The organism is Alteromonas infernus (genome assembly GCF_902705815.1).
This window is the reverse complement of sequence record NZ_CACSIG010000054.1, coordinates 172,835-230,505: the sequence shown is the minus strand read 5'-3', so window position 1 is coordinate 230,505 and position 57,671 is coordinate 172,835. Positions and strand designations below refer to the sequence as shown.

Below are 57,671 nucleotides of genomic sequence, written 5' to 3'. Positions count from 1 at the left end.
AAGCCGACCACTTTAGAATTAACTTTGGCTGCAGCAAATCTATGCTCCAAGACATTCTTCAACGCCTCGCCAGCTAAGAGAAGGGGTAAGAGTACTTTTCTAACTTATGAGCGTTGTTAAAAAGGGCCAAAGTATGCCTTTGGCCCTTCTCATATGAAGTGATGCTATCGGTCAGATGGGTTCACAGTTACCTTGGTTACTCACTACGATAACCCAAAAAAGGGGCTAAATTACTCTGCCCCTTTCTTGTTTTCTTGACGTTAGCTAAACACCCCAATGAGCTTATACAAACCTAGCCCAATAACGGTACCCACTACAACAAAGCCTGCTAGGTTACTCTTCCACGTATTCCTGAATTCGCCTAGTGCGGTGCTTTTATTCATAACAACCAACAAGAAAATGGCAATAATAGGCAGTAAAAGGGCATTAGTAGCTTGTGCAAACAAGATTGCTGGTAAGGGCTTAAAGCCCAGCGCTGCCACACTTACGCCTACCACGATGATGATAAACCATACCGCTTTAAAGCTCTTGCTTTGCATGTCGTCAGACAGCCCCAGTGCCCCCGTTACGGCATAAGCTGCGGCCAATGGTGCTGTGATAGCACTGGTAAGGCCTGCTGCGAATAACCCAAGCGCAAAGAACCACTGCGCTTTATCACCTAGTACAGGCTTAAGTTGCTCGCCCATATTCGAGGCATCCATAGTGGCGGCTTGATTAAAAAACGCCATCATAGCCGTTGCCATTACGATAAGTGTAATTAGCCCGCCCATGCTTATGGCTTTCGCCGACTGATTGCGACAGGCTACTACCGCGTCCTGTTTGTTCTGGCCCCGAGATGACTTGGCAACAAGGCTGGCGTGTAGAAATAAATTGTAAGGAACAATAGTGGTGCCAATAAGTGCAAGTACTGTCGTAATGGCGTTTGCGTCGAGGCGCGGTGAAAGAAGCTGACTAAACATGGCTGCAATGTCAGGTTTGGCCACTAAAAGCGTAACCAGAAACACGCCCGCCATGATAAATACCAGGTAAACAAGCACGGTTTCAATCCATTTGTAGCTTCCGGACCAAAGCAAAACAATGGCAATTGTGCCGAGGATGCTGGCCCATGGACCTATGCCGATACTAATAAAGGCATCTAAGCCAATAGCCGCGCCGGTTAAATTTCCTGATTCATAGGCGGCGTTTCCAATACCAATGGCGCTAACAATTAACACAATAAATGCGTTTTTAAGCCAAGGTTTATACGCCATATTTTTCATAGCGCTGGCTAAGCCCTGACCACTTGCCACGCCTAATCGAGCGGCCATGTCTTGCAGTACGATGGTTGCGAAGATGGAAAATAGCAGTGCCCACACCAGGTGAAAACCAAAGTTTGCACCCGCCAAACTGGCTGTAGTTACTGTTCCAGGGCCTATAAAGGCGGCCGCGATGATATATCCTGATTTATCTTTTGCCATTGCAACGACTCTTAGTTAAGTTTTGCTATCATGACAATAGGTAGGCGAGCACGCAACAGTACCGCTAAACCAATACAGTAACAGATTGGTTTTAAACCTATTGTCGCGTGCCCAATGCAAGTGTCGTGCTTTACTTTATGCCTTATATGAATGATATAAGGCTTTAAAAACGCCCCCCTTGCAAAGTGGCCGCGCAGACTACCGTTTCATGAAAGAGAACGCAAATTAAAATAGGACTGTAATGGTGAATGACGGGTTTCCAATAAATACAATCAGCGATATTGTTTCATTACCTAGCTTAAGAGAGGTTCTGCCAAGTCCCCATCATATTGATGGAATGATATTCGCTGTGGCATCGGCGCCTGAAATTCCGATGCCGGAACAATGGATGCCTTGGCTTATTCAGTCTAGCAACAGCCAACTGGTCGATAAAGATGTAGGTAAGTTAGCCGACGCTCTCATGAACGGCCTGCGCGCGCATTTAGACTTTATGCGTCAAGAAAAGTCTCCCCTTCCTTGCGAATTGCTAAAAACGTTAGAAATAGAAGGTAGCGCCTACCCATCCCCCGCACTAGAAAATTGGTTAAATGGACTATTACAGGTGCATAAACAGTTAGAACCGGTGTGGGAAGATGCATGGCAGCACTTAGAGAAAAACAGCACTGCTAGTAAAGAAGTGCCTCCAGACGATAAACCGGCTTCATCTGAGCAGGCAGAGCCTGCGGAAGCAAGGTTATCACGGTGTTTAAAGTTGTTTTCTACACTGGCGAATGTGGAATTAGCACTTTCATATCGAAATGAGAAGCAAGCGAAGGAGCTCAAAGGCAACATGGGGCTGCTTGTAAAGCAGTTGCCATCGGTACTCGCAGATTACACGAACCTTTCAGGGGAGCTTGCAAGTTCCTTACCTAATCAATTTGAAATGTATACCAAAATAACTTAATGAAAAGCATTATATGGTGCTGTAGCTGATTGCAGTAAATTAACGCTGCCGTTGATGCTGCCGTTGATGCTGACGTTGATTTAGCGTGTGCTTAAGCGAAGCGGTATAGGTGTCTAGCTCTAGCTTCGCTTTTTCATATTGCTCGTTAAGCAGGCTAGAAGCAGGCTCTCTCATAAGCGCCTTGAAGGCGAGGTCGGTTTGCTTTAGCAAATGTTTAAGGTGCTGATTACTATCATCCATGGTAAGTCTTCCGATCTGAACAATTCATTAAAACCGAGAAGTGGGGTCTACTCGGCGACTATGTGTACATCAACATCACGTTTAGTTACTTAACTATTGCTAGGCAGTACAGTTTCCATAAGTACTGTTTCCTTAAGTGCTGTCTAGCGCGCATATTTTACGTATTTGCTTTAGCGTTACCCCTAAAAAGGTTTCACCACCGCGAGACAAACGATAGCGAGAATAATTAATACCGGCGCTTCATTTAAAAAAACGATAAAAACGGGGCGTGTGTCTGTTTTCGTCCCGTGCGAATTGCTTCACTAACTTAAACAAATAGAAGTGATACCCGTAAATAGCAAGCAACAACAGTAACTTTATATGAAGCCACCCTGACATTTTAAACCACGTGCCCCCGTAGCTGACAATAAGCGCAACGCCGAATGCCAGAGTTAACAAGGCGAATGGTGTAACAAAGAACCACAACCGGCGTTCCATCACCTTAAATTCATCCTTTACCACTTGAGATTGTGTGGTGGCATGGTAGACAAACAACCTAGGTAAATAAAATAACCCGGCCATCCATGCCAACATGAAAAAGATATGCAGTGCCTTAAACCATAAAATGTACATATTAGTAATGAGCCTTTTGTAAGAAGCTTTGCAGGATATTCCACGTAACTACGCCAATAATATCGTTAAGCTCCTGATCGTAAATATAAACAGCGCCAGAGCGCGAATTTTTGAGATGTTCATACACTTCGTGCAGTGTGGACTGCGCACTTATGCCTTCCATATCATAATAGTTTAAGGCAGATGCATCGTGTTCCAAGCTGACATTGTATTGGACCAGTTTATACTGCACATCTATTTCAAACTTTGACTTCTGAATGACAATTTTTGTTGGATTACTTTCTAAGTAGTTGAAAAGTGCAGCCTCTGGTGCATCGTGAAAAAGTTTGTACTCTGTGTTCATGGCCGCAAGTACGCCGGTTTTTTCAAGGGCCTCGCGAATAGACGAAATGGCGTAAGGTAAGTTCTGGTAGTCGAGCTGACGGATGAATATGGAACGGTTACCGAAAAACTGCGTTGAGGTCACGTAAGCAGGCACAATGACAAGCATAGCGGGCAAAATTATTTGCGGGCTATATGAAAGCTCCATAACCGCAGATAGGGCAGCAAGGGGGGCGTGCAAAACCGCAGTCAGCATGCCGGCTATGCCCAGTAAAGCGAAGCTGTTGGTAAACTCAGGAACGTTGATAAAGTAGGAGAGCGGTAACAACAACACCGCGCCGGCCAGCATGCCAATTACCATCACTGGGCCAATGATGCCCCCCGGTATTCCCAAACCAATAGCAAACACCGCCAGTATCACCTTGAATATTAGGGTAGATACCAGTAGTAAAGCGCCCGGAGAGCTATCAAATAAATGCTCTACGTCTATAAAATTAGCACCAAGCGCCTCGGGGATAAACATACCGATTGTACCGGTTATTAGCGCGGCAAGTACTAAGCGCCACACCATAGAAACGGGACGAAACCAGGTCATAACGCGCATTAACTGGCTGTTGAATAACACCGCCAACATGCCCAGTAAAACACCTAACAGCACCAAGTAAAAGTACATCCACTGGCTGAACGCGTTAAAAGATAAAAACGACAGTTCGTTCACTTCGCCAAACACTATTCTGGTGAGTACAGAGCCGCAGGCGGCCGCTAGCATAATGGGAACAAAGATATGAATTTTGTATTCTCGAAGCACCACTTCCATAACAAAAATAACGGCGGCAAATGGGGTGTTGAACGATGCCGAGATACCTGCAGCAATGCCGCACCCAGCCAGAATACGTATACTGTTGTAAGGCAGCCTAAGCCATTGCCCTAAAAAGCTACTGCCAGATGCGCCCATGTGTACCGATGGACCTTCTCTTCCTACAACAAAGCCCCCCGCTAAGGCAAGCATGCCGCCAAAAAACTGGTTTATTGTGGTTCTAAGTGGTACATAGCCGTAATAATACTTAACCCTGTGTATAACGAAGGGGATACCCAGTCGGTAATGCTTGAAGCCAGTAAGAAATGCGATGAACAGTATTAACCCTACGCTGATAAAAGGCATGATAAGCCAAACTAACCAGTCGTGGGTAAGAACAGCTTGAAGCGACGATACGCCTGTTTCTTGTAGCCACTCAACACAGAGCCGAAACAATATAATGATAAGCGCCGCGCAGGTTCCCCCTACAATGCCCAGCATGCACAACTGAATGGATGTGCGTGGGTGAGCTACTTCCTCTCTTAAAGCCTGCAAGCGCATGTTGTGGTACAGTTGATTAACGTAGCTAGCAGCTTACCATAAACACTTAAAATTCATAATATTTAGAACGCTTTAGCACTGAGTGTTTTTTATAGATGTAGAGAAGATGACAACAGATCAGTTAAAAGAAGTACTAGGCAATTATAAATGGTCACTGCTGGTGGCGCTTATTATGTTAGTCATGGTGGGGTTTGGTTATAAACTCGCCCGAATGATTGATGAGGGAGACCGTAAAAAAGTACAGGCCCAGCAAGACACTATTGCCATTTTGTCTAGCGAAAATAACACCCTGACCACGAGAGTAAATCAACTTGAAGTGGCTATAGAATTATCAAAACTAGAAGCAGAAAAAATTACCAGCACCTTAAGTGAGCAGAAAAAAGAGCTAGAAGCACAGCAAGAACTATTAAGCTTTTACGAGCGGGTGATGGCCCCAGAAAAAGTTGATGCAGGCTTTGCCATTGAGGGGGTGGAAGTCTTTCCCGTCGCTGAAGAAGCTTACCAGCTAAGAATGGTGTTACTTCAGGCGAAGCAGAAGAAAGCGGTGATAAATGGCAATGTTAAAATTGCGATTACAGGGAAGCGAAATGGCGAACCGGTAACGCTAACATCGGGCAAATCAGGTGTATTGGGTGAGGATGTGAAATACCGCTTTCGCTTTTTCCAAGCGGTGAACCTAACGCTCACCATTCCCGGCGATATAGATATTGAAACCATCGAGTTATCTACCACTGTTTATCAATATAAAACGCGAAAAGATAACTATGAGCTAAGCGTACCTTGGAATAAGGCGCTTTCTGTTGGCGTGGAATAATTCCAAGTTAATGACTATAACTAAAGCCTGTATCGAGAAGCGTTAGCTTAGCGTGATACAGTCATAATGATAAAGGCGCACCGTTTATCGGCGCGCCAACACGTTTTTACTATTAACTTTCTAGGGTAACCGTTCCCTGCATTATGCCAATGTGGCCTGGGAAAGAGCAGAAAAACATATAGTCTTCATCTTTACTTAACCCTTTCACTGAAAACGTGGTAGAGGTTTCTTCACCGCCGCCAATAATTTCTGTAGCGCCAATGACTCTTTCATCGTTAGGCTTAATGTAGTTATTATCTAAACCAGCGCTCATACCGTCGGTTGCTACAGCTTGTCCATCTGCCTTGGCTGTCATAACCCAGTTATGGCCCATAGATTGTTTCGGTAACTGACCGGTATGTTTAAGCGTGACGGTAAACTCATCACAGCTTGCTGGAATAACCACATTTGACGTATTAAATTGCATAGCGTCGTTACTTTCTACGGTAACAGCACAGTCATTTGCAAAAGCGCTTGAAGCGAAGAAAAGAAACGTAGCGCCTCCAAGTAACTTCTTAATCATAGATAATGTCCTTGAATTTAGATGAATTACACCTATCGGTGGAGCGAAATGGTTCATCCTTACATACGTATCAGCGTAACACTAGATCAAATTAAATGCTAATGGTTATCATTTGTTTTTGTCGGTGCTATGCTCAATATACTTTCATTCGTGTAACGGCAAGTAAACGTACACAAGGTAATATGCTGCTTACCGCACCAATTAAGCATCAAACTAATCAGTTGGCTTTATCGACGCGCTAGTTAGCTTTATAGCGGTCAGAATGAAACGCAAACCGTTATATTGAGTAAAAAGAGTGATCGAATAGGCTTTGCACGGATAACAATAGATATGAGCAGGTTCAAAGCAGGGGAAGCTTGCTAAGCGCAGTACCTAAGTTTTCAACCATTTTCATCAACACAAGGACACGAGTAATGACAGCGACACGCACAGAACGCGACAGCATGGGAGAGCTTCAAGTACCCAAAAACGCACTATATGGCGCGCAAACGCAACGGGCTATAAACAACTTCCCCGTAAGCGGTCAGCAAATGCCAGAGGCATTCATTCGCGCACTCATCACTGTTAAAAAGGCAGCGGCGCAAGCAAACATGAAACTTGAAGCACTAACCGTTGACCGCGGGCAAGCCATCGTTAACGCGTGTGATGAACTGTTAGCAATGGATGATGTATTAATACACTTTCCGGTAGATGTGTTTCAAACCGGCTCTGGGACGAGTACTAACATGAATGCGAACGAAGTGATTGCGCAGCTAGCCTCACGTAACTCGAATGAAAAAGTACACCCCAACGATCATGTAAACTATGGACAAAGTTCTAACGACGTAATACCCACCACCATTCATGTAAGTGCGGCAATTGCCCTATCGGGCGAACTCATCCCTGCGGTCGAAAGCTTAATTGAGGTGATTGAAGTCAAAGCAGAGTCTGTGGCGCAATACTGCAAGACAGGGCGTACACATTTAATGGATGCTATGCCTGTTCGTATGGACCAAAGCCTAATGGCGTGGTCGGCACAACTAAAACAGCAGGTAGCAACCCTTCGCTCAGTGCAGCCCGCAATTCAAACCCTAGCCCAAGGGGGGACCGCAGTAGGGACGGGGATAAACGCCCATGCCGACTTTGCCCCAGCGTTTTCTGAAACGTTAAAAGAACTTACTGATATTCCGTTTACGCCAGCAGATAATTTTTTTGCACTTATCGGCTCGCAGGATACGGCGGTAACCTTATCTGGTGCGCTGAAAAGCTTAGCGGTGACGTTAATGAAAATCGCGAACGATTTGCGCTGGATGAATTCCGGCCCGCTAGCTGGGCTTGGCGAAATAGCGTTACCGGCATTACAGCCTGGCTCGTCTATTATGCCTGGCAAGGTGAACCCGGTAATTCCCGAAGCCGTGGCGATGGCTTCTGCTCAGGTTATTGGGAATGATGCGGCCATAACCGTGGGCGGCCAGTCTGGTAACTTTGAGCTTAATGTGATGCTGCCAATGATTGCGACCAACTTGCTTTCAAGTTTGTCGCTAATGACCAACAGTGCAAGCCTTATCGGCGAACAGGCGATTAAAGGGTTTACCGTTAACCAGGATAATTTAGAAGAAGCGCTTTATCGAAACCCCGTACTTGTAACCGCCCTAAACCCGGTTATTGGCTACGCTAAAGCTGCGGAAATTGCAAAAACCGCTTATAAGGAAAACAAGCCGGTTATCGATGTGGCCGAGGCGATGACAGATATTCCCAGAGACGAGTTGGTACAACTGTTAGACCCTGAAAAGTTAACCCGGCCTTAAATATAAAACATGCCCCTAAACGCGAAAAAGTGCGACCGAGAGTCGCACTTTTTCGTCTTAACGCCGCCGTAAAAACCTGAGCAACAATGCTAGCCCCCCTTGCCGCGTAAAAACTATTCGCTTGTTGGCATGCTCTTGGCTTAGTCTTTGAAATAAAAGTATGCCAATAACGTGTTAAACACACCGCACAGTTGCTGTATGTACACGCAATTTTTGATACAGTGACACACTGAAAGATTTATACAGCTGCGTTAGACAGCAACAACATATTGCGCTAATAGGTTTTGCTTTAAAGCTTAGTCACAAGCAACACCTTTTCGGGAAGAAAAAATGACAGAAACTTGCTTTCGCATGAAGGGCACTACGCTCACCAGTATTGTGTTAGAAGTATTAGATTTTGAGCCAGATAACTTTGAAACTCAGTTGTCTCAGAAGGTTGCCAGTGCGCCACAGTTTTTCACGCGTTCCTCACTGATATTGCACCTCATTAAGCCCCTATCGGCCACTGAATTCGAACTACTTGTTGCACTGTGTCGCAGGTTACAGCTACAGCCTATGGCGGTTAAAGGGGAAGTGGCAGAGCTAAAACCAACGATTAATGACTTAGGTCTTGCCGATGTAAGTCAAAGTAAATTCACAGATAGTACGCTTCGTTCACAAAAAACAGCGCAAAGTGCTGAGGTTAAAAGCGAAAGCACAACCAACAGCGATGCGGAGTCTGCTCAATCTCAAAATAATGAGCCGGCCGCACCGGCAAAGGCTGAAGCGATAAGCCCGCCTGCTGTAGCTACGCTAAAGCCTGCCAAGGTGATTAACCGCCCGGTAAGGTCTGGTCAGCAAGTTTATGCAGAAGGAAGCGACTTAGTAGTTACGGCATCCGTGAGTGAAGGGGCCGAACTGCTTTCCGATGGCAACATCCATGTTTACGGGACACTGCGCGGCCGTGCGCTCGCAGGCGTAAAGGGAAATACCGGCGCTCGCGTATTTTGTCAGTCGTTAGATGCAGAACTAATTTCAATTGCAGGGCAATTCATTATGCACGAAACCGTGAAAGGTGAATGCTGGAAGAAACCTGCGCAAGTATTTTTAGAAGAAGAAACGTTACGTATAGAGCCGTTGGCTTAATGCTTTGTACGCACTAATAGGAAAGAATAGATGGCAAAGATTATCGTAGTAACCTCAGGAAAGGGAGGTGTGGGTAAAACCACATCAAGTGCAGCAATTAGTACAGGGCTTGCATTAGCAGGGCACAAAACCGTGGTGATCGACTTCGATGTGGGTTTGCGAAACCTCGATCTGATCATGGGCTGTGAGCGTCGTGTTGTTTACGATTTTGTGAATGTTATTAATAAAGAAGCGTCGCTTAAGCAGGCCCTTATTAAAGACAAGCGCACAGAAAACTTGTTTATTCTACCGGCTTCTCAAACCCGTGATAAAGATGCCCTAACCGTTGATGGTGTTCAGGCCGTACTCGATGAACTTAAAAAGGACTTCGAGTTTATTATCTGCGACTCTCCAGCAGGTATTGAGCAGGGCGCACAAATGGCATTGTACTTTGCTGACGAGGCCATTGTGGTTACAAACCCTGAGGTATCATCAGTGCGCGATTCAGACAGAATCCTGGGTATTTTACAAAGCAAGTCAATGCGTGCTGAAAAAGGCGAGCCGGTAAAAGAGCACCTTCTTTTGACCCGCTACAACCCGTCTCGGGTAGAAAGCGCCGAAATGCTGAGTGTTGCTGATGTTGAAGAAATACTCGCTATCCCACTATTAGGTGTTATTCCAGAGTCAGAATCAGTGCTAAAAGCATCGAACCAAGGGCAACCGGTTATTCTTGACGAAGAGGCTAACGCAGGACAAGCTTATGCTGACGCCGTTAAACGTCTGCTAGGCGAAACTGTTCCACATCGTTTCCTTGATGCAGAGAAAAAAGGGTTCTTTAAGCGTCTGCTAGGAGGGAAGTAATGGGCATTTTTGACTTACTCAAAAAGAAGCAAAAACCGAGCACTGCGGCGGTTGCCAAGGAGCGGTTACAAATCATTGTGGCCCATGAACGTCAGAAGCGCACCGAGCCTGACTATTTGCCCATGATGCAGCAAGAGATTATTCAGGTCATCCGTAAATACGTCACTATTGCCGATGACCAGGTGTCGGTGCAGCTAGACAATAACGACGAGTGCAGCGTACTAGAATTGAACGTTACATTACCTGATAGCAACAGCTGAAGGTATTACAAAGTCACGAATCAATTGCTTGGCAAGCTAGGCGGTGAAAGTGAGTAATAACTTAATCACTTCGCTTAGCTTGCGCAATGAGTGCTTCGTCGACATCAAGCTGCTTTGAAGCCTGGGCAATAAGGTTTACATCAAGAGGCGGAGGCGCAACCTCAACACCTTCGCTAAGCGCGTTGACGATAGTTTCAAGTACGTCTATACGCGCCTGCCATTTGTATTCCCCATTAATAATATGCCAAGGCGCATAAGACGTGTGGGTGCGTTTAAACATTTCATTTGCGGCGGCAATATATTCGTTTCGCATTCGACGATTGTGTAAGTCCTCTTCCGTTAACTTCCAGCGTTTGAATGGGTTATGTAACCTCTCTTCAAAACGTTCCCTTTGTTCTTTAGATGATATATGCATAAACAGTTTTACAATGCGTACGCCGTTATCACTCAGCGTTTGCTCAAATTCGTTAATTTCGCGGTAGCTGCGCTGCCAAATAGGGCGTTCAATAAGGCTGTTCACTCGTTCCACAAGCACTCGACCATAATGGGAGCGGTCAAATATATGAAGTGAACCAGGGGGCGGGATGTGTTTCCAAAAACGATATAAAAAGTGTTTTTCCTGATCTGATTGGGCAGGCTTAGCCACTGGGAAAACAGAAACACCTCTAGGATCTAGTTTTTCTGTAAGCCGCCTTATGGCACCACCTTTACCCGAGGCATCCCACCCCTCAAAGACAATAAGCGCTCGTTTCTTTTGATGATAATAGGACTGCTGCACGTGGAATAACGCTTCCTGATAGCTTGCAAGTGCGTTTTTGTATTCATCCTTACTTTTAAAACGAGAACTTCCAAAATCGTCAAAAAGACTTGGGGTAGTTGGTTTTTTAGCGCCATCTATCATAATAAATCTCTTACTATTCAATGAGTAATATCATTCTATAAGTGTTTTTATTAATTTTTCGCGACCAGCCGTGCAGAAATAAAAAGAACGTCTACACTTACCTGTCAATTTAAGCTATCAGGATTAGAACATGCAGTTCAATGTTTACCCTTTCTTTCTTTTATTCCTTATGCTCTTCTCCTTTCCTTCTCTTGCATCGCTTTGGAGCGAAAATGAACTTCATATTCAGCAAGGCAAGTTAAACCAGCCTTTCGCCGACGTGTCGGGCACCACATCAGATACAACGATAGTCACGTTTCAGCATGCCAGTGGTTGGGAGTACGGCCAACATTTTTTCTTCGTAGACTATGCCAGTACCGAGGACGACGACTCTCTCTACGCTGAGTGGTATCCAAGCCTGAGTACCCACGCTCTTTTTGACAGTACCTACGGCGGGGTATTGAAAGATATTAGTGTTGTTATGGGCGTGAATATGGCTCCCGAGTCAGATGTACTTAAGTATTTACCAGGTGTTCAGCTACATTTAGATGTAGACGGCTTCCAATTTTTAAACCTTCTGATTGCTGGGTACATAGACGACAGCGAAGGCATTAGCGCAGGCGGCGCACCAAAAGAAGGTGACAGCTGGATGCTAGATCTTGCTTGGCGATATCCATTAGCGATTAAATCTCAACACTTCTACATCGAAGGGCACGTTGAGTATATCGATGAGCGTTCTTCTGAAATACCGGGCGTCACTGTTGAATCGTGGGTATTGGCACAAGCACAAGTACGCTGGGATGCAGGAAATGCGTTTTTTGACGTTAAAGACAGGTTGTTTCTTGGTATTGAATATCAGTACTGGAACAACAAGCTGGGTACGCAAGAAAAGGACAACACCGTACAAGCGTTAGCAGTTTGGCGGTTTTAAACAGATACTTTCCGTTTTACCCTTTAACCATGAGAGATGGGGTAGCATACGGTTGAATCGTTAAGTTTCGCCCCAATAATTGCTAACTATCCGCAAGTATTAGATAATTGCGGCCAAGCACAAAGTGCAATCGCACTAGGTTAATGTAGAGGTGGGTATGTCTGTAGAAACGGCGTTGCCAATAGAGTTTTCCGACGCTGCCGCAGCGAAAGTGAAAACCCTTGTTTCAGAAGAAGAAAATCCTGATTTGAAATTACGTGTATACGTAACAGGTGGTGGTTGTTCGGGCTTTCAATACGGCTTCACGTTCGATGAGAAAGTAAATGAAGGCGATATGACCATTGAAAAAGACAGCGTGACCTTGGTGGTTGACCCTATGAGCTTACAATATCTTGTAGGTGGTGTAGTGGATTATGTGGATGGGCTGGAAGGTTCTCGATTCCTAGTACAGAACCCAAATGCCACTACAACCTGTGGCTGTGGCGCAAGCTTCAGCGTTTAGCGCTATTGAGTTGTACTCGCGAAGACTTAGATAGGTATACATCGCAACATTCTGTATGCCTATCGGTTGTCGCACTTTTCGTCTTTCCTTTGTTTACTTTTCGTGGCTACACTTGATTCATCGACGATAACTGTTTAGGACAGCGTTTATGAAACTGTATGGCTCTACCACCTCTCCTTATGTTCGCCGTATTCGTATTGTGTTGGCGTCTACGGAGCATGCGTTTTTGAACCTTCAAATATTCTCAGGTGAAGATCGCGAGCTACTCACCTCTCGTAACCCAACGCTCAAAGTTCCGTGCCTCGAAGATGACGGCCAAATGATTTTTGACTCCCGTATTATTTATAACTACCTCTCTGACAAGCTGGATCACGAAGGCTTGAGTTGGGAAGAAGAGAACCAGTTGACCTTAATCGATGCGGCTAACGATTCATTTGTACAGCTGATGTTACTCAAGTGTTCTGATTTCGACATTAGCCAAGATAAGATGTACTTCAGACTTCAAAACGAGCGCATTGAAGCAGTGCTTAGCGCATTATCCGAACAACTGGATGCAGGTGGCTTCAGCGGCTGGACATACCCAGAGATTTGCTTGTACACCATGATTGATTGGGTGCTTTTTAGAGAACTACACGACATAAAGGATTACCCTCAACTGCTGGAGTTTCACGAACAGCATCACAACCGTATTGAAGTTACCGCTACAGACCCTCGAAACTAGGTTTTCCTCTAGTACCCACGGGAAAAGTCAAATTGGTATTTAAGTGGTTGGCCTTCAAGGTAGCGCTTGGCATTGTCTAGAAACATGTCCGCCACGTCACTTGGCTGAGACTCAGCGGCGGTATGGGCGGTAATGGTGATGTTAGGGTGGTGCCAAAACGGGTGTGTTGTATCTAACGGCTCTTCGCGAAATACATCGAGCACAGCATGGGCAAAGATGCCGCTATTAAGCGCATTAAGCAGCGCCTCATCATCAACTGCGCTGCCGCGCCCTGCGTTAATGAATACACTATGGCTCTTCAGTGCGCTAAAAAAGTCATCAGACAGTAAATTATGGGTGCTAGGTGTATCTGGCATCAAATTCACTACGTGATCGCATGCATTTGCAAACGCTGTGATAGTGTCTGGTGTGTACACCTTTTCTACCCCTTTTATATTGTCGCCACTTCTCGTTAAGCCTACAACCTTCATACCCAAAGCGTGGGCGACAGGGATAAGTGCTTGGCCTATACTGCCTAACCCAGCGACGCCTAATGTTTGGCCGTGTAGGGGAATGCGTTGCGACGCTTCCCATTTCGGCACACCGGCGCGCTGGTTTTGCTCAAAAGCCTTCGTGTTTCTGGCATGCTGAAGTAAATAGGCAAATACGTATTCACGCATAAGTTTGCCAAAAATACCTTTTAGCCCAGTTAGGTTGTAGTCTGTTTTAGTGGCGTTGAGAAGCGGGGCGTTACCGGCCCAGGTTGACTGGCACCAGACCAATGTTGAACACTTATCAATGATAGAAGCGGTAAGGTCGGGGTCGGCGAGTAATACGGTCACATTTTCTGCATCGATCGCGTCAGGGCGATGAGTAACGCATTCAAGCTCGATAAGTGGCTGGCCATCCCTGCGTCTGAACGTCTGATTATCAGCCAGTTTGTCGCGAAGTGCTTTAGCAATCTCATCAGCCTCATCGCTTAAAATTGTGAGCTTAATCATCTTTGAACCCCTTACAGTCATTCGCTTATCCTTCCCAAAGTAAACTTTTCTTTCCTATGCATGGACGTAAAATCGTCGCGCTGGTTGTTCTAAAAATGTGATTTAAGTTTTACATTTTTGTAAATAGTGTTGGTGCGCGCTAACGCGTATCTGAAGTCAATTCGCAATGGAATCGCCATGCAGTCAGAAAATAACTATCAAAACACCGTATCAACCGCTGTTGATGTAAAAAATGCTAAAGTGCTTTCGCCTAAGCGTAACACGACTAAAGCTGAAACCACTGAAGGTTTGGTGGAAGAACAGCTTTCTCATTTTGGCATTGATGCCTCAAGCGAGTATGGCAAAGCCCTAGCGAATACGGCCCATCATTTATACGGCGCCCATGCGAGCGTGATGCAGCTGTGGGACATTACCAGCAATACGCTGCAAGGACTCGACAAAGAAGACCGAGTGGCATATTTCAATGCTAAAAAGTTTCTATCTTTTCAAATCGCTAAAACCTTGGATACGTTACAAAACCCATTTCGCGCAACTTACCAAAGTTTATCAAGCGGAAGTGGCTCTCAGGGGCACTATCCTTTATTTGATAACGTGACTGCGCTGTTTTCGGCAACACCTGTGGTAGTTAGAACCGCAACCTATGTGTATGCCTGTACTGAATGGGTAGACGATGCGTTTCAGGGTAAAGAGTTTACCCATCAAATTTACTCGCGTTTATTAAATCCTACTAACATCTCGCTCGCTAATGCGATTGTTGATATGGAAGCTGGCCCTTATGCTGCTGACTATTTGGCGTGGAACTTTAATTCGGGTATGGCTGCAATAGACGCCTGCTTGTCTAATGTATTGAGCCATGGCGATGTACTCATTGTTTCTCGAAACGTTTACGGCGGCGTGTATCAACTGCTTCACGATTATTTCGCTCGACAAAACAGAATGGATATTCAAATAGCATGGTTTGACGGTTACGACACGCAAAGCTTTGCGAAATTTATGCAGCAAACCAAAGCGGAGTATGCTGATCGCCTAGATAATGGCGCTAACATGCATGTTTATTTAGAGTCGCCTTGTAACCCCCATGGTTACGTTTTGGATGTGCCAGGAATCTGTGAGCTAGCCCATGCGCAAAATGCATTAGTCATGTTAGATTCCACGCTGGCAACGCCTGTGCTTCACCAGCCGCTGCAACACAAAAATAAAGCTGCACGGCCTGACTATGTTATTCACAGCTACACCAAGGACTTGTGTGGTAGCGGGGCAACAACGGCGGGGGTTGTAATAGGCGAGGGGCATCGTATGTTTCAGCCTAAAGGAAGTTCAGTCAATGGGGTAGACTGGTCTGAGACCATGTTTTGGGATGTGTACTACATTAAAGGCGCGTTTCTTGATTCTGAAAAAGCATTTGATGTGCTAAATGGCATGAAAACCCTTGAACAGCGCATGATGACCAAAGTCATTAATACTCAGGTTTTTACCTCTTTCCTTAACGCGCATAATCAAATTAGGGTGAACTGCCACGCACTGCCAGAGCATGAAAACGCGGGGCTTCGTGAAAAACAGCATACGCATGGCTGGCCTTGTACGCTGTTCACCGTAGATATGGCTCCCGCAAACTTGCCTCGCGATGTATTCGTACGTTTCTTCGATGCGTTAGAGCCGGCATTTAGCCATCAGGTAAGCATAGGTCAAAACAATACGATAGTCTTATGTCCTGCACTTACGTCTCACTCTGAGCTAAGTAGCGATGAACAGAAAAAGGCAGGCATAGAGCTTACAACAATGCGTATCGCCATGGGGACTGACAATGTAAAACAGTTAATTGCCCATTTTATGCTAGCCGCAAAGCATTTTATTGAACCGCATGCGCCAGGCTTTTGTGAGAAGTTTATGGCGAACGCTGATATTGACGCATTGTACGTCTCGGTAAGCGAAAGAGTATGTTCACAGCACTTTAGCAGCAAAGCCAGTATGGATTCGCTCATGAAAGGTGCATAAGTGTACGTTTAAGCTCAAGAAAATGCTGTAAGCTGTCGATACCGTTATGAGGATGTTCTCCTTCTCCCGGGCCTTTCCTTACGCGGGCTCGGGATTTTTTTATCTGCATCAAAGCGACATAGGGCTTAGTGCTTTTAGGTCTTTGGTGTACAGTAATAAATAAAATACCCTTAACAGTCAAACGTAACTAAGGCGGCGTTATGCACGAGTTTAAAATTGATGTGACCCTAGATGCATCATTGCCCTTTGTTTTTGCGGCGTTTCATGAGCCTGAATACCTTTCTCAGTGGTTTGCGCCTGGCGATTGCATGGTGACTCAAGTCATGATCGACTTTAAAAGTGGTGGGCGCTACCGCATCAAAATGTTGTACCCGAGTGGCATAGAAATGTCGTTGACCGGTGAATACGTGCTTATTTTAGCTAACGAGCAGCTGTCTTTTTCTTGGGCATGGGAAGATAACATGGAAGAGTCTGTCATGACATCCGTTGACGTTCACTTTGAAGAAACGGAAGAAAATCAAGTGCGTTTAGTGCTTTTGCAGCAGGGGTTTATGAATAAAAAAGAATGCGATCAGCACCACTTTGCGTGGATGTCGTGCTTAGAAAAATTGGCTGTGCTATCGAAAAAGAAAAAAACGTTCAGCTAAAACCTATGTGCTATTAGGTATGCGCGCTTTCAAGTAATAAATAGCGTGTTTAAAAGGCAGAGGCGTTGCTCTGCCTTTTACATTAACGCTCGCTGCCCTTTGGTTAGGTCAACGATGTCATTGCTTCTTTTCCACTCTTCTCTCGGTAAGTCTCGTAGTCGTTGTAGCCTTCCTCGCCACCACCATACCATGTCGATGGGTCGTCAAATGAGGTAAGAGGGTAGTCGTGCTTGAAACGGGTAGGCAAATCCGGGTTGGTGATCCAAGGTCTACCAAAGGCAATCATGTCCGCATCGCCGTCAGCCAGTCGCTTCTCAGCGTCTTCTTTCGTGTAGCCACAGTTACCCATTAACATGCCATCGTACAGCGCTCTGAACTCGGCTAACGTCATGGCTTCACCGCGTTCATGAAAGCCAAATGCTAAGCCGTCCATAACGTGAAGATAGCCCACTTTCAACTTATTTAACTGTTGTGCGACATAGGTAAAGGTCTCGCGGAAATCATCTGCGCCCATATCATTAAAGGCGCCATTTGGCGATAATCTGACCCCTACGTTTTCCTCTGGCCACACGCCTAACACGGCGTCCATTACCTCAGCTAAAAAGCGGTAGCGATTTTCTAGATTACCGCCATAGCTGTCTTCTCGTTGATTGCTACGGCTATCTAAAAATTGATTGATAAGATAGCCATTCGCAGCGTGAACCTCTACGCCATCGAACCCTGCGGCTTTGGCGTTAATGGCTGCTTTTTTGTAGTCTTCCACGGTGCGTTTAATATCGTCTAACGTCATCGCTTTTGGCACTTCGTAAGGCTTCTTGCCTTTGGGCGTGTGTATCTCGTCACCTTCGATTTTTATGGCCGAGGCCGACAAGGGCAAATCTCCGTTGTGAAAATCGCTGTGAGAGGCCCTGCCAGTGTGCCACAGTTGAAGAACAATTTTGCCACCCGCCTCGTGAACGCGATTTACAATAGAACGCCAGCCTTCAACCATGTCGTCGGTATAAATTCCAGGGGTATCAACCCAGCCAATGCCTTCTTCTGAAATGGCGGTTGCCTCTGTGATGATAAGACCTGCATCGGCACGTTGAACGTAGTGATCGCCCATGATTTTATTCGGTATGCGGTCTTCACCCGCGCGCCCTCGCGTCATTGGCGCTAATACCATGCGGTTTTGCAATGTGTTGCTGGCCCAATCAAACGAGCTAAAAAGTACTGAATCTGTCATTCACTATCCTTATTTTATGTGTAATACGTTGTCGCAAAGATTCATCTGGTGATAAGACCAATGACCACGTGTGCCCCTGTTTCGGTATGCAAAAATGGACAGCTGGCCAAACCAACACCACGATGTAACCATTAAGCGATGTACAGTAGTAGTGAATACACAATTTGTGCGCGGTTGGATTGCTTAAACCGTACGTTTTGATAATGACGGTGAATACATTGATAAGAGCGCTTAATGCGCTCTTATTTTATTGACGGGAAATAGTACAGACTATTGTATGAGAAGACCCGCAAGATTTACATCAAACCTTAGGCCCAATACAATCGCATCATCAAGCTCGCTAACTCTGTCGCGTTCTGCGAACTGATCGGGGTTAATAATATAGTGTACATTTGGCTGAATGCGAACGTGTTGGTTTAACTGATAACCGTAGCTCAACTCCAACATTGTTTGACTACTCGGTGGGGTGCCCACACCGCCATTCATCGCTCGCAATATACGTTGGTCTTCTAAGGCTTCATCGGTGTACTGCTGTCGGGTGAAGACGAATCCAATAGTATCGTTAGGTCGAGAAGCAAGCGTGCCGCGCATTACGAAACCCGCTTTAAGATAATAGTCTTCAATCAGTTCCCCCGACGTGCCGGTAAGCACAGCGCCAAATAAGGTTAACCCTTCTTTAGTGGACGGATTGGGGCGAGTGACGGTTTGCTCGAAGCGAGCAAACACACCGGAGCGACCATTTCGAACGGCGTAGTCATTTCCCGATAAGGCGGCATAATTCCCTTGCTCGTCAAAAACTGGGTCGGTGTAGTCAGCACCGTCATACCAGCCGCCAATTTCATATCTTCTTGGTAACGCATCGTTATCCCACGTTGTCTGGTAGCCTAGCGTAAAAGGGACAACAACGCCTGTGGCTTCATTCGTAGCCCAGTCAAAACCATGGTCGCCTAAGTCCTGATGGCTTGTGTTATCTTCATAAATACCCGTGTGGAAATACGTGTTTGATGATAGCCAATATTTTGCGTGACCACCCCAGCTAGACACAGGCCACCAAGTAAAGTTACTGGTTCTAAATACAAAAGTAGGGTTTCCGCATGCCGCGTTGGTCTGAAAATACTGACACAGTTCAGATCCTAAGAAACTAATATTAGCTACGGTACGGCCGCCTTCCAGTTCTAAATCGCCATCCAAAAAGGTCGAGGCAATGGTGAACCGAGCGAGGCGGGTGTTTTGACCGCCAAAGATTTCCTGTACCGACGTACTGTTACCAATATAATGTTCTGCTAAATTTTTACCGTGTCGGTTGGTCATCGCAACATGAATTTTTGTATCTTCCCAGTTGAACAGGGTATTTAGATCGAGTTCCCCTCCTACAAAAAGCTGCCCTGCGTATGCACTGCCTCTGCGCTCACCGCCTTCGACGTTAGTTGCCGATTCCCCGGTGTAGCTTGCTTGAAAGTCGAAAGCATCTTGCCACTTGCCTTGGTCGGCCAGGGCTGTGCCAGACACCAAAAGAGTGGTTGATAGTAAAGCTGCACTCAGGTTTTGCTGAAAGCCTCCGGTATTTTTAATTCGCGTAGGTTTTCTCATCATTATTCTCTCTGTCAAAATTGCTCGTTTAACCCAAACTTGTGTTAGTTAGGGAACGCAGACACCAATACGTTTTTGCTAACTCTTTGTTGAAACTAACTAAACTGGAAGTTAGCAAGATTACAACGCATTAACATTTGTGGCTTTTGAGCGAAATTTATCTGACCTTTCTGTTTAAATCAACCTTGTTTATTTAAATTATTTACAGATTGTGTTGTTTTTTGGTTAACGGGGTTTTCTGTTTTTGATAACTCTAGTCACCTCGTTGTGCTAAGTTTTATTGAATCTCTAGGTGAGTTATCTGTATGAAATTTATGAATTTATCTTTGAATAGTTAAAGGGTGACGAATAAGTCAGAGCTGGATTGTTAAAACCTTTCTACATCAAAAGAATAATTTTAAGCATAATTTCTAATAAGTAAATTAAATTGATTTATTGACAGGTGTGCTGGGCAGTGATTAAATTGCTTAACTAATTATTTACAAGCGAAAGGCCGTTCTTATGAAAAACAACGCCCCTTTGGTTTCCAAAGACACATTGCTCCCTTTTATATTGTTAACGATTTGCTTTGCTGCATGGGGGGTGGCTGCAAATATGACAGATCCTCTGGTGAAGGTGTTTAGTAAGATATTTACTATGTCGTCTTTGCAATCTGCACTTGTTCAATTTGCTTATTATGGTGCTTATTTTTGTTTGGCAATTCCTGCTGCGTTTATCAATAAACGTTTTTCGTATAAAACTGGTGTACTTACCGGTTTAGGTTGCGCAGCGGCCGGTGCCTTTTTGTTTTACCCTGCAAGTCAAACCATGACGTACGGTTTTTTCTTGGCCGCACTTTTTGTACTAGCAGGGGGGCTTTCAATCCTTGAAACGTCTGCAAACCCTTACGTAATGGCGATGGGCAATGAAAAAAGCGCCACTCGCCGCTTAAATTTGGCGCAAGCATTTAATCCGGTAGGCACAAACCTTGGGGTATTTCTGGCTGCCACACTTATTCTGCCCAATCTCAATCAAGCGTCGGCAGAAGAGCGTGCTGCTATGTCGGTAGGTGAACTTAAATCTGTGATAGGTTCAGAGCTTGATGCAGTTATGTTGCCTTATGTTGGTATGGCTTGCGTGCTGGTTGTTGTATGGATTGCGATTGCGCTTACTAAAGCGCCAATTCAAGAGTCGGTAGAGGCTCGCGCGGAAGACGTGAACTTAGGTGCATCCCTGAAGCGCTTAGTTGCTAATAAGCATTACCGCTTTGGTGTCCTTGCTCAGTTTTTCAATGTTGGCGCACAGACTTGTGTATGGACGTTTACCATTCAGTATGCAATGGAAGCGACTGGCGGCAATGAAGTTAGCGGCGGTGAGATTTTACAATACAGCATGATTGTATTTCTTATTTCGCGCTTTGTGATGACGTGGCTAATGCAGTATCTCTATCCAGCAAGACTACTGATGATCATGTCGCTAGTTGCAATGGCATTGTGTATTTTCATGACACAGTCACCTAACTTGGCAGGGGTAATTGCACTTGTTTCAATTTCTGCTTGTTTATCTCTGATGTTTCCTACCATCTACGGTATTGCTCTTGAAGGCTTAGGCGAAGACACTAAGCTAGGAGCGGCGGGATTGGTCATGGCTATCTTAGGAGGGGCAATTATGCCGCTTTTCCAAGCAGCCATTATTGATAGCGCTGGTATTGTCATCTCTTATGTTGTTCCCGCTATTTGCTTTCTTCTTGTAGGTAGTTACGGCTTCTTCGACATGCGTGCTAAGAAGGTGAGCGCTAAACCGCAGGCCGATGTAAAGCTTCAAGCGGTAAAAGATATGGAGATGGGGATCGCTAAGTAATTACTAAGCTGTACGACGATAGGGCCAATGGATAACCATTGGCCCTTTTTTTATGTCTTTTTATACATAGCCCCCAACACTGACTGTTTCGATGCGCCAGTGACTTCAGGGACATTACCCGGTATATCATGCATATAAGCGTGTGCGAGCCAAGCAAACGCTGCCCCCTCTACATGCTGAGGGTGAATGCCTAGGGTAAAGCTGTCTGAAACGCGGTAGTGACTTAATGTATCTTCAAGGTATTTTACTAACGATTTGTTGAATGCACCGCCGCCACAAACAATAACTTCGCTGACATCGCCATCGGCGTTCTTCACGGGTAAGTGTCGCTTAACTTCAGTAGCAATAGTCTCGCCTGTTAAAACGAGCAAGGTAGCCTGAACGTCTTGCGGGGCTAAGTTAAGGTCTGTTTCTTCACTTTCTAAATGGGCACTAGAAGGGAAGTAGTCAGCAAGCGTATTGCTAAGCCAATCAATATTAAAATACTCCCTTCCAGTGCTTTTGGGGGCGGGCAAACTGAAATATTTGTCGAGTAAAAGTTGCTGAAGCAACCCATTATGCGGGTTGCCAGATGAAGCCCAAGCCCCGTCTTTATCGAAAGGTTTATTACAGTGAAGGCTAATCCACTGGTCCATTAACGTGTTGCCAGGGCCTGTATCGAAACCCTTAGGGGGGGCGTTATCACGCTCTGGTGCTAGCAAAGAGATATTCGCTATGCCCCCAATATTGACCAGTGCACGATGGCTGTGATTAGAAGCAAATACCGTATTGTGGAACGCTGGAACCAATGGGGCACCTTGCCCCCCTAGTGCAATATCTTTACGCCTAAAGTCGGCGATAACATCTATGCCCGTAAGCACGGCAATCGTATTAGGGTCGCCAAGTTGACAGGTAAAGCCGCGAATCGATGAATTTGAAAACTGTGCAGACAACACATCTGAATTAGGGTGGTGACGTACTGTCTGTCCATGCGACCCTATAGCGGTAATGTCTGATGCTGTGAGGCTGCTTTTTTCCAATAGCTCTAGAGTAACTTGCGCAAAGACTTCCGCTACCAGTCGGTCGGCAATACTAAACGTATTAAGCTCGTCAGGGCCTTCACTGCAAAGCACGTTTAGTGCTGAGAGCAATTCTGTCGGGTAGGGAATGGAATGGGCGGCGAGAGTGTTACAAGAGGTATGCGTAATCTCGCATAGGACGGCGTCAACGCCGTCCATGCTAGTGCCTGACATTAGGCCGATATATTTTGCCATCGTGCCGCTATTTCATCGCAAGCATAATACGTTTGTTGTTATTAAGTTGCTGCTGGCGCAGTTTAGCTATTTCCATAAATCTTTCTCGCTCTTCCTTTGCTATCGGTAATGCTTTTGGTAGTTCTACTGTACGAGGGTTTCTATGCACACCATCTACTAAGAATTCATAGTGCAAGTGAGCACCGGTTACCATACCCGAACTACCGAGATAGCCTACCGTTTGACCCTGCTTAACGACATCGCCCACTTTAACAGCACGCTTCTTAAAGTGTAGGTACTTGGTGGTGTATTTTTCACCATGCTGGATGAAAACGTGATGTCCGTTATATTTATCATAGCCTGCTTTGATAACTTTACCATCCCCTGCCGCCATTATAGGGGTGCCAACGGCAGCCACATAGTCTGTGCCTCGGTGGGCTTTCCAACGCTTTTGTACCGGATGGAAACGGGCTTTAGTAAAGTTAGAACTTACGTATCTGAAGTTAACCGGCGCGCGCAAGAAGCTCTTACGCATACTGCGTCCTTCAGGCGTGTAATATGTGCCATCTTCGTGAAGAATGGCGCTAAAATGTTCGCCTTGGTTAGTGAATTCCGCTGCAACAATATCGCCGTAACCAACAAATTCGCCGTCGATATATTGTTCTTCAAACACAACATTGAAGGTGTCGCCAGAGCGAATTTCCATTGCAAAGTCGATATCCCAGCCAAAAATACCTGCCAAATTCATGATTTGGTTGCTGGTTAACCCGGCATCGCGGGCTGCATTCCAAAAGCTTGAGTGAATTTCACCTTGGGCGAAGTTGTAGCGAATATCGACGGCCCGTTTTTCAACTTCAGCCACTAAGCTACGGTTTTCATCTGACGTATCAGGGCGAACAAATAAGGTTTCTGTTGACGATAACTTGTATTTAAGCTCGCCAAAACTGCCGTCGTTATTCGCTTTAAACGATAGCTCATCGCCCGGTAGCAAGGTCACTAAGGTTTTACTTAGCTCGCCAGCTCGCGTTACATTGTAAACGTCGCGAGAGGTAAAACCCGCCCGTTTAAAAAGCTTAGCTAAAGTGTCGCCACTGCGAACCTTATAGGTTTGCCACGTAGACTCTTCTTCACCGGAAAATACGTCTGTTGACGGCGTAATGTGAAGATCTACAGGGTAACGAACCCCCGCGTCCAGAATATGTGCCTCTTGATGACGGCTAGCCTCTACGGGCTCCGACGGCAAAAGGATAAGCCCACCAAGAAACAAGCTTGCAATAGCAATGCCTGTTCTATGTTGCTTAGGTAAATTTTTATATAAATGTAGCGCTTTTGAAGCGTCTAATTTCTTTCTCATACTACAGCCCACCTGAGAAATGTTATGTGCACAGCACTATTTCACATACGTTGCTTAAAAATGCAACTTTTCTCATTATTTTGTTAGCGCAAATTGTTACACCCAATAGCTCTTAAACACGCGATTATATTATGCGTTATCTAAATATTGGTGAGTGCGAGGGGGAGGGCAGGAGCAAACCCTCCACCGCAGGGAAGCGGTGGCGGAGCGCCCGTGGATGGGTTTACCGCGTATTTGCGAAAGCCCTCCCCCTCACATTCAGTCCAACGTTATTCAATACGCTAATTTTGCGTTCAAAGCTGTTGGGTTTAACAACATGACTGTTTGTAATCCGTTTTTTGACGCGCAAACCTTTTAATGGTTCCGTTGTACGCGTAAAATGCCCGCCAATATTGAATGTAGTGTTATCAAAGAGTGTGATTAACAAATGAAAGATTGGCAAACAGCGCTAGCTGAGATTAAACGGGGCGTCGATGAAATACTCCCCGAAGAGGATTTAATTGAAAAACTAAAATCCGGCAAAACCCTAACCATTAAAGCGGGTTTTGATCCAACTGCGCCTGATCTGCATCTTGGTCACACTGTGTTGATCAACAAGTTGCGTACATTCCAGCAATTAGGCCACAAGGTTGTTTTTCTTATTGGTGATTTTACTGGCCTTATTGGCGATCCTACAGGTAAAAATGTCACACGCAAGCCTTTAAGTAAAGAACAGGTATTAGAAAACGCGAAAACGTATCAAGAACAAGTGTTCAAGATCCTTGATGAAGAGAAAACGGAAATTCGTTTTAATTCTGAATGGATGGACGGACTTGGTGCAGCAGGCATGATCAAACTTGCGGCAAGCCAAACCGTGGCCCGTATGCTAGAGCGTGATGACTTTAAAAAGCGTTACAACAACGGCCAGCCTATCGCTATTCACGAGTTCTTGTACCCGCTGGTGCAAGGTTGGGACTCTGTGGCTCTTGAGTCAGATGTTGAATTAGGCGGTACCGATCAGCGCTTTAACCTACTTATGGGTCGTGAGCTTCAAAAAGAGCAGGGCCAAAAGCAGCAGTCTATTGTCATGGTTCCGTTGCTTGAAGGTTTAGATGGCGTTCAAAAGATGTCAAAGTCGTTGAACAACTACATTGGTATTACAGATACGCCTAATGAGATGTTCGGTAAGGTGATGTCTATTTCTGATGATTTGATGTGGCGCTACTACGACCTGGTTAGCTTCCGTCCTCTTGAGGAAATTGCAGAGCTTAAAGCGCGCGTTGAAGGCGGTGAAAACCCGCGTGATATTAAAATCATGTTGGCAAAAGAAATCATTGCCCGTTTCCACGACGATGCAGCCGCTGAAGGCGCACACCAAGACTTTATTCAACGCTTCCAGAAAAATGCCATCCCTGATGACATGCCCGAGCTTGAAATAGCACTAAGCGACGAAGGCATCGCTATCGGCAATTTATTAAAAGAAGCGAAACTTGTTGGTTCAACGTCAGATGCCATGCGCATGATTAAACAAGGCGCAGTTAAAATAAATGGCGATAAGGTGGAAGACACCCGTTTAGTGATTACCGAAAAAGGTGAAAACGTATATCAGGTAGGTAAACGCAAGTTTGCCCGTATCACGCTAGCTTAATATTTCACTAAACTAGTATTTGAAAGCCCGCTTATTTAAGCGGGCTTTTTTTACCTACAATTCCAACATAGGAACGAAGCCCCCATAAATAAGGCGCTTACCGTCGAATGGCATGGGTTTTTCGCTTTACTGCATACAATGGTGAATACGGCAGACTTACCGTAAAAATTCACTAAGACTAACGCTCTGCAATTTTAGCCCACTGATATAAACCGTGCAGCGCTAGTCTTCTTGCATTGGGAAACGGGTATGTTTTAAGTGGTGATTGATAAATAGGAAGAGATAAATCGACGTCGCTTGTACCCATCATTCGTTGAGCGAGGCGTTGCCCGGCAAAGGCGGCAAAGGAAACCCCTGAACCACAATATCCCATAGCATAACCGATAGAATAAGCAGAGCGCTTTGCGTTATTACTGCTCGCTTCACTGTTTACGAAAATACGTGGCATGCTATCTAGCGACACGCTCACCCAACCACTCCAGAAATAGTCCATGACGATGCCTTTAAGTGCTGGAAAGCTTTTTACCATGGCGTCGTAAAGGCGCTTTTTCTCTGTCGCGTTATCTGCATCTTTGCCTTTTACTGCCCCACGGCCGCCAAACAACAATCGACCGTCTGGCAACACCCGGTAGTAGTATTTCATCATCCGCGTATCCATAAAACTCATGGGTGTGGTTAACCCGGTTGAAGCGCGTTGTTCATCATTTAAAGGAGCGGTAACAAAGATACTCGACTGTACGGGGAACTGCTTATTGTCTACGCTTTCATGAAAGCGTTTAGGTGTATAGGCGTTTGTTGCAATAAGTATATGCTTAGCTGATACTGAACCGCTTGGCGTGGTGACAAGGTACCCTGTTTTTTGCTTTTCAATGCGAATGGCAGGCGAGTCGTAGAAAAGCGTGGCACCAAGTTCTTTAGCGACTCGTGCATATTCGCTCGCCAGTTTTAAAGGGTGTAAACATGCGCCTTCAAGCTCAACGCCACCGTAAGCCCCTTCTATACCAAAGCGCGCGCTTAGGTCTTTTGGAGTGAGGGTAGTGCTTGGTACATTGAAGTTTGATGCAAGATGTTTAGCACTGGCGCATAGTTGCTCGGCTTGCTTGACGTTATGGGCCAATTTTAAATAAGGCCCTTCTACTAAATCGACCTGCATATTAAAGTCTGTAATACGCTGATTGAGCAAGCTCACCGCCTCATCGAACTCTCCCTGCATACCCTTAGCAACCGCATATCCCCATTTATTTTCAATGGCGCTCAAAGACAGTCGGCCGCTTCCAGAAAGGATAAAACCGCCATTGCGGCCTGCACAGCCGAACCCGAGAGAATTTGCATCAAGTAGCGTAACGTCCTGCTTAGCTTGAGCTAGCGTGATTGCAGCAGACAGCCCGGTGTAGCCGCCACCTATGACCAAATAATCAGTACTTATTTTTTTTGTGTAGGGGAGGCTGCGCCATAGGCTGATGTGTGGCGTGCCAGTAGCTTGGTGCTGCCGGAAGCGATGATGAAACACCACGGGAAATAAGCGGGTCGTAGGTCATAAAGAGGGCTTAATACAAAACAGCGTTTAGAATGAAAGGAGCATCTCTGCGCCTTCACACTCACAATATCCTGAACAAACCGGGCAGTCATAGCCTTCGTGAATAGACGCATAGCGCCATTTATTGGCGTGTTTTTTAATTAACTGCCCGCCATTTTTTGTGAAATATTTGAACGCACTGTTGTTGGGGCTCGCCAGCCAGATATGGGCTAACCCGGCGTCTGCGCCTTGTGCTTTAGCGCATGAAATAGACTTGCGCAGCAATTCGCTGCCAATGCCCTCACCTTGCATGGCAGGGTCTACGGTATTGCACTTAAAATAACATACGTGCTCTATCATATCGGGCCATAGCGACGGCGTGCACCACTTATCAAACTGCCACTGGGTATGGGCAAAGGTTAGGCGAAAGCCAACAACTTTACCTCGGTTAAGTGCTACCCAACTAGCGTTTATATCACCGACAAAGCTTTTCGCGTAATAGTCGGCCAACAGTGCTTGTGTGAGATAATTATCGCCTTGCACCTTATTTCCAAGAGAAATTACGCCAGAAAAATGTTCAGGAGCGAGGGGGGCATAGCTTATATCAAAGCGTGCCATGACCGATTGATGCGTATCAGTATGCGTCATAACTTGCCTATTGTTTCTCGTTACTAGGGCTGTGTTTAATGCCATCTAAGTGAACATCTAACGCTTCTACTGAGATGAGTATTTCTCTCACCGACATCCATAAAGAGTAGAGTAGAGAGACTAAACTTGCCGCGAACACCCAATTACCGACTTGCTGATAAGTAAGGTAAATGGCCAGCATAGAAACGACACATAGAAAAAAGCTGCCAACCCCCGCAATTTGCATGCGCTTTATAAGCTGTATGCGCAAACGCAGGTTTTTGATTTGTGCCTGGGTATTGTCGTCGCGCTCTTCTTTAGAAAAGTTTCTGATAATCGTCGCCAACGTTAAAAAACGATTTGTGTAAGCTAAGAGCAGTAAAGAAATAGCAGGGAATAACATGGCTGGTGTGGCGATATCTATTTTCATAAGAGGTTCGTACAAGCGTCAGTTTTATTAAGTGTATCATACGCTTTTATTATCACACAGGGTGTGGTGTACAGCGTAATACGTAAGAAAAATAAGGGGGGTGTAAGAATACAGAAGGAGGGGGTAACCTATCGGCACTAAACAAATACTAAGCACTTACATTCTATCTACCGTCATTCCTGCCGCGCTCCAGCCCAACATGTCACCCTCTAGATGCATGACTTCTGAAAAGTCTAAATCTTCGAGAACCTTCATTGCTAGCTTGGCTCTTCGACCTGAACGACAATAGATAATTATAGGCTTATCTTTATGGCCTTCTAACTCACTCAAATAGTCATTAATGTTCTCGTGAGGCATGTTTACCGCGCCGGGTATATGACCATCTGCAAACTCTTTTGGGGAACGCACGTCAATGAGCAGCCAGTCGTTGTTAGCAACCCGTTCAATTAGATAAGGTGATGCGGCAACCGATGCCTGAGATTGCGAAGTTGCTTTTGCCGTACATTGAAGCGACACGAAAAGTGCAATACCGACCACAACAAGAAAAACCGCAACAACAATCCGCATGAAAAGAAACTCTTACCGTAATAATGAAATATTAGAGCCATTGAACCTTTAAACATTCGCTTTGTACAATGGGCGCATAGCACCCCGAATGCTTTTGCAACATAGCGTGCTTTTGTGAGCACAAGCTGCCATTACCTAGACTTAAGTATAACGCGCGAGAACGTCAATTTATACCTTCACAAAGCAGTTTTAGTTCATTTATTAATCGCAGTGAAAATCGACTGGTAATATCAGGGTTTACTACAATTAAAGGTGCGTTTAAAAAGCTGCGGTGATCTGCCCAAAAGCCTTCAAGGTCTGCTCGTGCACTTTTAGATGCGGCTACCAGTGCCTGAGGTTGTCGGGTAAGCACGTCCTTTAATGCGACCTGTGGGTAGTCGACAGGGCTGTCATAAAAAAGGGTTTGCGCGCCGCACACATGTAGTAACTTATTTGCCCATGCGTCTGGACCAACGGTCATCAGTGGCGTAGTCCAAGAATAATAAAAAACAGGTGTTAATGTTGTTTTTGCATACTCGTGATTTAGCGCAGTGAGCTTTTGTATAAAATTATCGGCAAGGGTCGACGCTTTTTTCTGACTGTTGGTGATAGCGCCAAGCTTCTTAATTTCGCTAGCGATGTCTGCGATATTTTCAACCTTACTCTTAAATACTTTAAGGCCCATGGAAGAAAGTTTGTGAATATCCTGCGGTTTATTCCCTCCATCCCAAGCAAGAATTAAGTCGGGTTTAAGTGCGACTATGCGTGCTATGTCAGCGCCTTGGAAGTCAGCGACTCGCTGTATGGTTTTAGCCTGTTCGGGGTAGTCACTGTAATCGCTTACGCCAACCAAATTATCACCCAAACCTAAACTAAAGGCCCATTCAGTTAGGTGGGGAGCTAAACTTACAATTCTCAAAGGTTGCTGGGGGGCCTGTTCAGTGACTTCCTGCGCCGTCGCGGTTGAATGTGCAGCGTGCGTCATTATTGAAGTAAGCGACAATGTGAGAGCTAATAAGGCAAGTGCCAGCGCTTTTTTAAGACAAAAACTACAAATGCGGCATGGCAAAGCGCTCTTGCCTCGTTTCATTGTGATGTATTGATAGCGCATTATTATGGCTCTCTAAGTGTAAATACAGATCGCATGCTGTTTTGCCTTAAACAGTAGTTAATAAATAAAGCAACGTTAAACAAGCGCCAGCCCCAACATGGCTAAAGATGCGAAAGCGGATGTCGCTATCATGGCATAGGTAATCGTGCTCTTTGCAGCTAACATATGGGAGTACTTCACGTCGTTAACGCCTCCTACGCGCGTGTATCGGTACTTTTTGTTTGCATACATTGCAGGGCCCCCAAGTTTCACGTTAAGAACTCCGCCCATAAGCGCAAGTAACAGCGACGTTTTATCTTTAACCGGCGAATGCTTGATTGCACGAAAGCCTTTTAAAGGGTGACTTACCAGCAGTGTAATAAATCCGCCGATCACCGCCGGAGGTACCACCAGTATTGAAATGAGTTTGCGCACGGGTTGGGCAAAGAAAACCATGTTGGGAGTTCGGTAATGCCACTGCCAAGACGTAAGAAGAAGTAAGCGGTATATCAGCGCGCCTATTGGCCCGGTAACGACAAAATAAAAAATAACACCGCAATAAAGGTAAAGAAACTTCAGCCATAACGACTCTATAGCGGCTTTGGCGATACCTATATCCGTAAGCGAATGGCATTGTCGGGCGGTGATGGTTTGCACCATTTCTCGGGCAAGTGACTTTTTGTTTCTACCTACGCTAGCCAGTACCTTTTTGTACTGCTGACGCTGGTACCCAAAATCGAGTAGCGCCACAAGAATGAGCGCTTCAAAAAAAACGGGGTATTGAGCCATATATACCAAGATGGCTAAACAAATAACCAGTGGGGCTAACAATACCAACGGAGCCAGTGAGCCAGAAATATAGTGCTGGCCAGGCCCGTACTCGCGAGAAGGGACGACTTTGCGCCCCATTTGCTGAACAAGGTATCGCATAAGTGTTAGAGGGTGAGTACTTTGAGGCCAGCGCCATAAAGCGTCGACAGCGATAGCCAACCAAAGTACGAGTAGCGACTGCAAACGCGGGTCGCTAAATAGGCTTGTCATCTTACTTAGCGAGGGCCTTTATCATTGCCATTACAAGCTGTGCTGAATGCTTAGCGGCAGTCTCTAAATACTCTTTAAAGCTTACAGATGACGTTTTTCCTGCGATATCCGACAGCGAGCGAATAACAAGGAACGGCGTGTCGAGCATGTGACAAGTTTGGCCTATTGCTGCGCCTTCCATTTCTACCGCTTTCATATCGGGGAAGTTTTCACGTAGTTCTGCCACTGCTTCATCGCTACCGATAAACGCATCGCCGGTACAAATTAAACCCGTTGTAGATTGCAGCGAGACAATGCTTGCAGCCGCGGTACGCGCGGTTTCCATTAAGTGAGTATCACAGCGGAAATCCTCTGGCATGCCAGCACACTGCCCTAATTTGTAACCGAAATGGGTAAGGTCTGCATCGTGGTGAATAACGTGACTTGCTATCACTAAATCACCAATGTTTAAATTCTTGTCGAAGCCACCTGCGGATCCGGTGTTAACGACTGCATCTGGCGCAAATTGCTCAATAAGTACGGTAGTCGCGATAGCCGCAGCAACTTTACCAATACCGCATTTTACTAACACCACTTCCATATTGTTTAGTGTGCCTTCATAAAACGTAAGGTGCTTCCACTTTGTTTCTTTCACATTCCAAAGAGACGCTTTAAGTAGCGCTACTTCTTCGTCCATTGCACCTAAAATACCAATTTTTTTCATAACTCTACCGACGGTGTTGTGGGTTTCTTTGCGTGAACACGCATGTGTTTGACGTAATTGTATAAGGAAATATGAAAAACTGACAGAAAAATGCCTTTGTTGCTGCTACAGAGAGTAAGAAAATAGCAAAGCAACAAAGGCTAGGGGAAGTGGGGACGAGTACTTTATGCCGCAGCAGGTCTACTCGAGCGCACGGGGCGAGTAGGGCGCTTAGGCGGCTCTGGGTTATGAGTAGGAAGCTGCGCCATTTTATTTTGTAAACGGCGATAAGGAATCAGTTTGTTTTCCAAGCACTCGCGAATATCATCAACGGTATAACCAGATTTCACTTTTATTCTTGCGTGAGGAAGGCCAGCCGCATCGAGCGCGCCGGTTACAAACCAGTCCTTTTGGGTTTTGTAGCCGTCTTTACCTTGGCTATGAACAAGATCAATAGCCATGACGGGGCTCATATCGTGCTTGTTTACTAATACAAAGTCGAGATGTCGGCTTGACGCTCTGCTAAGGGCTTGGCTCGCCGTTTTCTTGCTGGCCGACTGTCGAACCGACACTAAGTCGTTAAGACGTACGCGGCATACTATCCGAAACTCTTTTCCCATAGCCTGTTCAATCAGGTTTAAAAAGGTGTTTTCTACTGGTGTAAATAGCTGTGGCTTCCGCCTAAATGGAAATGCGACACCACCGTCTGACAACTTTATGGCACCTAGCGCAACGACTATAAGTAACATCATTAGAATAATTGCCAATTCCATCGTAACCCTCGCAAAAATCATTAGTTAAAGCCCATGACAGGCACAGCAACGTGAAGCGCACTAGCTTATGTATCAGTAATTAGCGTACTTCTTGCAACTCTGCAGGTGTCAGAAAAATGACACCTGGCGTAGTCATGGTGTTGTTATTGATGAAATTGCAAAGCAGATGCCAACATGAGCAATCTATATCGGTATTTTAAAAAGTCGCAAGTTACTTTGATTTTGATGTGACTAGGATATCCACTTGAGAGCCTGTTTTATCTGGGCTAACAATGACTCTAATGGCTTTATCGCTAGAAGAAAGTAAGGTACGGCCGTTTACTGGAGAATGAGCCTTAAGGGCCGGATGCGCTGTTTGATAAAGGTTTACCAGAGCACCAGGCTCAGCGGGGGAGTGATACACCATCACCGCCGTCATGCTTTCGTCAAACGACTGGCATTGACGAGCATCACTGGCAATTTTCACCTGTTGAAATTGGGCAGGACAAGAGACAGTATTAGGTTTAGACACTGATGTCGGCAAACTTTGTACTTTAGCAGGCGCGTTCACCGAGGATGCTTCTACCGAAATGGTATCGGCAAAACACACATTACTCACCGCACAGTTCAATGCAAAACAAAGAGTGAGTGTTTTTATGTCGACGTTCTTCATGGGGCGGCTCTATCAATTACGTAATGATATTTTGTTGTTCGTACGATAGTAGAGCCGTCGCACCTTCGGTTCAACTAAACCTTGGTCTATTAACGTATGCCATCGACGTTTTCCGTATTTCCTGAGTGAGCCAAAACTAAAAAAGCTCGATAGCAGGGCTATCGAGCTTTTGTCAAAGGTCTTGTTAGCGTAGCTTAAACGCCAATGTAGTCCATTATACCTTCTGCGGCTTTACGGCCTTCGTCGATTGCGGTCACAACCAAGTCACTGCCACGTACCATATCACCGCCCGCAAACACTTGTGGGTGCGAAGTCTGGAATGCAAACTTACCTGCTGAAGGTGCGCGAACGCGGCCTTTTTCGTCAAGCATAATGCCAAAGTCGGCAAACCATGGCGCAGGACTCGGTTGGAAACCAAACGCGATAATAACCGCATCAGCCTCTAGAACATGTTCTGAACCTTCTACTTCAACAGGACGGCGGCGACCGTTAACATCCGGTGGTCCCATCTCGGTTTTAACGAACTTAACGCCACAGGCTTTTCCGTTTTCATCAACGGCGATGTCCAAAGGTTGAAGATTGAATTTAAACTCAACACCTTCTTCTTTAGCGTTAACTACTTCGCGGCGTGAACCCGGCATACTTTCTTCGTCACGACGATATGCACAGGTTACCTGCGCCGCTTCCTGACGAATAGAGGTACGCACGCAGTCCATGGTGGTATCACCACCACCTAACACCACAACGCGCTTACCTTTCATATCAACAAAATCGGCTGGGTCTTTTTCAAGGCCCATTACGCGGTTGGTATTGGCAATAAGGAATGGGAGGGCATCGTATACCCCTTCTACGTGCTCATTGTCGAACCCACCTTGCATAGACTTGTACGTACCCATGCCCAAGAAAACGGCGTCGTACTTATCGATTAAGTCCTGGAACTGGATGTCTTTTCCAATTTCGGTGTTAAGTACGAACTCAACGCCCATTTCGGTAAAGATTTGGCGGCGTAGCTTGATAACGTCTTTCTCTAATTTAAAAGACGGAATACCAAACGTGAGTAGGCCGCCAATTTCTTCATACTTATCGTAAACAACAGGTTTAACGCCGTTACGTACTAATATGTCAGCACACGCAAGCCCTGCTGGGCCTGCACCAACAATGGCGACTTTCTTGTCGGTCCATACCACGTCAGACATATCTGGGCGCCAGCCCATTTTGAAGGCTGTATCAGTAATGTACTTCTCAATACTACCAATGGTTACCGCACCAAAATCGTCATTCAGTGTACACGCACCTTCGCACAGTCTGTCTTGTGGACATACGCGACCACATACTTCCGGCAAACTGTTGGTTTTATGAGAAAGCTCCGCAGCTTCTAAAATACGGCCTTCGTTTGCCAAGCTTAACCACTGAGGAATGTAGTTGTGCACGGGGCACTTCCATTCACAATACGGGTTGCCGCAGTCCAAGCAGCGGTCTGCTTGGCCTTCGGTTTGAGATTGGCTGAGCGGTTGATAAATTTCCGCGAACTCTTGTTTACGTACCATGATCGGCTTTTTCGGCGGATCGATACGTTCAACGTCGACAAATTGATATACGTTCTTTGCCATAAACTAAATCCTCCTACTGAGCCTGAATGCGTAATTCAGCACTTGAACGACTGATGTGACCAAGCAAGTTTTTCACATCACTGGTTTTTGGCTTAATAAGCTTAAAGCGTTTCAGCGTTGCGGCGAAATCAGTAAGCAGAGACAACGAGTGATCGCTACCGGTTTCTTCGTAGTGCTGGTTAATTAAGCCGCGTAAGTGTTCAGCAAGAATCGCTTTATCTTCAATTGGCATAACATCAACGAGTTCGGCGTTTACGCGGTTATCAAGGTCGTCGCCATCATCCATAAGATAGGCAAAACCACCTGTCATACCGGCACCGAAGTTAACGCCAACTGGGCCAAGTACAGCTACAATACCGCCTGTCATATATTCACAGCCGTTATCGCCGATACCTTCAACTACCGCGATGGCGCCTGAGTTACGTACACCAAAGCGTTCGCCCGCACGGCCTGCCGCAAAGAGCTTACCGCCAGTGGCGCCGTATAGGCAGGTATTACCCATAATGGCACTGTCGTGGGCATCATAAGAGATGTCGCGCGGCGGGTGGATAACAAGCTTGCCGCCTGTCATGCCTTTGCCTACATAATCGTTGGCATCGCCTTCAAGATGCATGTGTAAACCGCCAGCGTTCCACACACCGAAGCTTTGACCTGCCGTACCGGTAAGTTCAACTTTGATTGGGGTATCTTCAAAATCGTGATTACCGTGATGTTTAGCAATTTCACCTGATAGCAACGCGCCTACAGAGCGGTCGGTATTGCGTACAGGGTATTTAAGCGTAATAGACTCACCGTCTACCACTGCTTGCTGGGCATCTTTAAGCATCTGTGCATTTAACTCACCCTTATCAATAGGCGCGTTTGTGGTTTGTGAACAGAACAAACGGGTATGTTCACCGGCCTTAGGCTGCGCAAGTAGAGGCGATAGATCTAAACGGTTTTGCTTAGCAGTAATGCCATCTAGTACTTTAAGTAGCTCTGTGCGGCCAACAAGATCGTCGAACTTAGCAACACCCATAGATGCCATGATTTCACGTACTTCCTGAGCAATAAACTTAAAGTAGTTCATTACCATGTCAGGCAAGCCGATGAAGTGATCATCACGCAATTTTTGGTCTTGGGTTGCAACACCGGTCGCACAGTTGTTTAAGTGGCAAATACGTAGGTATTTACAACCTAGTGCTACCATTGGGCCAGTACCAAAGCCAAAGCTTTCGGCACCTAAAATACCCGCTTTAACCACATCAAGGCCAGTTTTCAAACCACCGTCGGTTTGAACGCGTACTTTATGACGTAGGCCGTTTTCGATAAGGGCTTGTTGCGTTTCAGAAAGACCTAGTTCGAACGGGCTACCCGCATATTTAACTGACGTTAATGGGCTTGCACCTGTTCCGCCGTCGTACCCTGATACGGTAATAAGGTCTGCATAGGCTTTTGCTACGCCCGTTGCGATAGTACCTACACCCGGTTCAGATACCAGTTTTACTGATATTAGCGCCGTTGGGTTAACCTGCTTCAAATCGAAAATTAGCTGAGCCAAATCTTCAATTGAATAGATATCGTGGTGCGGTGGTGGTGAAATAAGGGTTACACCTGGCACAGAGAAACGAAGCTGTGCGATGTATTTATTCACTTTATCACCAGGAAGCTGACCGCCTTCACCCGGTTTAGCACCTTGCGCCACTTTAATTTGAATAACGTTAGCGTTAACCAAATAGTGAGGTGTCACACCGAAGCGTCCTGACGCAACCTGCTTAATCTTAGAGTTCTTTTCAGTCCCAAAGCGAGAAGGGTGTTCGCCACCTTCGCCCGAGTTAGACTGACCGCCCAAACGGTTCATTGCAATAGCCAGTGCTTCGTGGGCTTCTGGGCTTAATGCACCAATTGACATAGCCGCAGTATCGAAACGTGGGAACAAGTTCTCCGGTGCTTCTACTTCGCTAATATCAATAGGATCGCAGTCTGGATTAATGGCCAGCAAGTCGCGAATGTGTGCAGGGGCACGCTCGTTAACAAGCTTGGCGTATTGCTGGTAGTCGTCATAGTTACCCGACACAACCGCTTTTTGCAGCGTGCTAACTACGTCTGGGTTATAGGCGTGATATTCGCCACCGTGCACATATTTAAGTAAGCCACCGTGATCAACAGACTTACGCTTAAGCCATGCAATGCGATTCAGGTTGATGAGATCTTGGTGGAAATCATCAAAGCCTGCGCCTTGAATACGTGAGGTCACGCCTTTGAAGCAAAGATTCATTACTTCATTGTTAATCCCCACGGCTTCGAAGAGCTTAGAGCTACGGTAGCTCGCGACTGTACTGATACCCATCTTAGACATGATCTTATACAAGCCTTTGTTGATACCTTTACGGTAGTTCAACGTAGCCTGCATAGGAGAAATATCTAACTCGCCTTTTTCGCAAAGCTGCTCGATAGTTTCATAGGCAAGGAATGGGTAAACCGCCGTTGCACCAAGGCCAATAAGTACGGCAAAGTGATGCGGGTCACGGGCACTCGCTGTTTCTATAACAACGTTCGCGTCGCAGCGCAGTGATTTTTCAACCAGTCGTCGCTGTACCGCACCCACGGCCATCGCGGCTGGGATCACCAAGCGGTTTTGCTTGATGTTTCTGTCAGACAGAATAACAAACGCAGCACGTTTATTCTTAACCAGCATTTCCACTTCGTTACACACGCGCTCAATGGCTTTCTTCAAGCCCTCTTGCGGTGCGTATTGAAGTTCTACTACTTCTGAGTAGTAGTTGTCTGGGTTAAATTCACGCAATTGTTTAAGGTCGGTATACATTAATACCGGCGAGTCGAATAACACGCGGTCAGCGTAACCCGATGTTTCGCTAAATACGTTTTGCTCGCGGCCAATACAGGTTGCCAACGACATAACGTGGTTTTCACGCAGTGGGTCGATAGGTGGGTTGGTTACCTGGGCAAACTGCTGACGGAAATAATCATAAACCGTGCGCTGGCGCGATGACATTACCGCCATTGGCGTATCGTCACCCATTGAGCCAACGGCTTCTTGACCATCTTTTGCGAGTACTTTTACAACTTGCTGAATTTCTTCGTAGCTGTAGGCGTGTAGCTTGTGGTAGACCGCCATGGCATCGTCGTCAAACACGCGCTTACCAATAAGCGAGGCATCAAGCTGCTCAATAGGCGTAAGGCGACGAATGTGCTTATCTAACCATTCTTTATATGGGTGGCGAGCTTTAAGGTCATCATCAATTTCCGTAGAACGCCAGATTTTGCCTGTGTAAGTATCTACAGCAAGCATTTCACCTGGGCCTACGCGGCCTTTCTCAATCACGTCAGCTTGCTCGTAGTCCCAAATACCCACTTCAGAGGCAAGAGTAATAAAACCATTTTTGGTAATGACATAGCGAGCTGGACGCAAGCCGTTTCTATCAAGGTTACAGGCTACGTGACGGCCATTCGTTAATACGATACCGGCAGGGCCATCCCATGGTTCCATGTGCATTGAGTTGAACTCGTAGAATGCACGAAGGTCATCATCCATGGTTTTGTTGTTTTGATAGGCTGGTGGAACAAGCAAGCGCATGGCACGGAATAAATCCATACCACCGGCTAGGAATAGCTCCAGCATGTTATCCAATGACGATGAGTCTGAACCTTCAGTATTTACGAAAGGTGCAGCATCTTTAAGGTCGGGGATAAGCGGCGTTGAAAACTTAGCGGCACGTGCCATCGCCCAGTCGCGGTTGCCTTTAATGGTGTTAATTTCACCATTATGCGCAAGGAAACGGAAAGGTTGAGCTAGCGGCCAGCGTGGTAACGTGTTTGTCGAGAAGCGCTGGTGGAAAACGCAGATCGCGCTTTGCATGCGCTCATCGGCAAGATCGTGATAGAAGGCTGGCAAGTCTTTTGGCATCACCAAGCCTTTATAGATCGTTACCAAGCCTGATAAACACGCTACGTAAAAATCTGGATCTGCTTCAAGGCGTTTTTCAGCACGGCGACGGATCATATATAAGCGACGCTCAAGGTCGCGTTTTCTCCAGCCCGCTGGTGCGTTCACAAATACTTGTTCAATTTGTGGAACGCCTGTAAGCGCTAACTCACCCAGTACCGAGCGGTCGACAGGCACTTCGCGCCAGCCCACTACTGAAAGTGTTTCTTTTTCAAGTTCTTCATTAAGTACTTCACGCGCGGCTTGCGCAAGTACAGGGTCCTGACTTAAGAAAATCATGCCCACGCCGTATTTTTTGCTGAGTTTCCAGCCATTTTCTTCGGCGATTGCATGGAAGAACGCATCCGGCTTCTGTAGTAATAAACCACAGCCGTCACCGGTTTTCCCGTCTGCGGCGATACCGCCACGATGCTGCATACGGTCAAGGCCGTGTATTGCAGTGGTTACCAATTCATGACTGGCTTCCCCGTGAGTGTGAGCGATTAAGCCAAACCCACAGTTGTCCCGGGAATCATTGGGATTATATAAACTCATCTCTTAACTCCTTCAACCTTAAGACTGGGCAAGGTATGCGTTGCGTGTAGATGCGCCTAGGTGTGCGTATCACAACATTGTTAGACGTCTTTTTTGCTTGCGCGCGGTATTGCTCGCAATATGCGTCTTTCTTGTCGTTTATTTATTATTAGAGGATACCAGTCGTTTCCGCATTTTTATGCATTATTGCCATGCGGGCCGTACAAAATACCCACATTGAAAACTAAAATCAAACGCTAAAATTGTAAGCGTTATATAGTTTTTGTATAAATATATTTAATTTCTTTAAATACAGGCATTTATATCCCGCTGCTTACGTTTGTAATAAAAATGTTATCAAGTGAGAAAATTAATAATTGACCAGTACATAAATGATATTAGTTCTCATTTGAGTTTTAGTGGTGAATAAATATTCTTTATTTTCGTTGTTTTATGTTGTCAATGTGGGTTTGCTGTGTATTTTTATTAAATTGTAAAGTTATGGTTCCACAAATATAAGCTGTTTGCTATATTGATTAAAAGTTGTTCAAATGTGAGGCTAGGTAAAAACATAGCCTGTAGCTCGCAGTGTGCCCACGCACGCTGAGAGTGCAAACAATGCGTACGCTCTAGTGATATGAAAAGAATAAAAATTCACTGTAGGCGCGTGCAAACTAATCAACAAGGAATATTGAATGACTATCCTACACGCGACCCCTAGGCTCTCATTTGATGTATACGAACACCGCCTCATTGGTGAAAATGTCAAATTTACTGCTTCACCGAATACTTCTGGGGCGTTTCAGACTGGCGCTCCCGATACCATTGTCATTCATTTCACTGCTGGAAGTAGTTTGGGTTCCTCTGTCAACGTCTTAACTAATGCTGAAAGTGGTGTTTCAGCGCACTTCGCTTTAGGGCGTAACGGCGATATCGTTCAAATGTTGCCCACCAACAAAATAGGGTGGCACGCTGGCAAAAGTCATTACAAGGGGCGAAGCGGGCTAAACAGATACTCCATAGGAATAGAGCTAGATAATGCCGGGCAACTAAAGCCTAGAGGCGACGGCACGTATGAAAGCTGGTTTGGGAACGTTTATGGAGAAAGTGAAGTGATAGCTGCACAGCACCCCAACCAATCAGTTTTAGGCTATTGGCATAAATATACTGATATTCAGATTGCCTCCACAATAAGCCTGTGCAAAGTGCTTTGCGAACACTACCCAATTTCTGTTGTGGTAGGTCACGATGAGATAGCGCCTTCGCGTAAAGTTGACCCTGGCCCTGCATTTCCGATGCACCAAATCAGAGAACAGGTACTGCTTGGAAAAAGTGAAGACGAAACGCACACGGAAAGTAGCGGTGTCCATACGGGCAGCTTACAAAGAGAAGCGCACGATGCCGTGCCGCGACATATTGCCAGCTCGGTAAATCGCGTGGCTAACGTAAGTGCTAACGCACTCAATGTGCGTAAAGGGCCAAATGTCTCTTTTCCTCTTATTGAAAATGGGTTGCACAAAGGTGAAGTATTAAAGGTGCTAGAAAAGCAGGGAGAGTGGGCGAAAGTCTCCTTTACAAAAGTAGGTTGGGTTAACACCCGTTATATTAATGAGATTACAGAAAAGTCGCCGTTTAAAACGTAGCGTTACGTTATGAGGTTACAGTTAGCGTGTTTAACGCATTCCCGTAGTGGTGAAAGCCTGATAGGATAAAGGCAAAATAAGCTTATATTAGACGTACATGCATTCAGATTCACCCAACGATTCTTGGGCAATTCGTTTTGCTCAATTTGTGCAGCGTTTCGGCACGCTAAAGCTCAGCATACTATTTGTTGTTCTTTCGCTTGTATTTACGCTAGGCGGCTCATACGTAATTCGCGTTAGCATGGGCAGCCAAGTTCAACCTGATGACTTCATCAGCGCAGTTATTCTAACTATGCTGTCGGCACCGTGGGTGCTGTATTTCTTTAGTGAGTTAATTAAACAGTTAGAAAACTCACGTACCAATCTTAAAGAAGTAGTGAGTCAACTGGAGAGCTTGCGCGAAGAGGATGTTTTCCTTAATCGAGAACTTCAAAGTAATATTCGCCAGCTTAATCACGAGATTGAGCAGAGGAAACAGGCGCAAGAAGAGCGCGAAGCGCTGTTCAAAGACTTAGAAAGAGAGATTCAAGACAAGTCAGAGCAAGAGGCACAAGCACGCCGCTTATCTACTTTATTGCGTTCAATTATTGATGCCTCTCCCGACCTCATTTACTACCGCAACGAAGAGGGCCGTTTTGCAGGTTGTAACCGTATTGCAGAGTTAATGACGGGGAAAACTGAGCAAGAGCTTCTGGGGTTAACCCCTAAAGACGTGTACGAAGAAGAACTGGCCCGACAAATTGTTGCCAGTGATCACGAGGTACTCGAAACCAACGCTAGTATTACGGAAGAGTTATGGCTGCGCTTCGCCGATGGCCGCCGACGCTACTTCGAAATGAAGCGCGTTCCTTTCTTCGACAAAGAAGGCAATCGTTTGGGGTTATTGTCGTTTGGTCGAGACATGACGGAACGCAAACAAGCCGAAAATGCCGCTGCTAAAGCCAGTACTGACAAAACCCGTTTTATTGCCACGATTAGTCACGAGCTTCGCACGCCGCTAAACGGTATTGTGGGCTTAAGCCGAATGTTGCGCGACACAGAATTGTCAGATGAGCAGTTCAGCTGGGTAAGCACTATTTATGCAAGTGCGATTACTTTGGGCAATATTTTCAATGACATTATCGACCTTGATAAGTTAGATAGGGACAAACTTGAATTAAGCCTTAAAACAATCTCGCTCAAAGACTTCACTGAAGAACTTAGCAGTATTATCCGCTTACTAGCTGCAGATAAGCAGCTAGAGCTTAAAACCAGTATTAATGAACCGCTGCCACGTCTCGTTGAAATAGACGGGACACGCCTTCGCCAAATACTCTGGAATATATTGTTTAATGCGGTGAAGTTCACGCAAAAAGGCCATGTGAGTTTATCGGTGTCATCGACTAAACCCGATGGTGACAAGGCCTACGTCACCTTTGTTATTGAAGATACAGGTGTTGGTATTCCTGAAAGCGAAATTGATAAAATTTTTGCTATGTACTACCAGGTAGACCACCCGGATCATCAGTCGGCTACGGGAACAGGCATTGGCTTGGCCATTTGTAAGCAAATGGTCGATTTAATGAACGGCGAAATTCACGTTTCGAGTAAAGAGGGTAAAGGCACCCGTTTTGAGATTGTACTGCCAGTACAAATTTCTAATAGCCCAATGAAAGTGGCGCAGCTTCAAGTTACAGGGTTAAATATCTTACTGGTAGAAGATATCGAGCTGAACGTAATGGTGGCTAAAGCGTTGCTTGAAAAGCTGGGTCAAAAAGTGGATGTCGCTATGACGGGTCAAGAGGCGATTGATAAAGCAAGAGCTAATCAATACGACCTTATTTTACTTGATATTCAATTGCCAGATATGACGGGCTTTGACGTGGCGAGTACTTTGATTGAAGAAGATTTGGTCATGCAGACGCCTATTGTGGCATTAACGGCTAACGTGATTAAAAAGCGCGACGAGTATCTTGAAAACGGGATGGACGATGTCATCGCTAAACCCATCAAAAAATCTCGTGTCATTGAAGTGTTTAACGACCTGTTCCACGCACCGCCAGCGCCGCTTGAGGTAGACGGTGAAGTAGAGCGCCCTGAGCCAACCAAAACATTAAGTAACATTTTAGATATGGACTTATTGCAGATGTTGGTAGATACAATAGGGGACGAAATGGTACGCGCGAGTGTTAAAGTTTTCCAAGAAAAAAATGCCCGAGTACATGGAAATACTGCAGCTCAGCTTAAGTGCGGACGAAAAGTCAGAAGTGTGCTCTCAAGCCCATAAAATAAAGGGGGCCGCTGGCTCTGTGGGCTTAGCTCGCGTTCAGCGTATTGCTAACCAAATTCAACAAGGTGACCACCCTACATGGTGGGAGAACGTGCATGATTGGGTGGAAGAATTGCAAATGGCAGTTCAACACGACATGAAGGCCCTACACGATTGGTTGAACGAACAGCAAGTCGATGACTAAGCGGCTGTAGGCCCGTTAGCATTTAAAGAAAAGAGGGTTCGCCCTCTTTTTTGTTATTAGTCTTTCATTGAAACGCGTAGGTTATTTCTGCGCGTTTTAATCAAGGTAAAAGGAATTATTGTTATGACAGATAGCGTTCAAAGTACGGCTCAAAATCCCGTGTTTTCAAATAACCAGCTTAATGTAGAAGATATTCCTAACCTTCAAACGTTAGCGTTATTGCCAATTTCTAAAAAGTACCGTGCTATCAATATTTTCTTCATTGGGCTAATTGCGCTTGTTTTACTAAGCATTGCTACTGGGCTTGAATACCAACCATTTTGGTCGATACCTGAGGATTTACTGAAGGCCTACCCATACATTGTTACGGCTATCATTGCTTTAGCGACTATCTGGGCGCTCTACCACGTTTTTGCAGATGTCCGAATATTCTATGCAATAAGAGAGCAGGACATCAGTAAACAATCAGGGCTCATTTTTCGCAAACTTTCTTGCCAACCTATTTTGCGCGTTCAGCACGTTGAAGTAAATAGAGGGCCGTTAGATAGATGGGCTGGGCTTGCTTCTTTACAAGTGTTTTCAGCCGGTGGAGAAATGCACACCTTTGAGATACCAGGGCTTACGTTGGACAAAGCGGAACAGCTACGGGAATTTATTTTAGCACACAAGGATATAGGAGCTCGCTAATGTCTGAGCCGGTATCCTCTGCGGTGTCACAACCGAATGTTAAAGTAGAGACGGGGGGCGAATGGCAGCGCCTTGCACTTATATCCATTTTATATTTTACGGTACGTAATATCAGTAACGCAGGGCAGGGATTGATATACGCGGTACCAGCGTTGGCCGTATCCTTTAATATTTGGGACAACCTTTTCTCGCCAGAAGTATTAGCCGTTGCTGGCTTTTTGCTACTTTCTACGGGAGGGAGCGGCGTCATTAGTTTCCTAATGTACAAGTTTCGGGTGCATAAGCAGCATGTAGAAATACATCATGGCGTGTTTCAGCGTCGCTATACCAACTTACCGTTATGGCGAATTCAAAATGTGAAAATTGAACGCCCCTTCTATTATCGCCCATTCGGATATGCACTGGTGGTGTTGGATACCGCAGGCAGTGGCAAGGAAGAAGCTAAGATAGTTGCTGTGCCTGAATCCTATGCTGAAGCGCTTAAAAAACAAGTACTGTACGAGAAAAAAGCGCACGATTCGCCAAGCCCTGAACGAACGATTAGCTATGGTGATAGTGAGGGTAGAAGCATGTCAGGGGCTGAAGTTCCCATCTTGGCAAGCGCTGAGCATAGGAATGATGCCACAGAAGAGGTGTTAAATCGTCGTTCAGTTAAAGATATTATTATTCACGGCATTACCAACAACCGCGTATGGATCATTCTGGGTGTCGCCGCTCCGTTTTACGATGATCTCTTTGGTATAGTGTCTGAGTGGCTTGCTGATAAAGGGCTACAGCTTAATCAACTGGTGGGTGAGCAAACCGTTGCGTGGTGGCAATTTGGGCTGTATGCCTTTGTGCTGCTAATGATGTTAATGGCGTTAGTTGCACTATTAAGCGTAGGCGGTGCTTTATTTACGTTCTATGGCTACACCCTTTCTCGCGCTGAGGACAGGTATATTCGCCGCAGCGGACTTTTAAATAAGCTGGAAGTTAGCATGCGTTCATCGCGCATTCAGATGATCACCGCGAAACAAGACTGGTTAGATAAAATACTAAAACGGGTAAATTTATACTTCGAGCAAAACTCTACCGCAAGTCAGCAAGTGCAAGAGTTGATGTCGCCTAATAAGCTCATTGTGCCGTCAGTTACCGAAACCGAGGCTATTGAACTAAGCCAAGAAGTGATGCCAGGTTGCGATTTAAAGGGCCAGTCGTATCAGGTTATTAGTAAGCGATTTATTCAGCATTGGCTGCTTGCTGTTTGGTCCATCCCCTTCTTAGTTTTCTTTGCTATTGGCGCCATATCCCTTCATTTAGATATCGTTGTGGGGGCGTTGGTTATTTATAGCGTAATTGGACTATTGCTCACGTTAAGGTGGTGGCGGTGGGGAATCTCTTACGACAATAAATACGTGTATATAAGAAGCGGTCGGATTGGAATTGACTATCAGTGTTTCGAACCTCACAAGGTGCAGCAGGTCATCGTAAAGCAAAGTGTGTTCATGAAGAGAAGGAAGCTAGCAACAATTAAGTTTGTGCTGGCGTCTGGCGCTGTAACTGTTCCTTTTTTACCTGAACAATATGTCTTTACGCTTGCAAATAACGTGTTGTTCGAAGTTGAGTCTACGCGAAAGTCTTGGATGTAATTGGTGGTATTTTTTGTGCAAACGCTGAACGTTTATGTAAAGGTAGTAGAAAGGCTACCTAACTCTAAGATTATATGGATATTCTTGATTACAGTGTTATCGCGATTTACCTTGTTACTTTGCTCGCCATTGGTTTTCGATTAAGAGGGCAGCAAACAAAGCAGGATTATTTTCTTGCCGGTAGAAGTTTAGGCTGGAAGCCGCTTCTGCTTTCAGTAATGGCTACACAGTTATCTGCTGTAAGTTTTATCTCTGCCCCCGCATTTGTAGGCTTTCGAGAAGGCGGAGGCCTCATTTGGCTTTCCTATGAGCTTGCTATTCCCCTAGCAATGCTTCTTCTACTTACTACTGTACTCCCTACTCTTTATCGCAGTGGTGTCGTCAGTATTTACGACTACCTTGAGAAGCGCTTTTCTACCTCTACCAGAATATGTATCAGCGTGGTTTTTCAAATTAGCAGAGCTTTCGCTACTGGGATAATGGTATATGCGCTTTCAATTATCTTGCAAGGCACGATGGAAATAGCCCCTTGGCAAGCAATTATGTTAATTGGTGTCATCACCGTCTTATACTCTCTTCAGGGCGGAATGAAAGCAGTGGTTTATGGTGATTCTGTTCAAATGGTGGTTATCGTATTAGGCACTGTTATTTGTATAGCATTTGCGCTTTTTTCTCTTGGAGGGTGGGAGTCATTCATACAGTTGCTGCCCAATGAACGTTTAACTACCATTAATTATTCATCATTAGGTTTCGACGGTGATGGTTTCGGATTCCTTCCCATGGTACTCGGCGGTATCGTTTTATATGCATCATATTACGGATGCGACCAATCTGAAGCACAAAGAGCGCTATCTGCCCGATCAGAAAGTGATTTGAAAAAGATGATGGTGGCTAACGGGGTGTTGAGATTTCCAATAACCTTACTTTATTGTTTTGCGGGACTCATCGTCGGTACATTGGCATTTAACGACCCACAATTGTTATCTCAGATACCAAAAAGTAACCCAGACTGGCTAATGCCAATATTTATTCTAAATTACCTGCCACATGGCTTAATAGGCTTACTTGTGGTAGCCATTCTTGCTGCCGCGATGTCTTCGTTAAGCTCAGCTATTAATTCTCTATCAGCAGTGTCTTTAGAGGATTATTTTAAACTCACTCACAATGGAGAAAAATCGAATCACAATCTTGTACACGCTAAAATTGCAGGACTAGCTTGGGGTTGTATCATTTTGTTGCTTTCATTTAACGCCGGAGACATCGCTCCTACGGTAATAGAAGCGGTAAACAAAGTTGGATCTGTATTCTTTGGGCCTGTTTTAGCGGTATTCCTTTTAGGAATGTTAACCCGCCGAGTGAATGCCAAGCAGGTCAATATTGCGCTTTTCTGCGGTGTTGCAACAAACTTAACCTTTGCGTTTTTTATAGAAAATGTATTTTGGTTTTGGTGGAACGTAACAGGTTTTCTCAGTACGGTCATTCCCGCAGTTCTATTAGCTATGACTTCGAAAACCGATGAACGTCGACCTGTAAATCACGCTGTCGCAAGAAGGAAACCTTTCCATTTTGATAAAGCAATAGCAGTCTTATTATTCAGTTATTTTGGTCTACTGATTGTAGTCTGCTATTTGCTGCCTGACTGGCTTCGATAGTTTGTTAGTTTTTAACCGTTTCACTTTCAGACTAAGACGCTTGTTTTTCGGTATCCCTGAGCATTATTTGATCTCGGCCTGCGCGTTTCGCATTGTATAAACGGGCATCAGCTACCTCTAATTGTGACTCTAAGCACGGGTGTTCTTCAGCGCAAACGCCAATACTACAGGTAATGTTGAATTTGTGACTGGTGAATTGAGTTGTGCGAACTGCATCCATAAATGCAGAGAGCGCAGAAAGGTAAACTTTGGGCGGTCTCACTGACACCACCGTGAACTCCTCTCCCCCGTAACGCACAATAAGATCGTCTGGGAAATAGTCCTTCATCAAGGCCGAGAACTCTTGTAAAAGCACGTCACCGGTTTTGTGTCCGTAGGTATCATTGACGCCTTTAAAATTATCAGCATCAATCATGGAAACAATCACATTGCTTCTCGTGGCCTCGCGCGAGAAGAGCTCGTTTGCTTTCTCATAAAGAAAGCGACGATTGTAGACCTTGGTTAGCGGATCTAAATTAGCCGAATTGCGAATAGTTTGAATCATTTCCTGAGACTCAAGGTTCTGCATGATTCGGCAGTAGAATTCTTCGTGATAAAAAGGCTTAGAAAGAAAATCGTTAGCGCCGCTCTTGATAAACTTAGAAGTTAAAACGCTGTCACCGGAAGCTGACAGACCGATGAAAACCAAATCTTGTAAGCGTTTCTCATGACGAATTGTCCTAACAAGCTCATAACCATCCATATTAGGCATACGGTGGTCAGCAATGACCATTTTAATATCTCGATGGTTATCTAGCACTTCCAGCGCTTCTAAACCATCGTTGGCTTCGTGCACCTGAAATTGAAATTTACGGAGTAACGAGCAAATGTGGTTACGGCTGGTTTTTGAATCTTCTACCACGAGTACTTTTGTGGTTAAGTTCTTTCTTAAGCGATCCACAAGTTTAGAAACTTGAAGGTATGAATAGCGAGACTCTTTGGTTATGTAGTCTAATACCCCTTGATCGAGCAATTGTGCGCGGGTGAACTCATCGAAATTACCAGTCAATACAATCGTTGGTAAGTTATAAGAAAGGGCTAACTCAACGCTTTCTCCGTTAGGCGCATCGGGAAGGTTTAAATCAACAATAGCCGCTAAATATTCATTGTCACTTTCAAGAGCACTTTTCGCCTCAGCCAGATCTTCACACAGATCACACGTAAAGTGAGGATTATCCTCAATAAGTTTATTAACTATCTTTCGGACAGTCGAGCTGTCTTCTACTACAAGAACTTTATACATGTGATCTACTCTTAATATCTTAGCTTTGATAATAACCAATAAAAGAAAAAAAAGCCCTCTTACAGAGGGCGTTTCATACTTATGTCTAAATCAATTGGTAAAGTGGAATCACTAGGTTGTATTAACTTTGCTCAACGGGGACGCGAACAAAGCCTTCCATTAAAACTCGTGCACTTCGGCTCATGACAGCTTGTTGAATATGCCATTGGTTATTATCAAAAGTCGCTTTCGCGCCAACCCGTAAAGTACCAGAGGGATGGCCAAAGGTAACCGACTCTCTGTTCTCCCCACCTGCCGCTAGATTAACCAGCGTGCCGGGAATAGCGGCTGCTGCAGCTATAGCAACGGCTGCCGTGCCCATCATCGCATGGTGCAGTTTACCCATAGACAGGGCGCGAACGAGTACATCAATATCTGAGCCCAATATGTCTTTGCCGCTAGACGCTTTGTAGCCTTTAGGCGGTGCTACAAAAGCCACTTTGGGGGTATGTTGGCGCGTTGCAGCTTCGCCAATATCTTTTATCAAACCCATTTGCACAGCGCCATGTGCACGAATAGCTTCAAATTTCCCAAGTGCTTCGGCATCACTATTTATATCATCTTGAAGTTCGGTTCCTGTGTAACCGATATCTTCAGCGTTGATAAAAATAGTAGGGATACCTGCGTTGATCATGGTGGCCTGCAAGCTACCAACGCCCGGCACTTCCAAGGTGTCGACTAAACGTCCAGTTGGGAATATCGCGCCCTCGCCATCGGCAGGGTCCACAAATGCGACCTCGACTTCTGCAGCAGGAAAGGTCACACCATCAAGCTCAAAATCGCCAGTTTCCTGTACTTCACCATCAGTAATTGGCACGTTAGCAATAATCGCTTTGTTGATATTGGCCTGCCAAATATTTACCGTAGCAACACCGTTTTGTGGAATTTTGCTGGCATCAACCAATCCATTGCTAATGGCAAAAGCGCCAACGGCCGCGGTTAGGTTACCGCAGTTACCGCTCCAATCTACGAAAGGCTTGTCGATGGCAACTTGGCCAAACAAGTAGTCTACATCGTAACCTTCACGCTCGCTTTTACTTAAAATCACGGTTTTACTGGTGCTAGAGGTAGCACCGCCCATACCGTCGGTTTGTTTACCGTACGGGTCTGGGCTACCTATCACCCGAAGAAGCAGCGCATCACGGGCTGGTCCCGGTTTTTGCGCGGCTTCTGGCAAATCTATAAGGTTAAAAAACACACCCTTGCTAGTACCGCCACGCATGTAGGTAGCCGGTACTCGAAGTTGTGGCGCATACTTTGTCATGTTTTTTCCTTTTTGTGGTGAGCGGAAGTTGGTTGCGATTTGAAACACGCTGTGAACACGTCCGTGTGCGCTCCCCAGCCGCATCCATGCGGCTGGAAGGTTTCAAATCGCAACCAACCTCCTGCCCAAAAGTAACAAATCCTGCCAACAGAAGTTAGCTTGTTTAGGGAAAACTGAGTTGGGTGTGGGACCCTCAATTCGCATGGATGCGAATTGGGAGCCTACATGGATGTATTCACGGCGTGTCCTGCAACCGGCTCAGTTCTTCCCAGCCGAATCAGCTAGCTTCTGCTTCTAAGAAGTCTTTGGCGAAGCGTTGTAATACGCCGCCTGCGCTGTAAATTGAGACTTCCTCACCTGTATCTAAACGGCAGGTTACGGGCACTTCTAGTTGCTCGCCGTTTTTACGGTTTACTACCAGCGTCAGTGTTGCGCCCGGCGAAGGTTCTCCGCTTACGTCGTAGGTTTCTGTACCGTCTAGCTCAAGGGTTTTTCGGGTTGTGCCAGGCTTAAACTCTAGCGGTAAAACGCCCATACCAATAAGGTTAGTACGGTGAATACGCTCAAAACCTTCAGCTACAATGACTTCAACGCCCGCAAGACGCACGCCTTTCGCTGCCCAGTCTCGCGATGAACCCTGACCGTAGTCCGCGCCCGCTACAATGATGAGCGGCTGTTTGCGGTTCATATAGGTTTCAATGGCTTCCCACATGCGCACGACTTTGCCTTCTGGCTCTACGCGGGCAAGCGATCCTTGCTTAACTTCGCCGTTTTCCAGCACCATTTCGTTGAACACTTTGGGGTTCGCAAGGGTAGCGCGCTGCGCCGTTAAGTGATCGCCTCGGTGGGTGGCGTAGGAGTTGAAGTCTTCCTCAGGTAACCCCATTTTTGCCAAGTATTCCCCAGCAGCGCTGCTTGCCATAATAGCGTTAGAAGGTGATAGGTGATCGGTGGTGATGTTGTCACCTAAAATGGCCAGCGGGCGCATACCTTTCATTGTGCGCTCGGCATCCATTGCGCCTTCCCAATAAGGCGGGCGGCGAATGTAGGTGCTCATTTCACGCCAGTCGTAGAGCGGGTTAATGTCTTTACCGTAATCCACACTCAAGTCGAACATTGGCTCGTAAACTTTTCTGAAATGCTCAGGCTTGACAGATTTAGCAACAATAGCGTCAATCTCTTCATCGCTTGGCCAGATATCTTTAAGCGTTACTGGGTTGCCATCTTTATCGGTGCCTAACACGTCCTTTTCGATATCAAAGCGAATGGTACCGGCTATGGCGTATGCAACGACCAAGGGTGGTGATGCCAAGAAGGCTTGCTTCGCATAGGGATGAATACGCCCATCGAAGTTACGGTTGCCCGAAAGTACCGCCGTGGCGTATAAATCGCGGTCGATAATTTCTTGCTGAATTTTAGGGTCTAGCGCGCCACTCATACCGTTACAGGTGGTACATGCAAATGCCACAACGCCAAAACCTAAGTCTTCCAACTCGCTCATTAAGTTGGCTTCTTCAAGGTATAACTTAACAGCTTTAGAACCTGGCGCCAGTGAGCTTTTCACCCATGGCTTGCGGGTTAAACCGCGCGCGTTTGCGTTTCTGGCAAGTAAGCCTGCTGCAATAACATTGCGCGGGTTAGAGGTATTAGTACAGCTAGTGATAGCCGCGATAATCACTGCGCCATCTGGCATTTTACCGTCTTCCTCTTCCCATTTTGCTGCGATACCGCGGCTTTCTAAGTCGCTGGTGGGTAAGCGTGCATGCGGGTTAGACGGCCCGGCCATGTTTCTGCCTACGGCAGACAAATCAAACGTAAGCACGCGTTCGTATTCAGCGGTTTCTAAGTCATCAGCCCAAAGCCCAGAGTGTTTAGCGTACTGTTCCACTAGCGAAATTTGCTTTTCTTCACGACCCGTTAATCGCAAGTAATCAATAGTTTGCTGATCAATATAGAACATGGCCGCTGTTGCGCCGTATTCTGGTGTCATGTTCGAAATGGTGGCACGGTCGCCAAGGGTTAAGTGGGATGCACCTTCACCATAGAATTCAAGATACGCAGATACTACACGCTCTTTACGCAAGAATTCAGTAAGCGCTAATACAATGTCGGTAGCCGTAATACCTGGCTGAGGCTTACCGGTAAGTTCGACCCCTACAATATCAGGTAAACGCATATAAGAGGCACGACCTAGCATCACGCTTTCCGCTTCAAGGCCGCCCACGCCCACGGCAATTACGCCAAGTGCATCAACATGCGGGGTATGGCTGTCGGTACCTACTAGAGTGTCGGGGAAGGCAACGCCGTCACGGTTTTGAATAACTGGCGACATACGCTCCAAGTTAATCTGGTGCATAATGCCGTTACCCGGCGGAATAACATCTACGTTTTTAAACGCGGTTTTTGTCCAGTTAATGAAGTGAAAACGGTCATCGTTTCGTCTGTCTTCAATGGCACGGTTTTTCTCAAATGCGTCTTTTTCAAAGCCCGCGTGCTCTACGGCGAGGGAGTGGTCCACTATTAGCTGAGTAGGCACCACTGGGTTTACTTTCGCCGGGTCGCCGCCTTTCGCCGCAATGGCGTCGCGAAGGCCCGCTAAGTCTACAAGGGCCGTTTGACCCAAAATATCGTGACATACCACACGTGCTGGGAACCACGGAAAATCGAGGTCGCGCTTGCGGTATATTAGCTGTTTGAGTGAATCGTTTAGCATGGCAGGGTCGCATTTACGTACCAAGTTTTCAGCCAATACACGTGACGTGTAAGGCAGTTTGGCGTATGCACCTGGCTCTATGGCATCAACCGCTTCACGGGTATCGAAAAAATCGATACCCGCATTTGGAAGCGGTTTACGGTAATCAATATTCATAAACCACCTATTCTCTTAGCGTTCGCTGATTGCAGGAACAGGGCGTAATTCTTCGCCTGTGTATTCTGCCGATGGACGAATAATACGGTTATCAGCGCGCTGTTCCATTACATGTGCAGCCCAGCCTGTAAGGCGAGACATAACGAATATTGGGGTAAACAGCGGCGTAGGGATTCCCATGAAGTTATAGGCAGAGGCGTGGAAAAAGTCTGCATTACAGAAAAGCTTCTTCTCTCGCCACATGACTTCTTCACAGCGCACAGATACAGGGTAAAGCACCTCATCGCCCACATCGGCAGCCAGTTTTTCAGACCATTGCTTGATAATTTCGTTACGCGGGTCAGAGTCTGAATAAATCGCATGACCAAAGCCCATGATTTTCTCTTTGCGCTCTAGCATGCCCATCATTTTTTCTTCTGCGTCATCGGCTGACGTGAAGCCTTCTATCATTTCCATTGCGGCTTCGTTTGCACCGCCGTGAAGTGGCCCGCGAAGAGAGCCAATCGCGCCGGTTACACATGAATGCATATCAGAAAGGGTTGAGGCACATACGCGCGCTGTGAATGTAGACGCATTGAACTCGTGCTCGGCATAAAGAATGAGAGACACATGCATCACTTGTTCGTGAAGCTCACGTGGCTTTTCGCCGTGAAGCATGTGAAGGAAGTGACCGCCAATGGAGTCGTCATCGGTTTCCACATCAATGCGCACACCATCGTGTGAGAAGCGATACCAGTAACAAATAATACTCGGGAAGCACGCTAACATGCGATCCGTCACATCTTGCTGCTCATCAAAGCTAGTTTCCATTTCAAGGTTACCTAGCATTGAACAGCCAGTGCGAAGCACGTCCATAGGGTGGGCGTTTTTAGGAATGCGTTCAAGCACGTCTTTCAGTGCGTCAGGAAGTCCGCGCATACCGCGAAGTTTGGTTTTATAGTCATCAAGCTCAGCTTGATTTGGCAAGTTACCCTTTAAGATAAGATAAGCGACTTCTTCAAACTGACACTTTTCTGCTAAATCTTTCACGTCGTAGCCGCGATAGGTTAAACCTGAACCTGATTTACCTACCGTTGATAAAGCTGTTTTACCTGCAACTTGGCCGCGTAAACCCGCGCCACTTAACTGTTTAGCCATCTTGTTGTCTCCGGTCTTGTATAATATGTAAGGTACTTATTAAAAATTTTTCTGATTAAAACGGTTAAAACTCAACTTAAATTGGGTGCGAGGCTCCGAAATAGCGGGGGCAGTGCACAGTGGCGCTTGAAGTTGGCGGCACATTGGCTGCAGGAGCAAAGCACAGTTCCCTGCCACGCCGTAAACCCATCCATGGGGGCTCCGCTTCGGCATCCATGCCTCAGAGGGGCAGGGAACTGTACTTCACCCCTGCATCCTCGTGCTCGCCAACTTCAAGCTGCAATCGTTTATTTATTTAGTTTTTGCCGTCGGCAAATAGCGCATCTAGCTTTTGCTCGTATTCGTGGTAGCCAAGGTAATCGTATAGCTCCATGCGTGTTTGCATGGTGTCGACAACGGCTTTTTGATCGCCATTTTCAAGTATAGATTTGTACACCATTTCTGCTGCTTTATTCATGGCGCGGAACGCACTTAGTGGGTAAAGCACCATATCAGCGCCCCATTCACCAAGTTCTTCCTTGTTCCATAGTTCGGTTTTGCCGAACTCAGTGATATTGGCAAGAATCGGTACATCTAAGGCTTCTGCAAATGCGCGATAGTGTTCTTCGGTCTGCACTGCTTCTGCAAAAATACCGTCTGCGCCCGCTTCAACGTAGGCTTTTGCGCGTTCAATGGCTTTTTCTAAGCCTTCTTGCGCGAATGCGTCGGTGCGCGCCATAATGAAAAAGTCAGGGTCGGTTCTGGCATCAACGGCAGCTTTAATGCGATCTACCATTTCCGCTGTACTCACAATTTCTTTATTAGGGCGGTGACCACAGCGCTTTTGTGCGACTTGGTCTTCCATATGTACCGCGGCCGCGCCTGCTTTTTCCATATCGCGAATGGTTTTGGCAATGTTAAATGCACCGCCCCAGCCTGTGTCGATATCCACCATAAGCGGTAGGTCACACGCACTGGTAATACGCTGAACATCAGCAATCACGTCATTGAGCGAGGTCATGCCTAAATCTGGCAAGCCATACGAGGCGTTAGCTACGCCGCCACCTGAAAGGTAAATAGCTTGATGACCAATGGCCTTCGCCATCATGGCCGTGTAGGCATTAATAGTGCCTACGATTTGAAGAGGTTTGTTATTCTCTAACGCGGTTCTGAATTTCTTTCCTGCACTCATGATAGTCACTCGCTTAATTGAAAGTAGGGTAGAGGTGTAATAGGTAAGGAGAAGCCTTATGTGTATTAGTCATTGTTGAGCTTCTTCTCGATATTATTTTTTGAATAAAGAATGTGGCGACGCATGAGCATTTCTGCTAACTCTTCGTCACGATTGGCAATGGCGTTAACAATGTGTCTGTGCTCATCAAACGCCGTGCTTACCCGAGGTCCTGCCATACCAAGCTGTACGCGGTACATACGAACTAAATGGTAGAGCCCATCAATAAGCACGCTAATAAGGTGATCGTTTTTGCTGCCAGTTACAATTCGGTAGTGAAAGTCTACATCGCCGGCTTCTTGATAATAGCTGTGGCTATCTTTAACTTTGTCGAAGTGGCTGTCTAGCAGCGCCTGCATGTCGGCAATTTCATCATCACTCATATAACGAGCGGCTAAGCGCGCAGCCATACCTTCTAGCGCTTCGCGCACTTGATATAGTTGGATAAGCCCTGCAGGCGAAAGCTCCACCACCCGCGCACCTACATTCGCTTTGCGTTCGACAAGATGGCAGGTGGCTAAGCGATTAATTGCCTCGCGAATAACTGCACGGCTGACTTCGTACTTTGTCGACAATTCCATTTCACTCAGCTTACTACCTGCTGGAATGATGCCCTCAACGATATCCTTCCTTAATTGAAAGAAAGTGCGGTCGGCATTGGTGATGGCTTGTTCGCTTTTTGCTAACACAATATTCAATCGTCATTTAACTAATGTCGACAATATATGCCTATTGAACGCGCTTTTCAACCTTATAGTGCTTATATTGTCGACAAAGTATGTGAGATATTAGTCGTATGCATTGGTAAAAAAGAGAAGCTTCATAAGTGGCTAAATGTTTGTTTTAGGCCTACTTCCGCTGTCTTCGTCGCACTTTCACTATCACTGCTAAGTCATCGCTACTTCAGTACAAAACATATTGAGTGAAGGCTTAAGGCTCGTTTGCACAACCTGGTTGAATATTGTCCGTTTGGTCAATGAGTGTTGGGCGATGATTATTTGATTTAATTTTAGCCAAAATTTTTTAACTTAATGAATTAATTGAAAATAGGTGAGTGTTTTGAGGTGAATTGGATAATAATTGGACTTAACCAACTAGTCTAATTTTAACATCTTAATTTCGTAAAAATGTAATATTTTGCTTTGCAAGATCGCAAAGTGACGGTAACATATCGTTCCAGTCTTCAAGCCTAAATTCTATTGCTGATTTTTTGAGGACTGGATAAGTAGTCTCTACTTTTAATGCAGAGTTTTATTGAAAGTAAGTTTGTAATGTTTTATTGCGACTTACTTTTTTATTGCCTGTAATCCAGTATTAGCACAAGGTTATGTGCACCTCTCAAACCAGTGAGTTTAGCTTTTTAAAGTTCCAGAGAAGAACTTGAAGCAGCCTGTAATAAAAAAATCTATAACAAGTTTTATACCTAACACTCACGCAAAGGGGTTACACCATGAAAACCAATACTGACGTGTCTAAGACACTCGCCAGTAAGCTTTCACCTGTCGCACTAGCAGTAGCGATGACCGTTCCAGCTCTTTCAAACATTGCTGTTGCTCAAGAAGCCGAAGCAACAGAAGAACAACAGTTTGAAGCCATTACCGTTACCGCAACAAAACGCCCTCAAGTTATTTATGAAGTTCCTATCGCTATCAGTGCTTTTGATGGTGACAAGCTAGCCGCCCAAGGTATTACAGACCTAACCGACGTTGGTAAGTTCGTTCCAAACCTTAACGTTACGGGTTTCTCTGCGGGCCACACGTCTTCTGTAAACCCTTTCATTCGTGGTATCGGTCTTCAAGATCACCTTATCACTACCGACCCTGGTGTTAGTGTTTACGTTGATGGCGTTTACCTAGGCCGTCAAGTAGGTCAAAACTGGAGCTTAAACAATATTGAGCGTATTGAGGTACTTCGTGGTCCTCAAGGTACCCTTTATGGTCGTAACTCAATTGGTGGTGCAATTAACATCATTACTAAAGAGCCAGATCAAGGTGATGTAACTAAAGTAAACACCGAGTTCGGCACGCGCGGCCGTGTTAAAGCTGATCTTTTTGTTAACCACGGTCTTTCAGAAACCGTAGCGTTTAACATGAACCTGTCATTTAACAAGCGCGATGGTCTTGGTGAGTTCATCAATGTGCCTAACGCCGAGTACGATGTTGGTGAGACTGAAGATGTTTCTGGCCGCGTTTCTCTTAAGTGGGAGCCATCAAATGACTTCCGCATGGTATTAACTGCAGATGCTAACAATGGTGACGGTGGTTTACGTCCTTACACTGTGCTAATTGATGAAGTGGGTTCAGATCGCTACTTCGGTGGTCAGAATAGTGTTGGCGTACCGTTACGTAACACAGATGTGACGCCTGAAGGCGCTGATATCTACGACAATGCAACAGGTACTGAAGCAGTAACTGGCGTGTCGAACGAAGCGCGTGGTCTTTCACTCACTACTGAGTGGGACATTAACGAAGACTACACTGCGAAGGTTGTTGCAAGCCAGCGTACATCTAAGTACAAAGCGGGTCTTGATGATGATGGTA

Annotated in this window: 46 protein-coding genes and 2 pseudogenes (2 of these 48 running past the window's edge); 20 read left to right on the top strand and 28 right to left on the bottom strand. The window is 45.7% G+C overall.

Annotated elements, in window-relative coordinates; genetic code table 11:
- Positions 1-77: the final stretch of a MalY/PatB family protein gene (locus tag ACX5J7_RS13655; RefSeq protein ID WP_071959839.1), read on the top strand. Its footprint begins 1,099 nt before the window's first position; 77 of the gene's 1,176 nt are visible here — the last part of the coding sequence; its start codon lies off the left edge, out of view; the stop codon is at positions 75-77.
- Positions 78-260: 183 nt separating this feature from the next.
- Here the strand turns inward: ACX5J7_RS13655 and ACX5J7_RS13650 are convergent, their stop codons facing one another.
- Positions 261-1,457 carry an Nramp family divalent metal transporter gene (locus ACX5J7_RS13650; RefSeq protein WP_287148907.1) on the bottom strand — a complete coding sequence of 399 codons (1,197 nt, stop codon included), beginning with the start codon at positions 1,455-1,457 and terminating at the stop codon, positions 261-263.
- A gap of 241 nt (positions 1,458-1,698) precedes the next feature.
- Here ACX5J7_RS13650 and ACX5J7_RS13645 point away from each other — a divergent pair, with 241 nt between their 5' ends.
- On the top strand, positions 1,699-2,400 hold the full coding sequence (locus tag ACX5J7_RS13645) for a UPF0149 family protein (RefSeq protein WP_287148906.1): 702 nt from the start codon (positions 1,699-1,701) through the stop codon (positions 2,398-2,400).
- 39 nt (positions 2,401-2,439) lie between these two features.
- Here the strand turns inward: ACX5J7_RS13645 and ACX5J7_RS13640 are convergent, their stop codons facing one another.
- The 3 genes and pseudogenes from ACX5J7_RS13640 to ACX5J7_RS13630 all read right to left on the bottom strand — a co-directional run bounded on the left by ACX5J7_RS13640 (position 2,440) and on the right by ACX5J7_RS13630 (position 4,930).
- Positions 2,440-2,640: a hypothetical protein gene (locus tag ACX5J7_RS13640; protein ID WP_287148905.1), complete on the bottom strand. Its 201-nt coding sequence runs from the start codon at positions 2,638-2,640 to the stop codon at positions 2,440-2,442.
- 182 nt (positions 2,641-2,822) lie between these two features.
- Positions 2,823-3,252, bottom strand: a pseudogene (locus tag ACX5J7_RS13635) (CopD family protein).
- A gap of 1 nt (position 3,253) precedes the next feature.
- Positions 3,254-4,930: a chloride channel protein gene (locus ACX5J7_RS13630; RefSeq protein WP_071969553.1), complete on the bottom strand. Its 1,677-nt coding sequence runs from the start codon at positions 4,928-4,930 to the stop codon at positions 3,254-3,256.
- Between the two features lie 106 nt (positions 4,931-5,036).
- Between ACX5J7_RS13630 and ACX5J7_RS13625 the strand changes: the two genes are divergently transcribed.
- Complete coding sequence (locus tag ACX5J7_RS13625) at positions 5,037-5,744, top strand: DUF6776 family protein (protein WP_498707333.1); 708 nt, start codon at positions 5,037-5,039, stop codon at positions 5,742-5,744.
- A gap of 112 nt (positions 5,745-5,856) precedes the next feature.
- Here ACX5J7_RS13625 and azu read toward each other — a convergent pair whose 3' ends face one another.
- The gene (gene azu, locus ACX5J7_RS13620) at positions 5,857-6,306 is read right to left on the bottom strand and encodes an azurin (protein WP_012519608.1); all 450 of its coding nucleotides are present in this window, start codon (positions 6,304-6,306) and stop codon (positions 5,857-5,859) included.
- 413 nt (positions 6,307-6,719) lie between these two features.
- On the opposite strand from azu, the gene ACX5J7_RS13615 reads away from it, so the two are divergent.
- From ACX5J7_RS13615 to minE, 4 genes are all read left to right on the top strand, one after another.
- The gene (locus ACX5J7_RS13615; protein ID WP_287148903.1) at positions 6,720-8,093 is read left to right on the top strand and encodes a class II fumarate hydratase; all 1,374 of its coding nucleotides are present in this window, start codon (positions 6,720-6,722) and stop codon (positions 8,091-8,093) included.
- 330 nt (positions 8,094-8,423) lie between these two features.
- On the top strand, positions 8,424-9,218 hold the full coding sequence (gene minC / locus ACX5J7_RS13610; protein ID WP_498707332.1) for a septum site-determining protein MinC: 795 nt from the start codon (positions 8,424-8,426) through the stop codon (positions 9,216-9,218).
- A gap of 30 nt (positions 9,219-9,248) precedes the next feature.
- Positions 9,249-10,058, top strand: a complete 810-nt coding sequence (gene minD / locus ACX5J7_RS13605; RefSeq protein ID WP_012519605.1) for a septum site-determining protein MinD — start codon at positions 9,249-9,251, stop codon at positions 10,056-10,058.
- A complete protein-coding gene (minE, locus tag ACX5J7_RS13600) occupies positions 10,058-10,318 on the top strand; it encodes a cell division topological specificity factor MinE (protein ID WP_287148902.1) in 261 nt (86 codons plus the stop codon). Before minD ends, minE begins: the two co-directional genes overlap by 1 nt.
- Positions 10,319-10,379: 61 nt before the next feature.
- On the opposite strand, the gene ACX5J7_RS13595 is transcribed toward minE, so the two are convergent.
- Positions 10,380-11,219, bottom strand: coding sequence for a polyphosphate kinase 2 family protein (locus ACX5J7_RS13595; protein ID WP_015067907.1), 840 nt, complete (start codon positions 11,217-11,219; stop codon positions 10,380-10,382).
- Positions 11,220-11,349: 130 nt separating this feature from the next.
- Between ACX5J7_RS13595 and ACX5J7_RS13590 the strand changes: the two genes are divergently transcribed.
- From ACX5J7_RS13590 to ACX5J7_RS13580, 3 genes are all read left to right on the top strand, one after another.
- Positions 11,350-12,129 (top strand): hypothetical protein, encoded by a 780-nt coding sequence (locus ACX5J7_RS13590; protein WP_498707331.1) that lies wholly within the window; start codon positions 11,350-11,352, stop codon positions 12,127-12,129.
- Positions 12,130-12,286: 157 nt separating this feature from the next.
- Entirely contained in the window at positions 12,287-12,631 is a 345-nt protein-coding gene (erpA, locus tag ACX5J7_RS13585; RefSeq protein WP_012519601.1) for an iron-sulfur cluster insertion protein ErpA, read from the top strand.
- 148 nt (positions 12,632-12,779) lie between these two features.
- Positions 12,780-13,352 (top strand): glutathione S-transferase family protein, encoded by a 573-nt coding sequence (locus tag ACX5J7_RS13580; protein WP_498707330.1) that lies wholly within the window; start codon positions 12,780-12,782, stop codon positions 13,350-13,352.
- A gap of 8 nt (positions 13,353-13,360) precedes the next feature.
- On the opposite strand, the gene ACX5J7_RS13575 is transcribed toward ACX5J7_RS13580, so the two are convergent.
- Positions 13,361-14,332 carry a D-2-hydroxyacid dehydrogenase gene (locus ACX5J7_RS13575; protein ID WP_498707329.1) on the bottom strand — a complete coding sequence of 324 codons (972 nt, stop codon included), beginning with the start codon at positions 14,330-14,332 and terminating at the stop codon, positions 13,361-13,363.
- Between the two features lie 177 nt (positions 14,333-14,509).
- On the opposite strand from ACX5J7_RS13575, the gene ACX5J7_RS13570 reads away from it, so the two are divergent.
- Positions 14,510-16,327, top strand: coding sequence for a trans-sulfuration enzyme family protein (locus tag ACX5J7_RS13570; protein ID WP_015067903.1), 1,818 nt, complete (start codon positions 14,510-14,512; stop codon positions 16,325-16,327).
- Between the two features lie 200 nt (positions 16,328-16,527).
- On the top strand, positions 16,528-16,974 hold the full coding sequence (locus ACX5J7_RS13565; RefSeq protein ID WP_015067902.1) for an SRPBCC family protein: 447 nt from the start codon (positions 16,528-16,530) through the stop codon (positions 16,972-16,974).
- Between the two features lie 103 nt (positions 16,975-17,077).
- Here the strand turns inward: ACX5J7_RS13565 and ACX5J7_RS13560 are convergent, their stop codons facing one another.
- Positions 17,078-18,199 (bottom strand): alkene reductase, encoded by a 1,122-nt coding sequence (locus ACX5J7_RS13560; protein WP_015067901.1) that lies wholly within the window; start codon positions 18,197-18,199, stop codon positions 17,078-17,080.
- Positions 18,200-18,469: 270 nt separating this feature from the next.
- Complete coding sequence (locus ACX5J7_RS13555; protein WP_015067900.1) at positions 18,470-19,789, bottom strand: carbohydrate porin; 1,320 nt, start codon at positions 19,787-19,789, stop codon at positions 18,470-18,472.
- 501 nt (positions 19,790-20,290) lie between these two features.
- Between ACX5J7_RS13555 and fucP the strand changes: the two genes are divergently transcribed.
- The gene (gene fucP, locus ACX5J7_RS13550) at positions 20,291-21,628 is read left to right on the top strand and encodes an L-fucose:H+ symporter permease (protein WP_015067899.1); all 1,338 of its coding nucleotides are present in this window, start codon (positions 20,291-20,293) and stop codon (positions 21,626-21,628) included.
- Positions 21,629-21,678: 50 nt separating this feature from the next.
- Here the strand turns inward: fucP and ACX5J7_RS13545 are convergent, their stop codons facing one another.
- Complete coding sequence (locus tag ACX5J7_RS13545) at positions 21,679-22,881, bottom strand: anhydro-N-acetylmuramic acid kinase (protein WP_498707328.1); 1,203 nt, start codon at positions 22,879-22,881, stop codon at positions 21,679-21,681.
- Positions 22,882-22,888: 7 nt separating this feature from the next.
- Entirely contained in the window at positions 22,889-24,214 is a 1,326-nt protein-coding gene (locus tag ACX5J7_RS13540) for an OapA family protein (RefSeq protein WP_015067897.1), read from the bottom strand.
- A gap of 427 nt (positions 24,215-24,641) precedes the next feature.
- Between ACX5J7_RS13540 and tyrS the strand changes: the two genes are divergently transcribed.
- A complete protein-coding gene (tyrS, locus tag ACX5J7_RS13535) occupies positions 24,642-25,841 on the top strand; it encodes a tyrosine--tRNA ligase (protein WP_012519590.1) in 1,200 nt (399 codons plus the stop codon).
- 178 nt (positions 25,842-26,019) lie between these two features.
- On the opposite strand, the gene ACX5J7_RS13530 is transcribed toward tyrS, so the two are convergent.
- The 11 genes from ACX5J7_RS13530 to gltB all read right to left on the bottom strand — a co-directional run bounded on the left by ACX5J7_RS13530 (position 26,020) and on the right by gltB (position 39,288).
- Positions 26,020-27,354 carry an NAD(P)/FAD-dependent oxidoreductase gene (locus ACX5J7_RS13530; protein WP_498707327.1) on the bottom strand — a complete coding sequence of 445 codons (1,335 nt, stop codon included), beginning with the start codon at positions 27,352-27,354 and terminating at the stop codon, positions 26,020-26,022.
- Positions 27,355-27,405: 51 nt separating this feature from the next.
- Positions 27,406-28,005 carry a GNAT family N-acetyltransferase gene (locus ACX5J7_RS13525; protein ID WP_024016832.1) on the bottom strand — a complete coding sequence of 200 codons (600 nt, stop codon included), beginning with the start codon at positions 28,003-28,005 and terminating at the stop codon, positions 27,406-27,408.
- Between the two features lie 7 nt (positions 28,006-28,012).
- Positions 28,013-28,414 (bottom strand): DUF2721 domain-containing protein, encoded by a 402-nt coding sequence (locus tag ACX5J7_RS13520; protein WP_020746504.1) that lies wholly within the window; start codon positions 28,412-28,414, stop codon positions 28,013-28,015.
- A 156-nt stretch (positions 28,415-28,570) separates the two neighbouring features.
- The gene (locus tag ACX5J7_RS13515) at positions 28,571-28,981 is read right to left on the bottom strand and encodes a rhodanese-like domain-containing protein (protein WP_012519586.1); all 411 of its coding nucleotides are present in this window, start codon (positions 28,979-28,981) and stop codon (positions 28,571-28,573) included.
- A 163-nt stretch (positions 28,982-29,144) separates the two neighbouring features.
- Positions 29,145-30,071 (bottom strand): cobalamin-binding protein, encoded by a 927-nt coding sequence (locus ACX5J7_RS13510; protein ID WP_012519585.1) that lies wholly within the window; start codon positions 30,069-30,071, stop codon positions 29,145-29,147.
- 75 nt (positions 30,072-30,146) lie between these two features.
- Positions 30,147-31,091 (bottom strand): cobalamin biosynthesis protein CobD/CbiB, encoded by a 945-nt coding sequence (locus ACX5J7_RS13505; protein ID WP_012519584.1) that lies wholly within the window; start codon positions 31,089-31,091, stop codon positions 30,147-30,149.
- 1 nt (position 31,092) lies between these two features.
- Entirely contained in the window at positions 31,093-31,794 is a 702-nt protein-coding gene (locus tag ACX5J7_RS13500) for a 5'-methylthioadenosine/adenosylhomocysteine nucleosidase (RefSeq protein WP_498707326.1), read from the bottom strand.
- A 164-nt stretch (positions 31,795-31,958) separates the two neighbouring features.
- Complete coding sequence (locus tag ACX5J7_RS13495) at positions 31,959-32,546, bottom strand: DUF2726 domain-containing protein (RefSeq protein WP_012519582.1); 588 nt, start codon at positions 32,544-32,546, stop codon at positions 31,959-31,961.
- Positions 32,547-32,757: 211 nt separating this feature from the next.
- Positions 32,758-33,198: a hypothetical protein gene (locus tag ACX5J7_RS13490; protein ID WP_015067892.1), complete on the bottom strand. Its 441-nt coding sequence runs from the start codon at positions 33,196-33,198 to the stop codon at positions 32,758-32,760.
- A gap of 194 nt (positions 33,199-33,392) precedes the next feature.
- Positions 33,393-34,808 carry an FAD-dependent oxidoreductase gene (locus ACX5J7_RS13485; RefSeq protein WP_012519580.1) on the bottom strand — a complete coding sequence of 472 codons (1,416 nt, stop codon included), beginning with the start codon at positions 34,806-34,808 and terminating at the stop codon, positions 33,393-33,395.
- A gap of 13 nt (positions 34,809-34,821) precedes the next feature.
- Positions 34,822-39,288 carry a glutamate synthase large subunit gene (gene gltB / locus ACX5J7_RS13480; RefSeq protein ID WP_024016829.1) on the bottom strand — a complete coding sequence of 1,489 codons (4,467 nt, stop codon included), beginning with the start codon at positions 39,286-39,288 and terminating at the stop codon, positions 34,822-34,824.
- Positions 39,289-39,962: 674 nt separating this feature from the next.
- On the opposite strand from gltB, the gene ACX5J7_RS13475 reads away from it, so the two are divergent.
- From ACX5J7_RS13475 to ACX5J7_RS13455, 5 genes and pseudogenes are all read left to right on the top strand, one after another.
- Positions 39,963-40,910 (top strand): N-acetylmuramoyl-L-alanine amidase, encoded by a 948-nt coding sequence (locus ACX5J7_RS13475; RefSeq protein ID WP_278382950.1) that lies wholly within the window; start codon positions 39,963-39,965, stop codon positions 40,908-40,910.
- Positions 40,911-41,007: 97 nt separating this feature from the next.
- A pseudogene (gene arcB / locus ACX5J7_RS13470) lies at positions 41,008-43,363 on the top strand (aerobic respiration two-component sensor histidine kinase ArcB).
- Between the two features lie 123 nt (positions 43,364-43,486).
- A complete protein-coding gene (locus ACX5J7_RS13465; RefSeq protein WP_474375899.1) occupies positions 43,487-44,050 on the top strand; it encodes a PH domain-containing protein in 564 nt (187 codons plus the stop codon).
- Entirely contained in the window at positions 44,050-45,678 is a 1,629-nt protein-coding gene (locus ACX5J7_RS13460) for a PH domain-containing protein (protein WP_024016826.1), read from the top strand. Before ACX5J7_RS13465 ends, ACX5J7_RS13460 begins: the two co-directional genes overlap by 1 nt.
- A 74-nt stretch (positions 45,679-45,752) precedes the next feature.
- On the top strand, positions 45,753-47,330 hold the full coding sequence (locus ACX5J7_RS13455; RefSeq protein ID WP_474375898.1) for a sodium:solute symporter family transporter: 1,578 nt from the start codon (positions 45,753-45,755) through the stop codon (positions 47,328-47,330).
- Positions 47,331-47,361: 31 nt separating this feature from the next.
- Here the strand turns inward: ACX5J7_RS13455 and ACX5J7_RS13450 are convergent, their stop codons facing one another.
- The 6 genes from ACX5J7_RS13450 to ACX5J7_RS13425 form a co-directional block, all read right to left on the bottom strand.
- Complete coding sequence (locus ACX5J7_RS13450) at positions 47,362-48,612, bottom strand: response regulator (protein ID WP_474375897.1); 1,251 nt, start codon at positions 48,610-48,612, stop codon at positions 47,362-47,364.
- A gap of 121 nt (positions 48,613-48,733) precedes the next feature.
- Entirely contained in the window at positions 48,734-49,915 is a 1,182-nt protein-coding gene (gene prpF, locus ACX5J7_RS13445; protein WP_498707325.1) for a 2-methylaconitate cis-trans isomerase PrpF, read from the bottom strand.
- Positions 49,916-50,192: 277 nt separating this feature from the next.
- Entirely contained in the window at positions 50,193-52,784 is a 2,592-nt protein-coding gene (gene acnD, locus ACX5J7_RS13440) for a Fe/S-dependent 2-methylisocitrate dehydratase AcnD (protein WP_498707324.1), read from the bottom strand.
- Between the two features lie 15 nt (positions 52,785-52,799).
- A complete protein-coding gene (gene prpC, locus ACX5J7_RS13435) occupies positions 52,800-53,921 on the bottom strand; it encodes a bifunctional 2-methylcitrate synthase/citrate synthase (RefSeq protein WP_024016821.1) in 1,122 nt (373 codons plus the stop codon).
- Positions 53,922-54,216: 295 nt separating this feature from the next.
- Positions 54,217-55,092: a methylisocitrate lyase gene (prpB, locus tag ACX5J7_RS13430; RefSeq protein ID WP_020744174.1), complete on the bottom strand. Its 876-nt coding sequence runs from the start codon at positions 55,090-55,092 to the stop codon at positions 54,217-54,219.
- Positions 55,093-55,157: 65 nt separating this feature from the next.
- Positions 55,158-55,820: a GntR family transcriptional regulator gene (locus ACX5J7_RS13425; RefSeq protein WP_498707323.1), complete on the bottom strand. Its 663-nt coding sequence runs from the start codon at positions 55,818-55,820 to the stop codon at positions 55,158-55,160.
- A gap of 761 nt (positions 55,821-56,581) precedes the next feature.
- On the opposite strand from ACX5J7_RS13425, the gene ACX5J7_RS13420 reads away from it, so the two are divergent.
- Positions 56,582-57,671, top strand: the 5' end (the start) of a protein-coding gene (locus ACX5J7_RS13420; protein ID WP_498707322.1) for a TonB-dependent receptor. 1,175 nt of this gene lie beyond the right edge of the window; only the first 1,090 of its 2,265 coding nucleotides appear in the window; its start codon is at positions 56,582-56,584; its stop codon lies off the right edge, out of view.

Coding starts and splice junctions, on each gene's coding strand:
- ACX5J7_RS13515 (WP_012519586.1), bottom strand. CDS start 28,981: ATGCGGATTGTTGTTGCGGTTTTTCTTGTTGTGGTCGGTATTGCACTT.
- ACX5J7_RS13500 (WP_498707326.1), bottom strand. CDS start 31,794: ATGAAAAAAATTGGTATTTTAGGTGCAATGGACGAAGAAGTAGCGCTA.
- ACX5J7_RS13475 (WP_278382950.1), top strand. CDS start 39,963: ATGACTATCCTACACGCGACCCCTAGGCTCTCATTTGATGTATACGAA.
- ACX5J7_RS13590 (WP_498707331.1), top strand. CDS start 11,350: ATGCAGTTCAATGTTTACCCTTTCTTTCTTTTATTCCTTATGCTCTTC.
- gltB (WP_024016829.1), bottom strand. CDS start 39,288: ATGAGTTTATATAATCCCAATGATTCCCGGGACAACTGTGGGTTTGGC.
- ACX5J7_RS13505 (WP_012519584.1), bottom strand. CDS start 31,091: ATGACAAGCCTATTTAGCGACCCGCGTTTGCAGTCGCTACTCGTACTT.
- minE (WP_287148902.1), top strand. CDS start 10,058: ATGGGCATTTTTGACTTACTCAAAAAGAAGCAAAAACCGAGCACTGCG.
- ACX5J7_RS13465 (WP_474375899.1), top strand. CDS start 43,487: ATGACAGATAGCGTTCAAAGTACGGCTCAAAATCCCGTGTTTTCAAAT.
- prpF (WP_498707325.1), bottom strand. CDS start 49,915: ATGACAAAGTATGCGCCACAACTTCGAGTACCGGCTACCTACATGCGT.
- ACX5J7_RS13580 (WP_498707330.1), top strand. CDS start 12,780: ATGAAACTGTATGGCTCTACCACCTCTCCTTATGTTCGCCGTATTCGT.
- ACX5J7_RS13450 (WP_474375897.1), bottom strand. CDS start 48,612: ATGTATAAAGTTCTTGTAGTAGAAGACAGCTCGACTGTCCGAAAGATA.
- minC (WP_498707332.1), top strand. CDS start 8,424: ATGACAGAAACTTGCTTTCGCATGAAGGGCACTACGCTCACCAGTATT.
- ACX5J7_RS13545 (WP_498707328.1), bottom strand. CDS start 22,881: ATGGCAAAATATATCGGCCTAATGTCAGGCACTAGCATGGACGGCGTT.
- ACX5J7_RS13570 (WP_015067903.1), top strand. CDS start 14,510: ATGCAGTCAGAAAATAACTATCAAAACACCGTATCAACCGCTGTTGAT.
- ACX5J7_RS13555 (WP_015067900.1), bottom strand. CDS start 19,789: ATGAGAAAACCTACGCGAATTAAAAATACCGGAGGCTTTCAGCAAAAC.
- ACX5J7_RS13495 (WP_012519582.1), bottom strand. CDS start 32,546: ATGGAATTGGCAATTATTCTAATGATGTTACTTATAGTCGTTGCGCTA.
- ACX5J7_RS13575 (WP_498707329.1), bottom strand. CDS start 14,332: ATGATTAAGCTCACAATTTTAAGCGATGAGGCTGATGAGATTGCTAAA.
- ACX5J7_RS13540 (WP_015067897.1), bottom strand. CDS start 24,214: ATGAGAAAGAAATTAGACGCTTCAAAAGCGCTACATTTATATAAAAAT.
- prpC (WP_024016821.1), bottom strand. CDS start 53,921: ATGGCTAAACAGTTAAGTGGCGCGGGTTTACGCGGCCAAGTTGCAGGT.
- ACX5J7_RS13485 (WP_012519580.1), bottom strand. CDS start 34,808: ATGGCAAAGAACGTATATCAATTTGTCGACGTTGAACGTATCGATCCG.
- fucP (WP_015067899.1), top strand. CDS start 20,291: ATGAAAAACAACGCCCCTTTGGTTTCCAAAGACACATTGCTCCCTTTT.
- ACX5J7_RS13525 (WP_024016832.1), bottom strand. CDS start 28,005: ATGACGCATACTGATACGCATCAATCGGTCATGGCACGCTTTGATATA.
- ACX5J7_RS13560 (WP_015067901.1), bottom strand. CDS start 18,199: ATGACAGATTCAGTACTTTTTAGCTCGTTTGATTGGGCCAGCAACACA.
- azu (WP_012519608.1), bottom strand. CDS start 6,306: ATGATTAAGAAGTTACTTGGAGGCGCTACGTTTCTTTTCTTCGCTTCA.
- ACX5J7_RS13595 (WP_015067907.1), bottom strand. CDS start 11,219: ATGATAGATGGCGCTAAAAAACCAACTACCCCAAGTCTTTTTGACGAT.
- ACX5J7_RS13565 (WP_015067902.1), top strand. CDS start 16,528: ATGCACGAGTTTAAAATTGATGTGACCCTAGATGCATCATTGCCCTTT.
- acnD (WP_498707324.1), bottom strand. CDS start 52,784: ATGAATATTGATTACCGTAAACCGCTTCCAAATGCGGGTATCGATTTT.
- ACX5J7_RS13520 (WP_020746504.1), bottom strand. CDS start 28,414: ATGAAAATAGATATCGCCACACCAGCCATGTTATTCCCTGCTATTTCT.
- ACX5J7_RS13615 (WP_287148903.1), top strand. CDS start 6,720: ATGACAGCGACACGCACAGAACGCGACAGCATGGGAGAGCTTCAAGTA.
- erpA (WP_012519601.1), top strand. CDS start 12,287: ATGTCTGTAGAAACGGCGTTGCCAATAGAGTTTTCCGACGCTGCCGCA.
- ACX5J7_RS13630 (WP_071969553.1), bottom strand. CDS start 4,930: ATGCGCTTGCAGGCTTTAAGAGAGGAAGTAGCTCACCCACGCACATCC.
- ACX5J7_RS13625 (WP_498707333.1), top strand. CDS start 5,037: ATGACAACAGATCAGTTAAAAGAAGTACTAGGCAATTATAAATGGTCA.
- tyrS (WP_012519590.1), top strand. CDS start 24,642: ATGAAAGATTGGCAAACAGCGCTAGCTGAGATTAAACGGGGCGTCGAT.
- ACX5J7_RS13490 (WP_015067892.1), bottom strand. CDS start 33,198: ATGAAGAACGTCGACATAAAAACACTCACTCTTTGTTTTGCATTGAAC.
- minD (WP_012519605.1), top strand. CDS start 9,249: ATGGCAAAGATTATCGTAGTAACCTCAGGAAAGGGAGGTGTGGGTAAA.
- ACX5J7_RS13510 (WP_012519585.1), bottom strand. CDS start 30,071: ATGCGCTATCAATACATCACAATGAAACGAGGCAAGAGCGCTTTGCCA.
- prpB (WP_020744174.1), bottom strand. CDS start 55,092: ATGAGTGCAGGAAAGAAATTCAGAACCGCGTTAGAGAATAACAAACCT.
- ACX5J7_RS13645 (WP_287148906.1), top strand. CDS start 1,699: ATGGTGAATGACGGGTTTCCAATAAATACAATCAGCGATATTGTTTCA.
- ACX5J7_RS13460 (WP_024016826.1), top strand. CDS start 44,050: ATGTCTGAGCCGGTATCCTCTGCGGTGTCACAACCGAATGTTAAAGTA.
- ACX5J7_RS13650 (WP_287148907.1), bottom strand. CDS start 1,457: ATGGCAAAAGATAAATCAGGATATATCATCGCGGCCGCCTTTATAGGC.
- ACX5J7_RS13640 (WP_287148905.1), bottom strand. CDS start 2,640: ATGGATGATAGTAATCAGCACCTTAAACATTTGCTAAAGCAAACCGAC.
- ACX5J7_RS13455 (WP_474375898.1), top strand. CDS start 45,753: ATGGATATTCTTGATTACAGTGTTATCGCGATTTACCTTGTTACTTTG.